The sequence below is a fragment of the Curtobacterium sp. MCBA15_012 genome (assembly GCF_001864935.2).
In the GTDB taxonomy this organism is placed as follows: domain Bacteria; phylum Actinomycetota; class Actinomycetes; order Actinomycetales; family Microbacteriaceae; genus Curtobacterium.
In genome coordinates, this window is sequence record NZ_CP126267.1 from 2180240 (window position 1) to 2237341 (window position 57102).

The following is a 57102-nucleotide window of genomic DNA, read 5'->3' on the forward strand; positions in this document are numbered from 1 at the left end:
CCGCGCCCGGCGCCGGTCGAGGACTGGCTCCGCCAGCAGGTCGCCGAGGGTCGCTGGTCCCAGCCGCACGACGTGCTGGGCCCGCACCCGGTCGACGGCGGCACGAGCGTCCGGGTCGTCCGCCACCTGGCCTCGGCCGTGCGGATCGTCCGGCCGGACGGCGACGACGTCGAACTCACGCACGAGGGCGACGGCATGTGGGCAGGTGCCACCGCCGGCACGCTCGGACGCTACCGGGTCGAGGCCGACTACGACTTCGACGAGTCCACCGACGCCGACGACGCGACGTGGACCACGGACGACGCGTACCGCTTCGCGCCGACCATCGGCGAGCTCGACCTGCACCTCTTCGGCGAGGGCCGCGACGAGCAGCTCTGGCAGCACCTCGGCGCCCACGTCCGCACCGTCGACGGTGTGGACGGTGTCGCCTTCACCGTGTGGGCACCGCGCGCGACCGCGGTCCGGGTCATCGGCGACTTCGAGGGCTGGGAGGGCCGCACCACCGCGATGCGTCGCCTGGACGACCTCGGCGTCTGGGAGCTGTTCTGGCCGGGCGCGCTCGTCGGGCAGCGCTACAAGTTCCAGATCCTCACCGACTCCGGCTGGGTCGAGCGGGCGGACCCGTTCGCCCGCCGCACCGAGGTCCCGCCGCTGACCGCGTCGGTCATCACCGCCTCCGAGTACACGTGGTCGGAGGGTGACGCCGCGTGGATGGAACGACGTGCGCAGACCACGACCCACGACGCGCCGATGAGCGTGTACGAGGTGCACCTCGGTTCGTGGCGCCCCGGGCTGTCCTACCGCGAGGTCGCCGACCAGCTCATCGGGCACGTGCAGCACCTCGGGTTCACGCACATCGAGTTCCTGCCCCTCGCCGAGCACCCGTTCGGCGGGTCGTGGGGCTACCAGGTCACCGGGTACTACGCCCCGACCGCGCGCTTCGGCACGCCGGACGACCTGCGCTACCTCATCGACCGCCTGCACTCGGCGGGCATCGGCGTCATCATGGACTGGGTGCCCGGGCACTTCCCCAAGGACGAGTGGGCACTCGCGAAGTTCGACGGGTACGCACTGTTCGAGCACCCGGACCCCCGCCGCGGCGAGCAGCTCGACTGGGGCACGTACGTGTTCGACTTCGGGCAGCCGCAGGTCCGCAACTTCCTCGTGGCGAACGCCCTGTACTGGTTCGAGGAGTTCCACATCGACGGGCTCCGCGTCGACGCCGTGGCCTCGATGCTCTACCTCGACTACTCGCGGACCGACTGGCTGCCGAACATCCACGGCGGGCGCGAGAACCTCGAGGCGATCTCGTTCCTGCAGGAGACCAACGCCACCGCCTACAAGCGCTACCCTGGCATCGTGATGATCGCCGAGGAGAGCACCTCCTGGCCCGGCGTCACCCAGCCGACGAGCGCCGGCGGCCTCGGCTTCGGGCAGAAGTGGAACATGGGATGGATGCACGACTCGCTCCAGTACATCGAGCGTGACCCGGCCCACCGCGCGTACCACCACGACGAGATCACCTTCTCGCTCGTCTACGCGTTCAGCGAGCAGTTCACCCTGCCGATCAGCCACGACGAGGTCGTGCACGGCAAGGGTTCGCTCTACGGCAAGATGCCCGGCGACGAGTGGCAGAAGCTCGCGAACCTGCGCGCCTACCTCGCGTTCATGTGGGCGCACCCGGGCAAGCAGCTGCTGTTCATGGGCCAGGAGTTCGCCCAGCCGTCGGAGTGGTCCGAGGCGCGCGGGCTCGACTGGTGGCTCCTCGACGACCCGGGCCACCGTGGCGTCCAGGACCTCGTCGCCGCGCTGAACCGCGTGTACACGGACAGCCCGGCGCTGTGGACGCACGACTCCTCCCCCGAGGGGTTCGAGTGGATCGAGGGCGGCGACGCACCGCACTCGACGCTCGGGTTCCTGCGGAAGGACGGCGACGACCGGATCGCCGTGTTCGTGAACTTCTCGGGCGTGCCCGTCGAGCGGCGCTTCGGCCTGCCGAGCGCCGGCGAGTGGCACGAGGTCCTCAACACCGACGCCGTCGAGTACGGCGGCTCGGGTGTCGGCAACCTCGGGTCGGTCACCGCCGACGAGACGCCCTGGGCCGGCCGCCCGGCGTCGGCGCACCTGGTGGTGCCGCCGCTCGGTGCGGTCTGGTTGCGGCTGGCTGGCTGAGCCGGTCGCCCCTGGTGGGGCGAGGACGGACGGGAGGCGCGGTGCCGGTCGGTACCGCGCCTCCCGTCCGTCCGGAGGTCGCGTCCGGCGACTGCGCGCCGACGGGCCGAGTCCGGGAACACGAGACGCCCCCCGCTCCCGGGGGCGTCTCGTGTGTGCGCTCGGCCGATCAGTACAGGGCGCTCGCCAGACGCCGGCGTGCGGCGACGACCCGGGGGTCGTCGACCCCGACGAGCTCGAAGTACTCGACGAGCCGGAGTCGGAGGGCCTCGCGCTCGGCCCCGAACACCGTCGGCACCAGGTCGAGCAGGCGTCCGAAGGCGTCCTCGACGTGTCCGCCGCTGATGTCCAGGTCGGCGACCGCGAGCTGCGCCTCGACGTCCTGCGGTCCGGCGGCGGCTGCGCTCCGGACCTCGTCGGCCGACCGGCCCGCGAGACGGTCGAGCAGCGACACCTGCGCGAGGCCGGCCACGGCCATCTGGTCGTTCGGGTCCTGCGCGATCGCGGTCTTGTACTCCTGGACCGCCGCGGCGTAGTCACCACGCTCGATGGCGTCGTACGCGGCCTGGTGGTGCGGGGGCAGCGGCTCCGGCTCGGCGTCGCCCTGCGGCTCGGCTCCGCCCTCGACGGCGGACTGGCCGTCCACGCGCACGCGGCCCGTGACACCGTTCTGCTCGGCCGCCGCGACGACCTGCTCGAAGACGTCGCGCACCTGGGCCTCGGGCAGCGCGCCGACGAAGAGCCCGAGCGGACGGCCACCGATGACGGCGGCCACGGTCGGGATCGACTGCGCCTGGAAGGCCTGGACGAGCTGCGGGTTCGTGTCGGCGTCGACCTTGGCGAGCACGACGCGACCGTCGTACTCGGCCGTCAGCTGCTCGAGGACCGGGGAGAGCTGCTTGCACGGCCCGCACCACTCGGCCCAGATGTCGACGATGACCGGGACGACCGTGGAGAGTTCCACGATGTCCTGGAAGGTCTGGTCGGTGACGTCGAGGACGAGCGATGGGACCGTCGGCGTGCCCTGGTCGGAGTCGCTGCCCGGAGCCGACGGCGCGACGGGCTGCCCGGCGCCCGCGGGCGGCGTGCCCGGGGCGTTCTGGGCCGGGCGCTGCGCACGCTCGACGAGGGACGACAGGTCGACGGCTCCGCGGAGACCGGACGGGGTCGGGGGGACGTTGGTCATTGCACCTCACTCGCGGCGGTCAGGCCCTGCGTGAAGCCGAGCAGCACCACCTTGTCATCACTGCCCACGGGGGGCACGGAGAAGAGCAGCTGCACGCTGTAGGTCGCGCTGATGCCCTTCGTGCTGGAGTTCACACCGGACAGGGCCTGGACGGCGCCCTGGGTGTTCACCTCGGCGCCGGCGGCCGTCGGCGTGACCTTCTCGATCTCGTCGAGGTCGGCGGACACGAGCGCACCGGCTCCGTCGGTCGCGATCGCGATCGCGCTGTCGTCGGGGACCTCGGACGAGTACTCGATCTTCGCGGTGTCCGGCAGCCCTTCGGCCTTCTTGTCCTTGTACGCCTTGCCGATGGTCGAGCGCAGGCCGTCGCCCTCCGACTCGAACAGCGACGCGGAGTCGCTCTCGGAGTCCTTGGCGAGGACGTCGCCGTAGGCCTTCGCGATCTCGTCCGGCGCGATGCGGAGCAGCTTGGTGTCGCCGGCGAGCCGGGCGGCCCCGACCGACGTCGGCGCGAGGCTCGGGATCTGCGCCGCGGCCTCGAGCGACACGTCGTAGGCGACCTTGTAGTCGTCCCGCGCACTCGCCTGCACGAGCGTGAGCGCCTGCGGGGCCGTCTTCGCCTGGCAGTCCTCGGCCACGACGGTGAAGACCGTGCGTGGCCACGTGTCGGTCTGCTGGGGCAGGGCGACGCAGACCTCCTTCGCGGAGATCGCCGGGGGCGCCTCTGCCTTGTCGTCCTTGGCGCGGATCGCGTAGTTCGCCTTGCGGAGGTCGAGCGCCGCACCCGTGAACCGCGACTCGAGCATGCTCGCGTCCTTCGCGGCGTCGGCCTTCGCGGCGACGTCGGCCACACGCTCGACGATGCGGGAGATCTGCTGCTTCGACGCCGCGGTCGGGGCTGCCGCGGTCGCCGCGGTCGCCGAGGCGCTCGGGGTCGGCGTCGCCGCGCCACCGCCCTGCGGCCAGTAGTCCGACGAACAGCCGGCGAGGCCGAGCGCACCGACGAGCACGATCGGGACGACCAGGAACGGACGGCGTCCGCGTCGACTCGGCCTCGGCACCTGTGCACCGGCGGCAGCGGCACGGCGCGAGGCGCGCACGCGCGGCGGACGGGACCCACCGCTCCGACGACGCGGACCCCGGCCGCGGCGCTGGTGCAGGAACGCCCAGACGAGCAGGGCGAGCCCGCCGACCAGGAACAGGCCGCCGCCCACCAGGAGCGGTCCGACCGACGGCGTCGCGGTGTCCCGCGGCCAGGTCACGGACACGTCGGTGGGTGCCGCCGAGGACCCGTCGCCCAGGATCACGACGGAGACGTCGGACGGGAGCCGGACGGTGAACTGCCCGGCGCCCTGCCACTCCTGGTACCAGAGGTCGCTGCCCGACGGGTCCGGGACGGAGCGGGCGCTGCCGGTGGTCTTGCCGACGAGCCGGTCCTGCTCGGCGTCGAACCGCAGCGTGGTGTGCTTCGCGTCGCCGATCCAGGCCTGGACGTCACTCGTCCGGCCGTACGCCGCGAACACGTCGCCGGAGCCGGAGATGTTGATGCGCTGGTACCCGGGGTTCGCGTTGAGCGTGGACCCCGGGATCACCGTCACCGGGACCTCGGCCTTGCTGGTCGACTGCGCGACGAGCGACGCGGGTGGCGCGAAGACGGTGCGTTGGCCGACAGCGAGCCCGACGAGCAGCAGACCGATGACGAAACTGACGATCGCCAGGACGAATCGCACGGATCTTCTCCCTACCGCGCCGGGGTGGGGGATGTCGGCGCGCGAATCAGCGCCTCAGGATAGCGAGGCACGCTGGAAGTCGCATCCCCGTGGGGTCGTGACGGCGGCACGAGGCCCTGTGGAGGACTCAGGGTGGGGCGCCGGACCGCCGCTAGGATCGTCGCGGGCCAAGGGCTGGCCCTCCGCCGACCCCCAGGAGCGACACGTGGCGAACGACGAGGCCGAGTTCGGATCCGAGCTGCGCGGGTACCGCCGCGACGACGTCGACCGGGCCCTCAACGAGCTGCGTCGCGAGCTCATCAAGTCGAACAACGACCGGGCCGAGGCCGCCAAGGAGATCCGGCTGCTGCAGACCCGGGTCTCCGACCTGCAGAGCGAGCTGGACGAGGCGGGCACGCCGACGTACAGCGGACTCGGCACCCGGCTCGAGTCCACCCTCCGCGTCGCCGAGGAGCAGTCGACCCGCCTGATCAGCCAGGCGGACATCGACGCGCAGCGACTCCGTGCAGCGAGTCGCGCCGAGTCCGACCGTCTGCTGCGCGAGGCGCGCCAGGAGGCCTCCGAGACCCTGGAGGACGCCCGCAGCCGCGCCACCGACGAGCTGAGCCGCGCCCGCGCCGAGTCGGCCGACACCATCGAGCGCGCCCGCGCCGAGGCCGGACTGCTGACCCAGGACGCCCGAAACGAGGCAGCAGCCGTCCGCGGTGCCGCCGTGACCGAGGCGGCCGAGGTCCGCTCCGTCGCGATCCGTGAGACGAACGCCCTGCGGGCACGCGTCGAGCACGAGGTCGCCGAGCTCCGCGAGGCAGCGCAGCAGGACGCCGCCGACGCACGGACCGCCGCCGCCGCGCTCGACCGCGAGACCGAGCACCGCCGCAGCGTGTTCGAGGCCGAGCACACCCGCCGCACCGAGGACCTCGACCGCGAGGAGACCGATCGCCGCGCCGCACTCGAGCGCGAGGTCACCGAGGGCCGCGCCGCGTGGCAGCGTGAGCGCGACGAGCAGCAGCGCGAGCACGCCCTGGCGCTCGAGACCGGCCGCGCCGAGCTCGAGTCAGAGATCGCCCGTCGCCGCGCCGAGCTCGACGCCGAGGTCGGCGACCGTCGCCGAGTCCTCGACGAGGAACTCGCGGCCGCCCGGGCCGAGTGGGAGCGCGAGCTCGCCGGTGCCCGGACCGCGCTGGAGCAGGAGCTCGCAGCCGCCCGCGCACAGCTCCGCGTCGACGAGGAGCAGACCGCGGCCGAGAACGCCCGGCGTGTCCAGGAGACCACGGAGCGCATCGAGCGCGAGCTCGCGCAGCACGCCGAACGGATCGAGCGGGAGCGCGCCGAGGCCGACGCCGCGACCGAGCGGGCCGCCCGCGAACACGCCGACGAGCTCGCAGCCCGCCGGGAGCGCGAGCACACCGAGGTCGACGTCGAGATCGCCGAGCGCCGTCGCGCCGAACTCGCCGACCTCGAAGCCGAGCGCGCGGCACTCCAGCAGGAGGTCGACACGATGCGCGCCGTCCTCGCGAAGGAACGGGACGAGGTGCGTGCCGAGATCGCCCGCGAGCGCGAGGACGCCGCGACTGCGCTCGAGACGGAGATCGCCGCCCGACGCGACGACGCTGAGCAGGACTACCTGCAGAAGCACCGCGAGACGGTCGCCGAGACGCAGAAGTACCTCGACGAGGCCAACCTGCAGCTGTCCGAGGCCACCCGCCGCGCCGCCGAGGCGCGGGAGCGTGCGGAGCGCCTGCAGCAGGAGGCCGACGACCTCGAGCGCAGCAGCACCGCCGAGGCGCAGGAGCACGCCCGCACGATCATCAGCGACGCGCAGGCACGGGTGCACCGCATGGTGGCCGACGCCGAGGAGCGCACCGCCGCGATCGTCGCGGAGTCCGAGGATCGGCTCGCCGCGATCCGCACCGAACGCGACGCCGTGGCGGGCTACCTCGAGAACCTGCGTGGCGTGCTGACCCACGCGACCGGGCTCATGGCCGCGGTCGACCAGGACGACACCGGCGGCGCAGCCACCGACGACGACCACGACCACGACCACGACCACGACCACGACCACGACCACGACGCGGACGGTCGCTGACGCGCCACTGACGGACGCCGCTGCGCGGTGACCGGCCTGGAGGCGCACCACGCGCCTCCAGGCCGGCCCGCGTCCCGACGTGGTCCGCGGAGTCGTCGGGCAGCTGCCGTCGTCAGGCAGGTGCGGACGTCAGCGGGCGATGTCGTCGTCGACGTGCGTCGGCAGCGGCGCGCTGCCCGGCACGACGAGGTCGGCGACGGCGTCGAGCACCGTCCGCACGTACCGCTCCCCCACCCACAGGTGCTTCGCGCCCGCCACGGGGACCACGCGGACGTTCGGTGCGACGGCGAACCGGCGCACCGCCTCGTCCGGCTGCAGGAAGTCGTCGTGCTCGGGGACGAGGGCGACCACCGGGACGTCGACGGAGGCCCACCGGGCCAGCTCCGCGTCGGTGGTGCGGTGCAGCGGCGGCGAGAGCAGGACCACTCCGGCGACGTTCCCGGCCGCGACGTGTTCGAGCCCGTGCTTGAGCGCGACCTCGGTGCCGAACGACCACCCGACGAGCCACGGCGTCGGCAGCCCCCGGGCGACGACCTCGTGCACGGCCGCGCGGAGGTCGAAGCCCTCGGACTCCCCCTCGCCGAACGTGCCCTCGGAGGTGCCGCGGGGCGACGTCACGGACCGGAAGTTGAACCGGAGCACCGCGATGTCGGCGAGCTCGGGCAACCGGGCGGCGGCCTTCTTGAGCACGTGCGAGTCCATGAACCCCTGGGCGGTCGGCAGCGGGTGCAGGGTCACGAGCGTCCCACGGGCGGCTCGTCCGAGGGGCTCCGCGAGTTCGCCGACGAGGGTGAGGTGGTCGTCCGTGACGAGCTCGACGTCGGTGCGATGCGCCGGCAGTTCCGTCCCGGACCGGATCTCGGTGCTCATGCGATGCTCCAGCAGTGGTTGTGCCAGTGACGGCGTGACGCCAGGTCGGCTTCGTCGCCGAGGACGCCGTCGGCACGCCAGACGACGACGTGGGCGGTCCCGGGCAGGACCGTGCCGCCGCACCCGGGGCAGACGTACTCCTTCTGGGCGGAGGCAGCCGAGACGGGCTGGACGGTGAAGGTCCGACCGCGCCGGACCTCGGTCCGCTTCCACCCGGACATCAGGCGGTCGAGACCGACCTCGTCCTCAGGCTCGGGAACCGCACCGCGCGGACGCCGCGGTCGGTTGCTGCGCGGCACCCCCGGACCCGATCAGTACCAGTTGTAAGTTTGGCTGTGGCCCCAGGCGCCGCAGGGCGTGCCGTAGGAGTCAGAGATGTAGTTGAGACCCCAGGTGATCTGCGTTGCAGGGTTCGTCTGCCAGTCGGCGCCGGCCGTCGCCATCTTGCTGCCGGGGAGCGACTGCGGGATGCCGTAGGCACCGCTCGAGTTGTACGCGTTGACCCGCCAGCCCGACTCCCTGTTCCAGAGCGAGACGAGGCAGCTGAACTGGTCGGACCCCCACCCGCGGGCGGCAACCATCTGCTGGGCGATGGCCTGCGCGCTCCCCGGGTTCGGCGTGGCCGCCGCGGGTGCGACGACATTCGACGGCGTGATCTTCTGCTTTGCCGCCGCGGCGCTGTCGGCTGCGTCGACCGGCGGGGAGGAGACCTCCGGCGTCGGGACGGTGACCCCGTACTCGTCGCGCGACACGTCGAACGCGGCGTAGGTGCCGTGGGTCGTGTAATGCTGAGGGGCGACCGCGGCCTTGACGAGCACCGGTGCGGTGACCGCGGCCTGGGCGACGTCGGGCTGCATCGGGTTGAAGAGCGAGCCGCCGACGAACCCGAAGACCGCGAAGAAGGACAGCGCCGGGATCGTCGCGCGGGACCGCATGAACGACCCGACCGATCGCTTCGGCGCGGTCCGCGCCACGGTCGCCCGAGCGGACGGGGTGGCTCGACGCTGGGCGACGACGCGGTGGTCGACGACCGTGCGCGGGACGGAGCCGGCGGTCGCGGTGCGCTCCTTGCGAGCGGGTGCGCTCTCGGGTGCCGCCGGGATCGAGGCCGTCACGGCCTGCGGTGCCGTGTGGATGACCGCGTGCTCCGAGGTGCGGAGTCGGTCACGTGCCGCGCGGCGCTCACCGACGACCGGACGGTCGAGGTGGTCGCGGGTGCCGCGGTCTTCGCTGAGGTCTGCCGTGTGCCTGCCCATGAGTCCGTCCAGGATAACGGAATGGTCACGCGATGAGAAGCACCGCCTGCCAGCGCGTCGTCAGCGGACGGCGAGCATGACCTCGACGACGGCGTCGAGCAGTGCGTCGACCTGCGCTTCGCGGTAGCCGCCGTGCTTCGGGCGGAACACGACCGAGCGGACCTCGGTGAGGCTCAGCGGCTTGCCGTCGCGGAAGTACCCGGCCAGGCGCTGCGCGAACGCGTCGACGTCCTTCGGGTGGTAGCCGGTGCCGAGCGGGCTCGTGCGGGCGAACCGCTGTCGGTCCGGACGTTCGAGCCGGGCCACCACGTCCGAGGCCTTGGTGCGGGCTTCGGCGTACCACGCCTTCTTGCCGACGTCGGCGATCTCACGCTCGCGCTCCCGGGCGGCGAAGGCGTCCTCGAGGCGTTCGAGGGCGGCGTCGACGTGGGCCGTCGAGTACCCGCCCTTCTTCATCGAGAAGGCCGTCGCGCGGATCTTCGCTGCCTCGATGCCGGGAGCGGTGTCGGCGGCGGTGTACGCGCGTCGGGCGTCCTCGAGGAACCGATCGACCTCGTCGACGTCGTACCCGAGGGCTTTCCGGTCTGCGGTGGGGAAGGTGGTGGCCACGGGCGACATTCTGCCAGCACTCGACCATGGGGCTGGCTGGACGCGCCTCACGCCACCCTGTCAGTGCACGACGGCGACGCGACCACGGGGAGCGCGTGCGCGCGCGACCGAGGCCGTGCGGCAGCTCGTCAGTGCACGACGACGAGGAACAGCCCGTACGCGACCGCGGCCGACGGCAGGATGCTGTCGATCCGGTCGAGGAGTCCCCCGTGCCCGGGCAGGAAGGACGAGATGTCCTTGATCCCGAGGTCCCGCTTGATCATCGACTCGGTGAGGTCACCCAGCGTCGCCGACCCCGAGATGAGGACGCCGAGGACGATGCCGGTCCACCACGGCAGACCGAGCATGAGCCAGACGACCAGGATGCTCATGACGATGCTCGCCGCGACGGACCCCGCGAAGCCCTCCCAGGTCTTCTTCGGGCTGATCCGCGGTGCCATCGGGTGCTTGCCGAGGTTGAGCCCGGTCGCGTAGGCACCGGTGTCGACGGCCACGACGACGAGGATGAAGGCGATGACCCAGAGCTCGCCGCGGGGCTGCGCCGAGAGCAGGACGATGCAGGCGCCGAGCACCGTGATGTACGCCTGGACGAACAGCCCGTTCGTCAGGTCCCGCGCGACGTGCCCGGCCGGGGGCTTCTCACGTTCGACCGCGACCTCGACGAGCCGCCACACCACGATGAGCAGGATGCCGCCGAGCACCGCGAACAACGCCGCGACCTGACCGCCGAGGAACGCGGCCGGCACCATGCCGACCGCCGCCACGACGCTCGGGATGCGCGGGACGTCCCGGCCGGCGAAGCGCATCGCACTCGCGAGTTCGTACACGGCGACGCCGAGCAGGAACGCCGCGACGACCATGAACGACGGCTTCCACAGCAGGAGCGACCCGAGCATGACGACCGCGAACGCCAGGGCGATGGCGATCGCGGCCGGCAGGTTCCGCCCGGTCCGCGCCGTGAGTGCCTCGTTGCGCGCGCCGAACTCAGCCTTGCGCTGCCGGAGCTGCGCTTCGAAGTCGGCGCGCGCCGCGCGGGCACGGGCGTCGAAGTCCTGACGGAGCCCCTTCTTCGCGGACGGGCGCGGTTGCGTGGGGCGGTCGCCGCCCGGGTCGGGGAGACGCATCAGACCTCGAGGAGTTCGGCTTCCTTCTTCTTCAGCGCGTCGTCGATCTGGTCGACGTGCTTCTTCGTGAGCGACTCGAGGTCCTTGTCGCCGCGGGCGATCTCGTCGTCGGAGATCTCACCCTTCAGCGCGTCGAGGTCGTCCTTGGCACGACGACGGATGTTGCGGATGACGACCTTGTGGTCCTCGCCCTTGCCGCGCACGAGCTTCACGAACTCCTTGCGACGGTCCTGGGTGAGCTCCGGGATCGTCACGCGGACGATCTCGCCGTCGTTCGTCGGGCTCGCGCCGAGGTTCGGGAACGTCGCGATCGCGCGCTCGATCTCCTTCAGCGCCGACTTGTCGTACGGCGTGACGATGAGCGTGCGGGCCTCGGGCGTCTGCAGCGACGCCAGCTGCGCGAGCGGCGTCGGCGTGCCGTAGTAGTCGACCGGGATCTTCTGGAAGAGGGCGGCGTTGATGCGTCCGGTACGGACGGTCGCGAAGTCGTCCTTGGCGACGTCGACGGCCTTCGCCATCTTCTCGGTGGCTTCGGTCAGGACATCACTGATCACGGTGGTTCTCCTTCGGTACTGCTGTCGAGTCTAGTCAGCGGCCGGGGTCAGTTGCTGACCACCGTGCCGATCCGCTCCCCGCGGATCGCCGCCGCGACGTTGCCGGCGCCCTCCATGCCGAACACGTGCATCGGCATGCCGTTGTCCATGCAGAGCGAGAAGGCCGTGGCGTCGACGACCTTCAGCCCCTGCAGCAGGGCGTCCTGGTAGGTCACGTGGTCGAGCTTCTCGGCGCTCGTGTCCTTCTTCGGGTCGGCGGTGTAGACCCCGTCGACGCCGTTCTTCGCGACGAGCACCTCGTGCGCGTCGATCTCGAGCGCACGCTGTGCGGCCACGGTGTCGGTCGAGAAGTACGGCAGGCCCGCGCCGGCACCGAAGATGACGATGCGGCCCTTCTCGAGGTGCCGCTCGGCGCGCCGCGGGATGTACGGCTCCGCGACCTGGGTCATGCTGATCGCGGACTGCACGCGCGTGGCGGCCCCGGCCTGCTCGAGGAAGTCCTGCAGCGCGAGGGCGTTCATCACGGTCCCGAGCATGCCCATGTAGTCGGCACGGCCGCGGTCCATCCCGCGCTGCGACAGCTCGGCACCGCGGAAGAAGTTCCCGCCGCCGACCACGATCGCGACCTCGACGTCCTGGGCGGCCGCGGCGATCTCCTTCGCGATGGTGCCGATCACGTCCGGGTTCACCCCGAGCGACCCGGCTCCGAAGGCCTCCCCCGACAGCTTCAGCAGGACCCGGCGGCGTCCGGTCTTCTCGTTCGTCATGTGGCGCACCCTTCGTCGAATGTCTCGTGGGAATCTACCCGGCCGCAGCCGGTCCGGCGGAGGCGGGTCGCGCCTCCAGGCCGGGTGCGCGCCCCTCGGCGCGCGAAAACGGGGCCAGGAACCGGTTCTCGGTTCCTGACCCCGTCACGGGTTCGTTACGCGCCGACCTTGACGCGGGCGAAGCCCTGGATGGTGATGCCGGCGTTCTCGGCGGCCTTCGCGACGGACAGCTTGTTGTCCTTCGCGTAGTCCTGCTCGAGCAGCGCGACCTGCTTGCGGTAGGCGTTGAGGCGACCCTCGACGATCTTCGGGAGGGCGGCCTCCGGCTTGCCCTCCTCGCGCGTGATCGCCTCGACGGTCGCGCGCTCCTTCTCGATCGCCTCGGCCGGGATCTCGTCGCGGGTGAGGTACGTCGGGTTCGCGAACGCGACGTGCTGCGCGATCGAGCGGGCCTCGGCGGCGTCGGAGCCCGAGTAGGCGATGACGACGGCGATCTGCGGCGGCAGGTCCTGGCTGGTCTTGTGCAGGTAGACCTCGAAGGCGTCGCCCTCGACACGGGTGACCGTGCGGAGCGCGAGCTTCTCGCCCAGCGCGGCGGCGGCCTCGTCGATCGCCTCGGCGACCGTCTTGCCGTCGAGCGGCGCGGCGTTGCCGGCCTCGACGTCGGACGCGCCGGCGGCGGCGACCGCGGCGACGACCTTGTCGGCGAGGGTGGTGAACTTCTCGTTCTTCGCGACGAAGTCGGTCTCGCTGGCGAGCTCGACGACGGTGGCGGCGCCACCCTCGGTCGACGCCACGACGACGCCCTCGGAGGTCGCACGGTCGTCGCGCTTGGCGACGGCCTTCGCGCCCTTGATGCGGAGGAGCTCGACGGCCTTGTCGTAGTCGCCGTCGGCCTCGACGAGCGCGTTCTTGGCGTCCATCATGCCGGCCCCGAGGTCCTCACGGAGCTTCTTCACGTCAGCAAGGCTGTAGTTGGCCATTGGCTGGAGTCCTTTCTGGACTGGAGTTGTGGAGAGAGAAGGAGGGGGCGCCGAGCCGACCGGCCCGGCGCCCCCGGATGTCACTCGGCGGGGGTGGCTTCGGCGTTCTTGTCGGCCTCGGCGATCGGCTCGCCGATCTCCTTCGCGGCGACCTGCGCGTCGGCGTCGTTCTCCTCGACCGGGGTCTCGGCGACCGGCGCGGCGTCGGCTGCCGGAGCGGCCTGCTCGCCACCGAGGAGCTCCTGCTCCCACTCGGCGAGGGGCTCGGCCTCTTCCTCGTCGCCACCGTTGTGGCGGGTCTTCAGGCCCTCGGCCGCGGCGTCGGCGACGATGCGGGTGAGGAGGCCGACGGAGCGGATCGCGTCGTCGTTGCCCGGGATCGGGTACGTGATCTCGTCGGGGTCGCAGTTGGTGTCGAGGATGCCGATGACCGGGATCCCGAGCTTCTGCGCCTCGTCGACGGCGAGGTGCTCCTTCTTGGTGTCGACGATCCAGAGCGCGCTCGGGGTCCGCGTGAGGTTGCGGATACCACCGAGGGTCTTGTGGAGCTTGTCCAGCTCGCGCTTCTTGATGAGGAGCTCCTTCTTGGTGAAGCCCTTCGTCGTGTCGTCGAAGTCGATCTCCTCGAGCTCCTTCATGCGCGCGAGGCGCTTGGAGACCGTCTGGAAGTTCGTGAGCAGACCGCCGAGCCAACGCTGGTTGACGTACGGCTGGCCGACGCGGGTCGCCTGCTCGGCGATGGAGCCCTGGGCCTGCTTCTTGGTGCCCACGAAGAGGATCGTGCCACCGTGCGCGACCGTCTCCTTGACGAAGTCGTACGCGCGGTCGATGAAGGCCAGCGACTGCTGCAGGTCGATGATGTGGATGCCCGAGCGCTCGGCGAGGATGAAGCGCTTCACCTTCGGGTTCCACCGACGGGTCTGGTGTCCGAAGTGGACGCCGCTGTCGAGCAGCTGGCGGATGGTGACGACGGCCATGCCGTCCCTCCTTGTTCTCGGCGCACGGCTGTTGGGCCGTGAGCACGGTTGCGGTTGTTGTCGGTCCCGACCGGTGGTCGGGGCCCCTGGCGCCCTGTCCGCACGGCCGCCCGCTCGTGGGAGCGGGACCGGTGGCCGGTGGACGTGCCGTTGGATGAGCACAGTGGACGCGCGAAGTCAGCGCGCTGAGCGCGCTGCGGGAGTCATGCTAACAGACGGGAGGCCCGGATCACGCACGCCGATCGGCGTGGGTGATCCGGGCCTCCCGTCCGGCGACCGGCGTGGGTCAGGCCTTGGCGTCGACCGTGTCGCCCTCGGCCGTGATGCCCATCTCCTCGAGCGAGCGACCCTTCGTCTCCGGGATCTTGGCGATCACGAAGAACAGGGACACGAGCGCGAAGAGCGCGTAGATGCCGTAGGTCACCGTCAGGTTGAAGCCGGAGAGCACCGGGAACGTGATCGTGACCACGAAGTTCGCGATCCAGTTCGCGGCCGAGCCGACGCCGAGCGCCGTCGCACGGATGCGGTTCGGGAACATCTCGCCGAGCAGGACCCACATGAGCGGGCCCCAGGTCGCACCGAACGACACGACGAACAGGTTCGCGAAGACGAGGGCGATGATGCCCCACGGGCCGGGCAGTTGCGGTGCGCCGTCGACGATCGCGGCCTGCGAGAACGCGATCGCGACCATCGTGAGCGAGACGAACATGCCCGCGGAACCGGCGACGAGCAGCGGCTTGCGGCCGAGCTTGTCGACGCTGAAGATCGCGATGAAGGTGACGGCGACGTTGACGATCGAGGTGATCGTCGAGATGAGGAACGAGTCCTCCTCCTTGAACCCGACGGCCTGCCAGAGCGTCGTCGAGTAGTAGAAGATCACGTTGATGCCGACGAACTGCTGCAGGACGGCGAGGATGATGCCGACCCAGACGATCGGCTGCAGGCCGAAGCGGTTGCCCCGGATGGAGCCCTTCTTCTCCTTGGCCTCCTTCTCGATACCGTCCTGGATCTCCTCGAGGCTCGTGTTCACCGTGTCGCGCGGGACGATCTTGCCCATCACGTCACGGGCGTCCTCCTTGCGGCCCTTGGCGAGCAGGAAGCGCGGGGACTCCGGCAGCGTGATGGCCAGGACGCCGTAGACGACCGACGGGACGACGCCGACGAGGAACATCCAGCGCCACGCGGCGAGACCGAGCACCTGCTCCGACGCGCCACCGGCGGTGACGGCGAACAGCTGGTCGGACAGCAGCGCGGCGAAGATGCCGAGCGTGATCGCAAGCTGCTGGAACGATGCCAGGCGGCCGCGGATGGCCTTCGGGGAGACCTCGGAGATGTAGGCCGGCGCGATGACCGAGGCGGTGCCGATGCCGAGACCGCCGACGAGGCGCCAGACCACGAGGTCCCACGTCGCGAACGCGAAGGCGCTGCCGATCGAGGACACGAAGAAGAGCACGGCGGCCCAGAACATGACGCGCGTGCGACCCCAGCGGTCGGCGAGGCGACCGGCGAAGTAGGCGCCGAAGGCACAGCCGATCAGGGCCGAGGCGACGGCGAAGCCGCTCGCGGCCTCGGTCAGGCCGAACTCGCCCTTGATCGCGTCGACGGCTCCGTTGATGACGGAGGAGTCGAATCCGAAGAGGAAGCCGCCGACAGCCGCCGCGATGGCGAACAGGGTGACCTTCCCCTTGAACGCACGGTCCTCGCCGTGCTGGGTGGACGTGTTCGACACGATGCTCCAGGTTCTTGCCGCCGTGCTGGGTGGCGCACGGTGCCCCGGCGGTCGGCAGGTTCGCCGTCCGAGCGGCGTTGCGTGGTTCCGGAGCGACCCAGACTGTACCCCCACAGCGGGCCCGGGGCACAACCGGCCGTGCGCGGGTCGGCAGGACGCGCGTGTCCCGTCCTCCACAGGCCTGGAGGCGCGTCCCGCCGTCCACAGGTCGGCTCGCGTCGGTGCGGGGTGATGCACGCCGCTGCGACGCTCGGGGCATGCGTTCGTCAGGTCCCGTCGCACCGGTCCTCGGACTGGTCCTGGCGCTGGTCGCAGTGGTCCCTGCACCGGTCCCTGTCGCGGTCTCGGTACCGACCCCGGACCCGGTCCCGACCCCGGTCTCGGTCTCGGTCTCGGTCTCGCTCCTCGTCCCGGCCTCGGTCCCGGAGCCGGCCGCGGGTCGGGTCGTCGGTGACGCCGGGACCCGGTCGGAGGCACCCTGGGTGTGGCCGACGGGCGGCCGGGTCGTCGAGCGCGGGTGGGAGGCCCCCGCAGACGAGTACGCCGCGGGCCACCGGGGCATCGACGTCGACGCGGCGGTCGGGACGCAGACGGTCGCGGTCGCCGACGGGGTGGTCTCGTTCGCCGGACAGGTGGCCGGCCGAGGGGTCGTGTCGATCGACCACGGCGACGGGCTGGTGTCGACGCTCGACTCGGTCGCCCCGCTCGTCGCCGGCGGCGAGGTGGTCCGTCGGGGCGATCCGATCGGCACGGTCGCGGTGGGGCACTGCTCAGCCGAGGCGTCGTGCGTGCACCTCGGGGCACGGGTGGACGGTCGGTACATCGACCCGACGCCCTACCTGCCGGCGGCGGCGTGGCCGGTACTCCTGCCGGAGTCCGCGTGGCCGGGATGAGTCGGAGACGCGGGTCGGGCTGTGCCGCTCAGGCTCGCTGGTGTGTTCGCCAGGCTGGCTGGTGCGCCGTTCGTCAGACTCGCTGGCCCGCCGTTCGTCAGGCTCGCGGGTGCGCCGTGCGGTAGACCTCCCGCAGACGCGCTGACGACACGTGCGTGTAGATCTGCGTGGTACCGAGGCTCGCGTGCCCGAGCAGTTCCTGCACCGCCCGCAGGTCCGCTCCCCCGTCGAGCAGGTGCGTCGCCGCCGTGTGCCGGAAGGTGTGCGGTCCGCTCGGACCGTCCCCGGGCAGGTCGGCGAGGATCCGCGCGACGGTCCGGTGGACGCTCCGGACGCCGAGCCGTCCACCCCGGTCGCCGAGGAACAGTGCGTCGCCGGCGTTCTCGGACCGCGCGGCCAGGACGGGACGACCCCGGGCGGTCCACGCCTCGAGGGCGTCGTTCGCGGGCACCCCGAAGGGCACCACCCGCTCGCGACCGCCCTTGCCGAGCACCCGGACCGTCAGGCGGCTCCGGTCCACGGCACCGAGGTCGAGGCCGACCAGTTCGCTCACGCGGATCGCCGTCGCGTAGAGCAACTCGACGACCGCGAGGTCACGGAGCGCCCCGGGGTCGTCCGATGCCGCACGGACCGCAAGGCCGTCGAGGAGCCGCCGCACCTGGTCGGAGCCCACCACCCGTGGGAGGTGCGCCGCGCGCTTCGGGGCGCGGAGCCGCACACCGGCGTCGGTCGGCACCACGCCCGACTCGCTGGCCCAGCGGGTGAAGGCGCGCACCGACGAGGACCGCCGTGAGAGGGTCGACCGGGCCAGACCGCGCTGGTCGGCCTCCCACAGCCAGTCCCGCAGGAGCTCGAGTGTCACGTCCGAGGTCTGCCGTGCCCCGCGCTCGTGGGCGAAGGCGACGAGCTGGTCGAGGTCGTTCGCGTAGGCGCGGACCGTCTGCTCGCTGAGACCGCGGGCGTTCCGGACGTGCTCCAGGAACACCTCCACCGCGGCCACGAGCCGCCCGTCCGCCGTCCCGGTCACGTGCCCAGCGTAGGTCGCGCGGCCCGGTCACGCCCGCACCCACCCGGACGCGGTGTGCGTGGCGAGCCCCTGCAGTTCGGCGAGCGCGAGGGCGTCCGCGACCTCGGACGGCGACATGCCGCTCCGCACCACCACCTCGTGCTCCGGCAGGGGGCGCCGCGCGAGTGCATCGAGGACCCGGAGGACCTCGGCGTCGAGCCGCGCACCGACGAGCGGTGCTGCCCGACCGTCCCCGTCCACACCGTCGCCGGACGGTCGCCCGCGCGGCCCCGGCGTGTGCACCGCCCCTCCGCCGACGGCCCCGCCGCCCACCGCCGGCTCGACCACCGCCCGCACCGGGTCCTCCGGGCGGACCACGAGCTGTGCCCGCCCGTCGGCCACGAGCCGGTGGCAGCCGACCGACGCGGACGACGAGAACGCCCCCGGCACGGCGAACACCGGCCGTCCGAGCTGCCCGGCGTGGTGCGCGGTGTTCAACGCACCCGACCGTGCACCGGCCTCGACCACGACCGTCGCGTCGCCGAGGGCGGCGATGAGCCGGTTCCGCGCCAGGAACCGCCAGCGCGTCGGTCGCGTCCCCGGCGGCGACTCCGCGAGCACGGCGCCCTGCCTGCTGACGTTCCGCAACAGGTCGGCGTTGCCGGCGGGGTAGAGCTGGTCGATGCCGCCCGCGAGCACCGCGGTGGTGGGTGCACCGGCGGCGATCGACACCCGGTGGGCGACGGCGTCGATGCCGTACGCGCCACCGCTCACGACCGAGCAGCCGGCGTCGGCGGCGAGGGAGGTGATCTCCGCCGCGGCCTCGGCCCCCGCCACGGTGTTCGCCCGCGACCCGACGACGGACAGCGACGGTCGGACGACCTCCGGGCGACCGCGGGCCCAGAGCACGACCGGGGCGTGCACGTCGAGGTCGTCGACGCGCTCCGGCCACCCCGGACAGCCGGGCACCAGCAGCCGGGCGCCGACGGCGGCAGCGGCCGCGAGCGCGGCGGTCGGGTCGAGCACGGCGACCCGGGGCGCCCAGCGCTCGACCGCGGACGCCAGGGCATCGGCGTAGGCGACGGGGTCCTCCGACCCGGGGACCTGCGCGTCCAGCGCGAGCGCGAGCAGGTCGTCGCAGCCGTCCGACCCGTTCCCCGGACCCGCCTCGCAGCGGGCGCGCAGCGCGAGCAGCGAACGACCGGCACCGACGCCGGCGACGAGGCCCCCGGCGAGCCCGTCGCCCGGCTCGACGAGCGTCGACCACGCCACACGCGACGCCGCCTCGGCGAGGTCGACCTGGTCGAGCCCGCCGTCGAGCACGGCCCCGGCGAGGTCCAGCAGACCGCCCGCCTCGTTCACAGGGCGCTCCGGAGCGCCAGGGCCTGGCCGACGTGCACGTCCGACGGGCGCTCAGCGCCCTGCAGGTCGGTGAGCGTCCACGCGAGCCGCATCGTCCGGTCCCACCCGCGCATCGTCAGGGTCCCGAGGTCGAGCGCCCGGTCGAGCACGGCGGTCGCCCCGGGTTCCGAGTGGCCGGGCTGCCGCAACCACCCTCCGGACACCTCGGCGTTGCGCGACCACCCGGTCCCCTGCAGCCGCTCGGCCATCGCCGCGCGCGCCCGTTCGACGTCCGCGCGTGCCCGGGCCGTGGTCGGCGTCGAGCCGTCCCCGCTCCGGATCGTCGCCGTGGTCACGCGGGGCACCCGCACGCGGATGTCCATCCGGTCGAGCAGCGGCCCGGACATCCGCCCGAGGTAGCGCCGCACGGCCGCCGGTGAGCACTCGCACGGCAGGGTCCCCTGGCCCGCGTTGCCGCACGGGCAGGGGTTCGCCGCGAGCAGCACCTGGCACCGCGCGGGGAACTCCGCGGCGCCGACCGCTCGGTGCACGGTGACCGTGCCCGACTCGAGGGGCTGCCGCAGCGCGTCGAGCACCGCCCGCGGGAACTCCGGCGCCTCGTCCAGGAAGAGCACGCCACGGGTCGCCCGGGACACCGCCCCCGGTCGGACGGTGCCGCTCCCCCCGCCGATGAGCGACACCGCCGAGGCGGAGTGGTGCGGTGCCTCCCACGGCGGACGGGTGGTCCACGACGCCGCTCCGTGTCCGGCGACGGAGCGGACGGCGGCGACCTCGAGCGCCGCCTCGTCGTCGAGGTCCGGCAGGATCCCGTGCAGGCGCTCCGCGAGCATCGTCTTGCCGGCTCCCGGTGGTCCGAGCAGCAGCGCGTGGTGGCCACCCGCGGCAGCGGCCACCACGGCGCGGACGCCGGTCGGGTTGCCGACGACGTCCGCCAGTTCGGCGACCGGCAGCTGCTCGGTGGTGACGCTCGGGCTCGGGACGGGATCCACCTCGACGCTCGGCAGCGCGGCCCCCGCCGCGATCGCGGCCGCGCGGAGCGAGTCGACGCCGTGCACCGCGACGCCGCGCACGAACCGGGCCTCGTCGAGGTTCCCCGTCGGCAGGACGACCCGTTCGGCACCGGACTCCCGCGCCGCGAGCAGCATCGGCACGACCCCGGGGACCGGCCGCAGCCGACCGTCGAGGCCGAGCTCGCCGATGTAGACGATCCGTTCGTGCACGTCCGGCGCGACACCGGCCCCGGCGAGCACCGCCATCGCGATGGCCAGGTCGAACCCGGACCCGCGCTTCGGGATCGCCGCCGGGGTCAGGTTCACCGTGATCCGCCGCGCCGGCAGCGGCGCCCCGGCGTTCGCCGCGGCCGCCCGCACCCGTTCGCGTGCCTCGCCGAGGGACGTGTCCGGCAGTCCGATGATGCTGAACCCGGGCAGCTGGCTCGTGAGGTGGGCCTCGACCTCGATGCGGCGACCGCTCACCCCGAGCAGCGCGACGGCCGAGGCGCGCCCGATCCCGGTCACAGCAGACCCGCCACGTGCTCGATCCCGTGCCGTGGACCGTCCACGTGCACCGCCACGGCGTCGATGCGGACGGCCGGCGCGGAGACCTCCGGGTGCGCCGCCGACCAGCGCCCGACGAGCTTCCGGAGCCGCGCCGTCTTCGCCGGGGTGATCGCCTCGAACGGGTGCCCCGTCGACGTCCCGGCCCGCGTCTTCACCTCGACGAAGACGAGGGTGTCGCCGTGCCAGGCCACCACGTCGACCTCACCCGTGCGGCACCGCCAGTTGCGGTCGACCACCCGGAAGCCGTTCGCCTCCATCCACTCCACTGCGAGCCGCTCGCCCGTCGCTCCGAGCGCACCGCGGCGTCCTGTCGATCCGTCCATGTCGCCACCTCCTGCCGGAAGGATGACGCCGTCGGGGCGGAGTCGCGGGACACGCGGAATGCCCTGTGGACAGTGCCGACAATTCTCGGGCTTGTGGAGGAATGACGAAGCCCCGGGCGACCGATGGTCACCCGGGGCTCACACGCGCTCGCGACTAGTGCGCGGCTGCGTACGCTTCCTGCACCTGGGTCGAGATACGACCGCGGCTGGACACCTCGTACCCGTTCTCCTTCGCCCATTCCCGGATCTTCGCGAGCTCCTCGGAATTGCCGCGCTTGGGAGCGGACTTCGGCGTCGACGCGCCACCGGAACGACGACCGGAGACCTTGCGGGCCGCCGCGACGTAGTCGGAGATCGCCTCGCGGAACTTGTCGACGTTGTCGTCGGAGAGGTCGATCTCGTAGTGCGAACCGTCGAACGAGAACTCGACCGTGCGGCCTTGTCCGTCGGTGATGGGCGAATCGTCGAGATCGTCGACGAGCTGGACGGTGACCTTCTGTGCCATTGTCTGCTCCTGGTTGCGGGGACGGGTGTCCACGTCAGGTTAGCGGGAATGTCACCGGAATGCGCAGACCACTCCGCCGGATGACGCAGAAAGAATGCACGGGGAAAACGACGATCACTCGTCGAGCGCGAGTTCCTTCGGCAGCTCGAGTTCCCGCGAGGTGAGTTCCTCGACGTTCACGTCCTTGAACGTCAACACCCGGACGGACTTCACGAAACGGTCGGAACGGTAGACGTCCCACACCCAGACGTCGCTCATCGACAGTTCGAAGTAGAAGTCGTGCTCGGTGTCACGGCGGACGAGGTCGACCTCGTTCGCCAGGTAGAAACGCCGCTCGGTCTCGACCACGTAGCGGAACTGCGACACGACGTCGCGGTACTCCCGGTACAGGGCCAGTTCGACCTCACGGTCGTAGTCGTCGAATTCGTCGTCATCCATCGCGCACCCATTCTACGGCGACACGGACGCGTGCGTCGCGCCCGGACCTCCGGCGACACGGACGCGTGCGTCGCGCCCGGTCCCGCGGCGACACGGACGCGCGCGTCGCACCCGGACCTCCCGCGACACGGACCCGTGCGTCGCACCCGGTCCCGCGGCGACACGGACGCGCGCGTCGGCCCCGGTCAGCGACCGACCGCGTCGAGTTCCTCGAACCCGTCGAGCGCCACCGCCGACGCCTGGTGGAGCCAGCTGGTCCGGTGCAGCGCGTGCACCCCGACGGCACGGATGCCGTCGTAGTGCGCAGCCGACCCGTAGCCCTTGTTCGACGCCCACGCGTAGTGCGGAGCATCCGCGTGCGCGGCGGTCATCAGCGCGTCCCGCTCGACCTTCGCGACGACGGACGCCGCGGCGACGGAGGCGCAGTCCCGGTCGGCCTTGACCCGGACGACGACGTCGAGCGGCCGGCCGGCGGTGAGCGACGGCGGCACCGCACGCGTCAGCCAGTCGAACGACCCGTCCAGCACCACCACGGCTCCGTCGAGGGACAGCCCGTCGGCGACGAGGTCGGCGATCGCCGCCGCACCGGCCTGTCCGAGCGCGGGCACGATGCCCTGCCGGTCCACGACCTCCGCCGGTGCCATCCCGACCGCCGTGCGCGCCCAGCGACGGACGACGGGCACCAGCTCGGTGCGACGTGCGGCGCTGAGCAGCTTCGAGTCGGCGAGCCCCTGCGGGACGCGCCCGACGTCGAGCGTCACGGCGGCGACCCCGACGGCGACCGGCCCGGCGATCGCCCCGCGGCCGACCTCGTCCATGCCGAGCACCGTGACGCGGCCTTCCCCGAGCAGCCGCTTCTCGAACCGGAGCGACGGCCGGACGGCGGTCACCGGTCGCGCTCCTCCACGCCGGCGAAGACCTCGGGGTAGTCGTCCAGCCACGTCCAGCGGCTCGTCGGCCAGGAGATCACGAAGGCGCGCCCGGTGACGTCGGACAACGGCACGAAGCCCTTCGACGGGGTGTCGCCGTTGTAGCGGGAGTCCTTCGAGTCGAAGCGGTTGTCGCCCATGACCCAGATGGTGCCCTTCGGCACGGTGACCGAGAAGTCGGTGCCGGATGCGCGCGTCTCACCGAGCGGGAGCTTCAGGTACGGCTCCTTGATCGGGACGCCGTTCACGGACATCTGACCGAGGTCGTTGCAGCACGACACCTTGTCGCCGGGCAGCCCGATGACGCGCTTGATGAGGTGGTCGTCGCTGTCGCCGGTGCCGAGGCCCACCTGGGTCAGCAACCAGTCGATCGCCTTCGCGGGCTGCGTCGTCGGAGCGACACTCGGCACGTCGGCCCCGGCGAGCCAGCCACCCGGGTCCTTGAACACGACGACGTCGCCGCGCTTCAGTGCGACGGCATCCGGGACGAGCTCGTTGACGATCACCCGGTCGTTGATCTGGAGCGTGTTCTCCATCGACGCCGACGGGATGTAGAACGACCGGATCAGGAACGTCTTCACGAGGAACGACACCAGCAGCGCGGCGAGGAAGATGATGACGAGGTCACGGAGGAACGTCAGGACCCCGTTCGCCTTCTTGTCGGATCGCGGGCGGCGCCCCGGTTCCTGCGTCGTGTCCGTCATTCCTGCTCTCGTTCTCCGCGCTCACGTGGAGCGTTGCGACCGCGCCCGGATCGGACGCTCGACCACGCTCACCAGGAGCATGCGGTGCCCACCCCCGGGAACGGGTGCGGGAAAGGGTGAACCCCCCGCCGATGCACAACCGTACATGGACGAGGGGTTCGCAGCGTACCCGGCTCGCGGGCCTCACTGTGAAGGCGATCAGGCGTCGCGCTTCTCCTTGATCTTGCGGCGGGCTGCCTTGCCGCGGAGCTCGCGGAGGTAGTACAGCTTGGCGCGACGGACGTCACCGCGGGTGACGATCTCGATGTGGTCGATGATCGGCGAGTGCACCGGGAACCAGCGCTCGACGCCGACCTGGAAGCTGACCTTGCGGACCTTGAAGGTCTCGCCGATGCCGTGACCCTGACGGCCGATGACGACGCCCTGGAAGACCTGGATACGCGAACGCGTGCCTTCGACGATGTTGACGTGGACCTTGACGGTGTCCCCCGCGCGGAAGTCGGGGACGTCGGTACGCAGCGATGCTGCGTCGACGTTGTCGAGGAGCTGGCTCATGAGCGGTTCACTCTCTGCGGACGCACACGGGTCGCCGCGGATCGATGTTCGGAAAGATGGTGGTGTGCCCGGTGTCGGCGACTCCCCCGTGGCAGAGTCCAGCCAGGGCACAGCCACCCATCCTGCCACAGGTCCGGTGATCGCACCAACCAGGGCAGGATGGTGACCATGATCGAACTCCGCACCCCCGCCGAGCTGGACGGCCTGCGCGTGGCCGGCCGGTTCGTGGCCGACGTCCTCGACGAGCTGCTCACGACCGTCGACGTCGGCGTGAACCTGCTCGACCTCGACCGCGTCGCCGCGCGGATGATCGCCGAGCGGGGCGCCGTCAGCTGCTACGTCGACTACCACCCCTCGTTCGGCAACTCGCCGTTCGGCAAGAACCTGTGCACCTCGGTGAACGACGCCGCGCTGCACGGCCTCCCGCACGACCGCGTGCTCGTGGACGGGGACCTCGTGAGCCTCGACTTCGCCGCGAGCGTCGACGGCTGGGTCGCCGACTCCGCCGTCACCGTGCAGGTCGGCACGCCGCGCGACGAGGACCAGCGGCTCGTCGCGACCGTCGAGCAGGCCCTCGCGGCCGGCATCGACCAGTTCCGGCCGGGCAACAAGCTCGGCGACGTCTCGTACGCGATCGGCCGGGTCGCGAAGGACGCTGGCTTCGCCGTGAACACGCAGTTCGGCGGCCACGGCGTCGGTCGCACGATGCACGGCGACCCGCACGTCCCGAACGACGGGCGTCCCGGTCGCGGCCTGAAGCTCCGCCCGGGCCTCGTCGTCGCGGTCGAGCCCTGGCTCATGCAGGGCACCGACGAGCTCGTGCAGGACGCCGACGGCTGGACGCTCAGGAGCGTCGACGGCTCCCGGGCCGCGCACGTCGAGCACACCGTGGCCGTCACCGAGGCCGGACCGGAGGTCCTCACCCTCCGGCGCGCTCAGCGCGACGCTTCGAGCTGACGCGAGGGACGCGACAGACGCGACCGAGGCGGGACACGACGGACGCGGCAGACGCGGCGGACGACGGACGCACCACACGACGGACGGGAGGCGCGGTGCCGGCCGGCACCGCGCCTCCCGTCCGTCGTGTCGCGGGGACCGCGCCCTACGCGTCGGGCAGCAGGTCGGGCCGGACGCGACGCGTCCGCTCCACCTGCTGCTCGTGCCGCCAGGCGGCGACGCGCGCGTGGTGTCCGCTGAGCAGGACGTCCGGGACCGCGAGGTCGCGCCAGACCGCCGGCTTCGTGTACGAGGGGTACTCGAGCAGGCCGTCCTCGTGGGACTCCTCGACGAGCGACTCCGGGTTGCCGACCACGCCGGGGACGAGTCGACCGACGGCCTCGATCATGGCCATGGCCGCGACCTCGCCGCCGTTCAGGACGTAGTCGCCGAGCGAGAGCTCGACCACGGTCGCCCGCGTCGACGCCCACTCGAACACCCGGGCGTCGATGCCCTCGTACCGCCCGCAGGCGAACACGAGGTGCTCGTGCTCGGCGAGCGACCGGGCGATCGGCTGCCGGAAGGGCGTGCCGGCCGGCGTCGGGACCACGAGCGTGGAGGAACCGTCCTCGCGGAGGACCGACCCGAGGGCCTCGGCCCAGGGCTCGGGCTTCATCACCATGCCGGCGCCGCCGCCGTACGGGGTGTCGTCGACGGTCCGGTGCCGGTCGGTCGTCCAGTGCCGCAGGTCGTGCACGTGCACGTCGAGCAGCTTCTCCTGGCGGGCCTTGCCGAGCAGGGAGACGTCGAGCACGGAGAAGAACTCCGGGAAGATCGTGACGATGTCGATGCGCACGCGGTGCCTACGAGACCGTCTCGGGACGGGACGTGTCCTCCGGGTCCTCGAACAGACCGGTGGGCGGGGTCACCGTGACGGTGCCGGCGGCGATGTCGACCGCCGGGACGATCGCGGCCACGAAGGGCACGAGCACCTCGCCGCGGTCGGGGGTGTCGATCGCCAGCAGGTCCTGCGCCGGCAGGTGGTCGACGCGTGCGACGGTGCCGACCTCGACGCCGTCCCGCAGCACGCGGAGTCCGACGAGCTGGTGGTCGTACCAGGCGTCGTCCTCACCGGTGTCGGAGTCGGCGTCCTGCTCGATCCAGAGGATCGCGCGGGCGAGCGTCTCGGCACCGGTCCGGTCCTCGACACCCTCGAAGAAGGCGACCGGGTGACCGTTGTACCAGCGGAGTTCGTCCAGCGTGAGGGTCTTGCCTGCCCACGGGGACTCCGCCGGGACCTGGAGCGTGAAGACCGCTCCGGGGGTGAACCGACGGTCCGGGTCGTCGGTGTAGAGCTCGAGCTTGATGCCGCCCTTGAGCCCGTGCGCCTTCGTGATCCGCCCCACCCGGAGCTGGGTCGTCTCGCTGGGAATGGTCGTCTCCCTAGGAATCGGAGTCGACCACGTCGACGCGCACCCGCTTGCCGTCGGCCAGCGCCGAGACGAGGGTGCGGAGCGCCTTCGCGGTGCGACCGGCACGACCGATCACGCGGCCGAGGTCCTCGGGGTGCACACGCACCTCGAGGACCTCGCCCCGCGCGGAGGTGGAGCTGGCGACGCGCACGTCGTCCGGGTGATCGACGATCCCCTTGACGAGGTGCGTCAGCGCGGATTCGAGCAAGGAATCAGGCCTCGGTCGTCTCGGCGGCGTCGTCGGCCGGAGCGGCGGCGGGTGCCGTCTTCTCCGACTTCGGCTTGAGGACGGCCTTCTTGGCGGTGTCCGCGACGAAGGCCTGCTTCGGCTCGGCGACCTTGACGGTGGACTCGGTGTTGCCCTCGCCCTTGAACTTGCCCCAGTCGCCGGTGAGCTTGAGGAGCGCCGCGACCTGCTCGGTCGGCTGTGCGCCGACGCCGAGCCAGTAGAGCGCACGCTCGGACTCGATCTTGATGACCGAGGGCTCCTCGGTCGGGTGGTACTGACCGATCTCCTCGATCACACGACCGTCGCGCTTGGTGCGCGAGTCGGCGACGACGATGCGGTAGTAGGGCGCACGGATCTTACCGAGGCGCTTGAGACGGATCTTGACAGCCACAATTACTCCTGTTGCGTGATGTTGTGGTTGAACCGGAACCGCGGGCGTGGGGGCACGCGCGGTGGAAGCTCGAGGGAAGTCGCGACCTGCTGGATAGAGGGTCGAGCAGACGCGATTCGACCGTTCATTCTTGCAGGTTTCCGCGCGAGAAGCGAGCCGCGACCCGCCGGGGACGTCAGGGCGCGAGCCGCCGGACCGCCTCGAGCGCCTCGCTCGTCGCCCGGACCGCGTCGACCCCGCTGGCGTCGCGGGCCCCGCCGACGACGGCGACCGGCACGCCGGCAGCCCGGAGGTTCGCCACCAGCCCGTCGGGTCCGGTCTCCTCCGCCCCGGGGGCGCGTTCCTGTCCGGCGCACACCACGACGTGGTCGGCCGGGACGGCGCGCTCGACGCCCGCCTCGTCGAGGATCCACAGCGTGCCCGGTTCGATCCGCAGGTACGCGCGGACCCCGGCGACGAGGTGCACACCCGCGTCCCGCAGGCGCCCGACGGCCACCCAGCGGGAGGTGATGCCGATCCCCTGGCCGATCTTGCCGGCGCGCCGGAGCACGGTGACCTCGGGGCCGGGCCGCGTGACCCGGTCGGCCGCGGGCAGCCGCTGCGGTACGTCGCCGAGGACGTCCCGGGCGACGTCGACGTCCCAGCGCTCGGCGAACTCCGCGGCGCGGACGACCTCGTCGGGCGACTCGACGAGGAACGCCGCCGTGTCCACGCCGATCCCGCCGCCGCCGACGATCGCGACGGTCCCCGCCGGCACGCCCTCGCGGAGGGCCTGCTCGTAGGAGACGACGTGCGGCAGGTCCGCGCCCGGCACGTCGAGCGGTCGCGGGACGACGCCGAGGGCCAGCAGCACCGCGTCGCTCCCGGCCAGGTCGGCGACGGCGGCGCGACGCCCGAGGTGCACCGTGGCACCGCGGTCCGCGAGTTCGGCGACGGCCGCCCGCACGGTCGCCGCGTAGTCCTCCTTGCCGGGGATCGCGGCGGCGAGGGCGAACTGGCCGCCGAGCGACGCGTCGGCCTCCCACAGCGTCACGGTGTGGCCGCGTCGTGCGGCGTCGACCGCGGCGGCCAGGCCGGCCGGTCCCCCGCCGACGACGTCGACCCGCAGCGCCCGACGCGTGGGTCGGGCCGGGAACGCGAGCTCGCGCGCGGCGCGCGGGTTGACCAGGCAGGACACCGGGGCACCGACGATCGACCGGTCGAGGCAGGCCTGGTTGCAGCCGATGCAGGTGTTCACGAGGTCGAACCTGCCGCCGAGCGACCGCGCGACGATGTCCGGGTCGGCGAGGAACGGGCGGGCGAGGGCAACCGCGTCGACGAGGCCGTCGCGGAGCACCGTCTCGCCGTCGCGGAGGTCGGTCATCCGGTTCGACGCGATCACGCGGACGTCCGGGTGGTCGGAGGTCCGGACGACGCGGGCGATGCGCTCCGCGTAGGACACCCAGGCCCCGTGCGGCACCGAGGCCTGCACGGTGGGCGTGCGGGACTCGTGCCAGCCGATGCCCACCGAGACGCCGTCGAGCCCGAGCGGCAGCAGGTCCCGGACGAGCGCGTCGACCTCGTCGTCGGTCGTCGACCCGGGCATGAGGTCCGCGCCGGAGAGCCGGATCGTCACCGCGAGGTCGGGCACCGCGGCCCGGACGGCACGGACGACCTCGACCGCGAAGCGCCGACGGCGTTCCGGGGTGCCGCCCCACTCGTCCTCGCGGTGGTTCGTCAGCGGCGACTGGAACTGGTTCACGAGGTAGCCCTCGGACGCCATGATCTCGACGCCGTCGAAGCCGATGTCCCGGGCGGACCGAGCGGCGGCGGCGAAGTCCTCGATCGTCGACCGGACCTCGTCCCCGGTGAGCTCCTCGGGGACGACCCCGCGCGCGGCGGCCCACGGCAGGGCGGACGGCGCGACCGCCCGCTGGGGTCGGCCGTGCCGGTCGGTCACGCCCTGCACGAGCGCGTACCGACCCGCGTGGAACAGCTGCGCGAGCACGGTGCCGCCCTCGTCGTGCACGGCGTCGACGGCGACCCGGAAGCGCTCGTCGGCGCCGTCCGCCCCGAACACCGCGAAGTCGGGGCCGCCGCGGGCCTCGTCGCTCACCGCGATGCCCCCGGTCACGATGCACGCGACCCCGCCTGCCGCGCGCTCCCGGTAGAAGGCCGCCATCGCTGCTCCGCCGTCGTCCCGCACCTCGAGTCCGGTGTGCATCGACCCCATCACGACGCGGTTCGACAGGTGCAGGGGGCCGAGGGTCCAGGGCGACGACAGGACCGCGAGGTCCGGCTGGGCGACGGTGCTCATGCCCCTACTCTGCCGGACGCCGCTCCCGGGCCGGTGTTCCTTGTGCCGACCCTCCAACATCACGGGCAGGATGGCCGCATGGACATCCGTTTCACCGAGTCCCGCCCGTCGACCATCGGCGTCGAGTGGGAGCTCCCGCTGGTCGACCGGGACACCGGCGACCTCGCTCCCCGGGCACCCGCCGTGATCGCCGCGGTGCAGGAGCGCCTCGGGGACCACGACCGGGTGACCGAGGAACTCCTCACCAACACCGTCGAGGTCGTCACGGGTGTCCACGAGACCGTCGGGGGTGCCACGAGCGAGCTCGCGGGCATCATCGGCGAGGTCGTCGACGCCGCGGAGCCGCTCGACGCGCAGGTGATGTGCTCCGGCACGCACCCCTTCGCGGTCTGGGACCAGCAGGAGATCACGGCTGACAGCGAGCACTACACGACGCTCATCGACCGGACCCGCTGGTGGGGTCGCCAGATGCTCATCTGGGGTGTCCACGTGCACGTCGGCATCGACGACCGCGACAAGGCCGTGCCGATCATGAACGCGATGCTCGCCTACGTCCCGCACCTGCAGGCGTTCACCGCGTCGAGCCCGTTCTGGGGCGGGACCGACACCGGGTACGCCTCGAACCGTGCGCTCATGTTCCAGCAGCTGCCGACCGGTGGCCTGCCGCCGTCGATCGAGGAGTGGTCGGGCTTCGAGACCGTGGTCGACGACCTGACGAAGACCGGCGTGATCGACGGGTTCAAGGACCTGCGATGGGACATCCGGCCCTCGCCGGGCTGGGGCACGCTCGAGAACCGCGTCTCCGACGGCATCTCGACCCTGCACGAGGTCGGTGCGGTGACCGCGTTCGTGCAGTGCCTCGTCACGGCCCTGTCCGACCGGCTCGATCGCGGCGAGACCCTGCCGTCGATGCAGCCGTGGTTCATCCGCGAGAACAAGTGGCGCGCCGCCCGCTACGGCATGGACGCCGAGATCATCACGAACGCGGCGGGCGACGAACGCCTCGTCACCGACGAGGTGCACGACCTCGTGCAGCGCCTCGACCCGATCGCCGAACGGCTCGGCTGCCAGCAGGAGCTGCACCACCTCGACACGATGATCGCGGATGGCGCCTCGTACCAGCGGCAGCTCCAGGTCGCGCAGGAGCACGGCGGCGACCTGCGCGCGGTCGTCCGCCACCTGGTCACCGAGCTGCGCGACTCGCTCTAGACGCCACCACCTGTCGGACGGGAGGCGCGGTGCCGGCCGACACCGCGCCTCCCGTCCGGTGGGACGCGCGCTCCGTGACGGCGCCGCTCGACCAGGCCGGGTCCCGGTCAGCGCAGCGCCGGACGGGACCGCGCTGGATCGGGACGGCACCCGGCCGGCGCCGCCCGCAGGCGACGCCGATCCCGGGTCAGCCCTCGATCGGGACCGAGACCGGCGCGCCGGCGCCGAAGCGGACGAGCACGTGGTCCGCGTCGGCCGGGACGCCCTGCAGGGTCACGGCCCGGAGGAGGCCGTTGTACCCGACGAGGGCGTCGGCGAGGTGCGTCCCGTCGGCCAGCGTGATCGACGCGCGGCCCTCGAACCCGGCGGCGTCGAAGCGTGCGGTGCCCGTCGCGCCGCGGACGACGCGGGCGTGGGCACCGTCGGCGACGTTCGCGCCGGTGTCCCCGAGCACGCCCTCGGTGCGGACGCGGTCGAAGCGGGAGCGGTACGCGTCGATGATCACGGGGAAGTCGAACGACGAGCTCAGCTGCGTCGGGATCCGCGCGACGCCGTGCTCGTCGGCACGACCGGTCGCCGAGAGGCCGCCGTCGGCCGTGACGTGGACCTCGAGGCCGGGCGCGGTCTGCACGACCGCGACCCACTTGCCGCCCTGGTCCTCGGCGCCGCGGATGACGGGGGTGCCGTCGGACGGGCCGCCCTCGTCGCCGCCGCCGTTGTCGCCACCGCCGTTGTCACCACCACCGTTGTCACCGCCGCCGTTGTCACCGCCGCCGTTGTCACCACCGCCGGGCGTCGGGGTGAAGCCCCCGTCCACCGGCCCCGGGGCCGGGACGGCCACGATCGGCTCCGGCTCGACCGAGCCACCCTCGCGCGCCGGGACCGTGGTGGTGACCGACGGCGACGAGACGTTCGGGCGCCCGACGTGCGCGACCCGCACCGAGACCTCGCGCTCGGCGAGCTCGGCGGGCAGGTCCACGCTGAACGTGCCGTCCGGGCGGACCACGGCCGTCCACTGGTCGTCCCCGAGGGACACCTCGGCGAAGAGCCGGCTCCCGGTCGGCTTCGCGTCGATCGAGCCGTCGAGCTGGAAACCCGTGGCCGTCTCGTGCACGCCGGCGACCGCCGGGGCGTCACGGAGCAGGACGATCGCCTGGAACTTCGTCGAGGCGATCTGCTCGTCGCCGCGGAACGCACGTGCCTCGAACGGCCCGGCCGGCACCGACGAGAAGTCGATCGTCGACGCGACGTCGCCCGTGCTCGACGGTTCGCGGAGGTCGAGCAGCGTCGTGCCGGTCGCGGTGTCGACGACCTCGAACCGGTCGAACGCGGGTCCGTGCGCCGCGAAGTCCACCGCGGAGGCGCCCACCGAGTACAGCGGGAGGCCGGCCGCGAGCCCCGAGGAGTGGCCGCCGACCGAGGTCACGGTGAGCGGCAGCTGCACCCCGTCCTCGCCGACCGTCAGCTCGACGCGACGTGCGTACGACGTGGTGCCGCCGTCGTACTCGAAGTAGACACCGAGCGTCTGTCCGGCGTACCGAGCGGGCACCTGCAGCCGGAACGTGCCGTCCGCCGCGACGTTCGTCGAACCGAGCTGCGGGTTGTCGCGGACGGCCGCGCGGAAGCGGTTGCCGGGGTTCTCGAAGAGCGTGTGCCCGGCGATCGTGAAGGCGCCGTCGGCGGCGCGCTCCACGCGGTCGATCACGGGCGGCTCGGCACGGTACGTGACCCGGAGCTCGGTGGACGCGACGACCTCGCCGTCGCGGTACGCCTTCGCGACGAGCTGCGGGCCGGGGATCGTCGACAGGTCGAGGGCGCAGCGCGCGGCCCCGGTCGACGACGGTTCGTCGATGCTGCAGACACGCTCGCCCCCGTAGCGGACGACGACCTCGAACCGGTCGAACGCCGGGCCCTCGGCGACGAGTTCCGGGTGCGTCGAGTACACCGTGAAGGAGGCCGAGCTGTCCGACTCGCTCTCCTTGCCCTCCACGGTCTGGATCCGGAGCCCGTCGGCGTGCGGCGCCGAGGACGCGGCGAGCCCGAAGGACGCGCCGGGCGCAGCGAGTGCGGCGGACGGACCGGAGATGATCGCGGTACCGACGATCGTGGCGGCACCGAGCACCGCACAGAGACGGCGGGTGTTGCGCTTCATGGAGTTCCTCTCGTTCACGCGGATTGCGTGCGATCAGCGAACACCATGTGATCTGACAGTATTTTGCATGCCATTGCTACCGGTCGGGAGACGGACGGGAGGCCCGTGGCGGTCTCGCCACGGGCCTCCCGTCCGTGCTGTCGTCGCGTCGGCGACGCGGGTTCAGCGACCGAGGAACTTCTGCAGGCTCGCGAGTTCTTCCTCGGTGGGGGCCTTGCCGCCCTTGGCACCGCCGAAGCCGAAGCCGGAACCGCTCGGGGCCTGCTGCTGCGGCTGTGCCGGAGCACCCGACGCCAGCGCGGCGCGCTTGGCGGGGTTGCCCACCTTCTTCTTCTTCGCGCCGCCGGCGGGCTGCTTCTTCTTGCCGCCGTGCATCCCGGGGATCGGGCCCATGCCGGGCATCTGCGGCACGCCACCGCGGGCGACCGTCTTCATCATCTTCGCGGCCTGCTCGAAGCGGTTCACGAGGGCGTTGACCTCGGTCACGGTCGTGCCGGAACCGCGGGCGATGCGGAGACGACGGGAGCCGTTGAGCAGCTTCGGCAGCTGGCGCTCCTGCTTCGTCATCGACTGGATGATCGCCTCGGTGCGGACGATCTCGCTCTCGTCGAAGTTGTCGAGCGCCTCGCGCATGCCCTTGGCGCCCGGGAGCATCCCGAGCATGCCCTTGATCGAGCCGGCCTTGCGGAGCTGCTGCATCTGCCCGAGGAAGTCGTCGAGCGTGAACGAGTCGCTCGCGATCTTCTCGGCGACCTTGCGGGCTTCTTCTTCGTCGAAGGCACCCTGCGCCTGCTCAATGAGCGAGAGGATGTCGCCGAGGTCGAGGATGCGGCTCGCCATGCGGTCCGGGTGGAACGGCTCGAAGTCGTCGAGGCCCTCACCCGTGGACGCGAACATGATCGGCCGGCCGGTGACGCTCGCCACCGACAGGGCCGCACCACCGCGGGCGTCGCCGTCGAGCTTCGACAGCACGACGCCGGTGAAGTCCACGCCCTCCTGGAAGGCGCGCGCGGTGTTCACGGCGTCCTGACCGATCATCGCGTCGATGACGAACAGGACCTCGTCGGGGTCGACGGCCTTGCGGATGTTCGCGGCCTGCTTCATGAGCTCGGCATCGACGCCGAGTCGTCCGGCGGTGTCCACGATGACGGTGTCGTACTGCTGGTCGACCGCGGCCTTGATCGCGTTCTTCGCGACCTTGACCGGGTCACCGACACCGTTGCCGGGCTCCGGGGCGAAGACGTGGACGCCGGCCTGCTCGCCGACGACCTGGAGCTGCTGCACGGCGTTCGGGCGCTGGAGGTCCGCCGCGACGAGCATCGGCGTGTGGCCGTCCTTCTTGAGCCACTTGCCGAGCTTGCCCGCGAGGGTCGTCTTGCCGGCACCCTGCAGGCCCGCGAGCATGATGACCGTCGGCGGCCGCTTGGCGAACTCGAGCCGCCGCTGCTGCCCACCGAGGATGCCCACGAGTTCCTCGTTGACGATCTGGACGACCTGCTGCGCCGGGTTGAGCGCCTTGTTCACCTCGTCGGAGAGCGCGCGCTCGCGGACGGCCGCGGTGAAGGACTTGACGACCTCGAGCGCGACGTCGGCGTCGAGCAGCGCCCGCCGGATCTCGCGGACAGTGCCGTCGACGTCGGACGGGGTCAGCCGACCCTTGCTCCGCAGGTTGCGGAAGGTCTCGGTCAGCCGGTCGGAAAGAGAGCCGAATTGCGCCATGATCCGTCGAGTCTACAAGCCCGGGCCGGGCAGCCCGCCGCTCCCCGCTCCGGCCCGTGCGCGACGCCCCGGCAGCGGTTGTTGGACGGAGTCCAGGAACTGCCGTAGCGTGCTCCCCGTGGTGGACCTCGAGATCATCCGGTGGCCAGGACTCCTCGACTACGAGGAGGGCGTCGCCCTGCAGCACGCCTACCGTGCCGACGTCGTCGCAGGGCGCTCGCCCGGCGTCGTCGTGCTGTGCGAGCACCCGTCCGTGTACACCGCGGGTCGCCGGACCGAGCCGTCCGACCTGCCGACCGACGGCTCCCCCGTCGTCGAGGTCGACCGCGGCGGCCGCATCACCTGGCACGGTCCGGGGCAGCTCGTCGCCTACCCGATCGTCCGGCTCGCCGAGCCGCTCGACGTCGTCGCCTGGGTCCGCGACCTCGAGCAGGTCGTGCTCGACACGGCGGCCTCGCTCGGACTCGCGGCCGAGCGCGTCCCCGGGCGGAGCGGGGTGTGGCTCCCCCGGTCCGGCGACGACGGCACCGGGTCCGGCGCTCGCGGCGTCCCCCGCAGCCGCACGCTCGACAAGGTCGGCGCGATCGGACTGCACGTCGCCGAGCAGGTCTCGAGCCACGGCATCGCGATCAACTGCGACAACGACCTCGCGCCCTACGCGGCGATCGTCCCGTGCGGCATCGCCGACGCCGGGGTCACGACGCTGAGCCGCGCCACGGGTCGGCACGTGAGCGTCGACGAGGTCGCGGCCGACGTCGGCCACCGGATCGAACGGGCGGTCGAGGGCATGCGCACCGGCGACCGGATCAGCACCACCAGCACCACCAGCACCAGCACCGATGCCACCCGACAGGAGATCACCGCATGACACTCGCCCCCGAGGGCCGCCGGATGCTCCGCGTCGAGGCCCGGAACGCCGAGACCCCGATCGAGACCAAGCCCGCGTGGATCAAGACCCGGGCGGTGCAGGGCCCGGCGTTCCGCGAGCTCTCCGGCCTGGTCCGCGACAAGCAGCTGCACACCGTCTGCCAGGAGGCCGGCTGCCCGAACGTCTTCGAGTGCTGGGAGGACCGCGAGGCCACCTTCCTGATCGGCGGGTCCCAGTGCACGCGACGGTGCGACTTCTGCCAGATCGACACGGGCAAGCCCGAGCCGCTCGACCGCGACGAGCCCCGCCGGGTCGCGGACTCCGTCGCCGAGATGGGCCTGCGGTACGCCACGGTGACCGGGGTCGCCCGCGACGACCTCGAGGACGGCGGTGCCTGGCTCTACGCGGAGACCATCCGCGCGATCCACGAGCACTCCCCCGGCACCGGCGTCGAGATCCTCGTCCCCGACTTCTCCGGCCGGCCCGACCAGCTCGGGCAGGTGTTCGACGCCCGCCCCGAGGTCTTCGCGCACAACGTCGAGACCGTGCCGCGGATCTTCAAGCGCATCCGACCGGCCTTCCGCTTCGACCGGTCGCTCGACGTCATCACGCAGGGGCACGACGCGGGGCTCGTGACGAAGTCGAACCTCATCCTCGGCATGGGCGAGGAGCGCGCCGAGGTCGAGGACGCCCTCCAGCAGCTCCACGACGCCGGGACGGACATCATCACGCTGACCCAGTACCTCCGGCCGTCGCCCCGACACCTGCCGGTTGCGCGGTGGGTGCGGCCGGACGAGTTCGTCGAGCTCCGCGAGGTGGCCGAGCGGATCGGGTTCGCCGGCGTCCTGGCCGGACCCCTGGTCCGGTCGTCCTACCGCGCTGGCCGACTGTGGGCGCGGGCGACCGTCGCGCGCGGCGGCACGGTGCCGCCGCACCTGGCCCACCTGCTCGACGCATCGCCGGGTCGCCAGGCCGTGTAGGCGACGGACACGACCGGACGACGCAACGGGAGGCGCGGTGCCAGCTGGCACCGCGCCTCCCGTTGCGTCGTGGTGGGGCGTCGCGACTACGCGCGACCCCGGATGCTCCGCAGCAGCCAGCCGATGACGGACAGCAGGATGAGGACGATGCCGATCCAGAGCAGGAACTTGAGGGCACCGACGAAGATGCCGCTGAAGAGCAGGACGAGGCCGACGACGATCGCGATGATCAGCAGAGCGGGCATGGGGGTGACTCCTTGGTCTCACGGGGCAGTACGGCGGCGACGGTACACGTGTCGCACAGCCGATGCCCAGGCGATCGTCAGTCGGCCGTACCCCGGTCGGAGCCCGGTTCCGGCAGCGCGCTAGCCGACGAGGTTCTGCACGAACACGTGCGGCGTGAAGCCCGTGAGGTCGTTGATGCCCTCGCCCTGCCCGATGAGCTTGATCGGGATGCCGGTCTTCTCCTGCACGCTGAGGACGAAACCGGCCTTCGCGGAGCCGTCGAGCTTCGTGATGACGAGCCCGGTGACACCGGCGCCCTCGATGAACGCCTGCGCCTGCGCGAGGCCGTTCTGCCCCGTCGTGGCGTCGAGGACGAGCAGGACCTCGGCGATCTCGGCCTGCTTCTCGACCACGCGCTTGATCTTGGTCAGCTCGTCCATCAGCCCGGCCTTGGTGTGCAGTCGGCCGGCGGTGTCGATCACGACGATCTCGGTGCCGTCGTGGATGGCCTTCTCGACGGTCTGGTACGCCACCGACGCCGGGTCCTGCCCGGGCTGGACGGGGCGGACGACGTCGACGCCGGCGCGCTGGGCCCACGTCGCGACCTGCTCGACCGCGGCGGCGCGGAACGTGTCCGCGGCGCCGACGAGCACCGTGCGGTCGTACGTCTTGAGGAACTTGGCGAACTTGCCGATCGTCGTGGTCTTGCCGACACCGTTCACCCCGACCACGAGCACGACCGCGGGGCGGTTGCTCAGCTTGAGGGTGGTGTCGAGCTTCGAGAGGCGCTCCTCGAGCACCTCGCGGAGCATGCGCTGGAGGTCCGCCGGGTCGGTCGTGCCGTACCGGTCGACGCGGGCGTGCAGGTCCTCGATGACCTCGTCCGCGATGTCGGGGCCGAAGTCCGCACCGATGAGCGCGGTCTCGAGGTCGTCCCACGTGGTCTCGTCGATGGTCTTCCGCTGGAACAGACCGCGGAGCCGGGAGGACAGGGACCAGGAACTCGCCATGTTCCCAGCTTAGGCCGCGGCGGACGTGCCGGTCGCCCGCTACGCTCGTCGTGAGAAGGGGAGTATTCCTCTCGCGGTGTGCCCGTCAGTACGGTCTGGGACGATCCAGGCCCGGGGCACCGGTCTCCTGCACGGCCCGTCGGATCCCGGCGGCACGGTCAGGCGGCGGAAGAGACCTTCAGGCTTCGGCGTACCCACTCCTCGTGGTGCGCCCCTCCCTGAAGGAACTCTGTTGGACGTCCCCCTGTACGTATGGCTCATCACCCTCGCGGGCATCCTCGCGCTGCTGGTGTTCGACTTCTACTCGCACGTGCGCACGCCGCACGTCCCGCACATCAAGGAGTCCGCCTTCTGGTCGGCGTTCTACGTCGGCCTGGCGATCCTGTTCGGTGTCGGCATCCTCGTGTTCGGCGGCGGGCAGGCCGGCGGTGAGTACTTCGCCGGCTGGTTGACCGAGAAGGCCCTGTCGGTCGACAACCTGTTCGTCTTCCTCATCATCATGACGACCTTCGCGGTGCCGAAGGAGTTCCAGCAGAAGGTGCTGCTGGTCGGCGTCGCGATCGCCCTCGTCGCCCGCGGTGTCTTCATCGCCCTCGGCGTCACGATCATCGAGAACTTCTCGTGGGTGTTCTACCTGTTCGGCGCCCTGCTGTTCTGGCTCGCCTGGTCGCAGGCCCGCAGCAGCGGCGAGCACGACGCGTCCGAGGGCGACTCCCGCCTGATCCGGGTCCTCCGTCGCATCATCCCCACGTCGAAGGACTACGACGGCGACCGCCTCACCACCCGCGTCGACGGCAAGCGCCTGTTCACCCCGATGCTGCTCGTCATGGTCGCCATCGGCCTGACCGACGTGCTGTTCGCCCTCGACTCGATCCCCGCGATCTTCGGTCTCACGCAGGACGCGTTCATCGTGTTCACCGCGAACGCGTTCTCGCTCCTCGGTCTCCGCCAGCTGTACTTCCTCATCGCGGGACTGCTCGAGCGGCTCATCTACCTCGGTCAGGGGCTGGCGGTCATCCTCGCCTTCATCGGCGTGAAGCTCGTCTTCCACGCCATGCACGTCAACGAGCTGCCCTTCATCAACGGCGGCGAGCACATCGAGTGGGCCCCGGAGATCCCGATCTGGTTCTCGCTGAGCTTCATCGCGCTGACGATCACCGTCGCGACGATCGCGTCGCTCGTGGTCTCGAAGAAGCGCCAGGAGCGCGGGCTGACCCCGACGGGCGAGCCGAAGACGGCCATCGAGGCGGACGCGAAGTAGTCGCCACCGCCTGAGGGACGGGAGGCGCGGTGCCAGCTGGCACCGCGCCTCCCGTCCGTCTGCGGCACGTCCTGTCTGCCGCGCGCTCCGTCTGCGGTGCCCCCTGTCTGCGGCGCCCTCTGTCTGCGGCGCCCTCGCGAAAGCGACAGATCGCTCCGGACTGTTCGCGCCCATGTGTCGCTTTCGCGCACCAGCCGCCGGACGGGACCCGCGAACTGTCGCTTTCGCGGAGCACACCCGGGCGGGCGGGAGGCGCGATCCGCCGCTGACGTGGCCTGCGACCAGGACCAGGGCCAGGACCAGGACCGCGACCGCGACGGAGGCCGGGCCCGCGACGGGGACCGGGACCGCGACGGGGCCGGGGCCGGGGCCGGCGGGCGCTACGCGACCGCGTCGGCGGGCTCCGACCCGCGGCGCTGCTGCACGCGCTGGCCGACGACCGCCGACACACCGTCCTGCCGCATCGATACGCCGTACAGCGCGTCGGCGATCTCCATCGTGCGCTTCTGGTGCGTGATGACGATGAGCTGCGAGGACTCGCGGAGCCGCTCGAACACGGTCAGCAGCCGCCCGAGGTTCGCGTCGTCGAGCGCCGCCTCGACCTCGTCCATGATGTAGAACGGCGACGGGCGCGCGGTGAAGATCGCCACGAGGAGCGCCACGGCCGCGAGGGACCGCTCCCCACCGGACAGCAGCGTCAGCCGGTCGATCTTCTTGCCGGCGGGCTTCACCTGCACGTCGATCCCGGTGGCGAGCAGGTCGTCGGGGTCGGTCAGCGAGATCGACCCGGAGCCGCCCGGGAACAGGATCGGGAAGACGACGTCGAAGGCATCGCGGGTGTCGTTGAACGCGGACTCGAAGATCGTCTGCATCTTCGTGTCGAGCTCCTCGATGATCGTCAGGAGGTCCGCGCGGGTCTTCTGCAGGTCGTCGAGCTGCTCGGCGAGGAACGCGTGCCGCTGCTCGAGCGCCTGGAACTCCTCGAGCGCGAGGGGGTTCACCTTGCCGAGCCGACCGAGGTCCCGCTCGGCCGCGGCGAGGCGCTGCTCCTGCTCGGCGCGCACGTACGGGACGGTCTCGACCTCGCCGGGGTCGATGCCCTCGATGGCGTCGTACTCGGGCAGCGCGGGGCCGCCCGGCAGCGTCGACTCGGCCGGGACGAGCGCGGGGACGTCGTCGTCGGACGCGGCGGTGTCCTCGGACACAGCGGCGGTGTCGGCGGACGCAGCGGCGCCGGCGGACGCAGCGGCGTCGGCGTCCCGCTCGCCGCCCTCGGCCGCCGCCCGTGCCCGCTCGGCGTCCCGGTGCCGCCGCGCGAGCACCCGCGGGTCGACCAGGACGTCGACCGGGACCGGCACGTGCGGCCCGTACTCCGCCACGAGCACGGCCTCCCCCAGCCCGAGCTCGCTCTGGGCACGGTCGAGCACCCCGGACACGTGCAGCTTCTTCTCGTAGATCTCCATCTCGAGGGAGTGCACGCCGTCGGTGATCGTCTGCAGCCGGTCACGGAGCCCGCGTTCCTCGGCACGGATCGCCTGGAGCTCGGTGTTGCGCTTCGTCCGCTCGGACTCCTCGGTCGCCAGGCGCACCCGAGCCTCGGCCAGCGAGCGGTCGACGGCGCCGAGCACCACGGGCAGGTCGGCGAGCACGTCCTCGGCGACGGCGATCTGTCCGCGCCGCACGACGGCGAGCCGGGCGGCCTCCTCGGCAGCGGCGCGCTCGGCCTCGAGCTGCCGTTGCAGCCCCGCCGCCCGGTTCCGCTCCGACCGCGCCCGCTCGCGGATCGTCTCCACCTGGATGCGGTGCTCGATCTGGGCGGCACGCGCGGCCTCGAGGGCGTCCAGCAGCGCGGGCCGACCCGAGGCGTCGACCGTCGGTCGCTCCTGCGCGTCGAAGGCGGCCAGCGCCTGCTCGGCGTCGGCGAGGGCCTGCTCGGCCGCCTCGACGCCGCCGTCGGTCTCGCCGAGCGCGGCGCGCAGCCGCTCGACCTCGGCCGCCGCGTTCTCGGCCCGCGCTCGCGTCGACGCACTCGACCGGTCGTACTCGGCCTTGGCCGCGGTGTGCGCGCGGAGCGCCCGGTCCGCCTCGTCCGTCCGGCGGCGTGCGTCCTCGACGGCGCTGCGCGCGGCCTGGAGGCCCGTGGCCGCGTCCTCGGCGTCGCTCGCGACGGCGTCGCGGCGGCTCCGGGCGTCGTCGCGTTCCGCGACGAGTTCGATGCGGGACACGGCGCGTTCCCCGCCGCCGGTGACGCGGACGCGGCCCACGAGGTCGCCGGAGGGCGTCACGACCGTCGCTTGCGGGGCGGCGGTGAGCACGGCCTCCAGGTCGACCCCGTCGTCCAGTGCGACGAGCGTCGTGCGCAGGAGCGCGGTGATCGCCGCCGGTCCCCGCACCAGGTCGAGGGCCGGGCGGACGCCCGGCGGCAGGTCGGCGGGCAGACCCGGTGCGTCGCCGCTGCCGTCGGCGACGTCGGCGACGACGACGTCGACGCGGCCGAGGTCGGCGGCGCGGGCGTGCTCGACGGTCGCGAGCGCGGTGCCGCGGTCCGCCGCGAGGACGGCGTCGGCGAGCCCGTCGAGCGCGGCGGCGACCGCGGCCTCGTGTCCGGGCTCGACGGTGAGGGCGTCCGCGAGGCGCCCGAGGACCCCCTCGCGCGCGGCGTCGATGACGGCCTGCGAGCCGTCGCGGACGTCGATCGACATGCCGAGGGCGGCGACCCGTGCGTCGAGGGCGTCGCGCTCGCGCTCCAGGGCGTGCAGCCGGTCACGCCGGGCGTCACGGTCGGCCTGCGCCGTCTCGAGCGCCTGCCGCGCGGCGTCGAGCGTCGCGGCGAGGGCGTCGGCGTCCACGCCCTCGGCCGGGTCGACGCCGACGTCGGTCAGCGCTGCGGCGGCGCGCTCGGCACGCTCCTCGGCCTCGGCGAGGGCACGGGCGCGGCGGTCGCGGTCGGCGACGACGGACCCGCGGCGCGACCGGGCGACCTCGACGGCGCCGCGGAGGCGCTGCGCTTCGAGGTCGTGCGCGGAGACCCGGGCGGCCTGCGCCGCGATCTGCTCGTCGAGGGCGTCGAGCCGGTCACGGGCATCCTGCACCGCGGCGGCCGTCGCACCGGCCCCCGCGGCGGTCTCGGCGGCACGCGCCTCCAACCGCTCGGCCTCGGCGCGGACGCCCTGCACGCGCTCCGGCGTGATCGTCGGGCCCTGCTGCGGGGCGTCGGCCTGCTGCGCGAGGAACATCAGCCGCTGGTTCGCCAGGCTCGACAGCCCGCGGAGGCGCTCCTGCACGCTCTCGAGCCGGTGCACCACGGTCCGGGCGCGGTCGACGTCGTCGCCGACCAGGCTCTGCTCGACCTGCTGCTGCCGCGCACGCGTCTGCTCGAGCCGTTCCTGCAGGACGATGCGCTCGGACTTGCGCCCGGTCTCGACCTCCTGGTGCTCGTGCAGCTCGCGGCGGAGCCGGACGACGTCGTCGGCGAGCAGGCGGGCCTTGGCGTCCCGGAAGACGGCCGCGACCGACTGGGCCCGCCGAGCCACCTCGGCCTGCCGTCCGAGCGGCTTGAGCTGCCGTCGGATCTCGCCCGCGAGGTCCGACAGGCGGGTGAGGTTCGTCTGCATCGCGTCGAGCTTGCGGAGGGTCTTCTCCTTGCGACGCCGGTGCTTGAGGATCCCGGCCGCCTCCTCGATGAAGCCGCGGCGGTCCTCGGGGGTGGCGTGCAGCACCTTGTCGAGCTGCCCCTGCCCGACGATGACGTGCATCTCGCGGCCGAGGCCGGTGTCGCTCAGGAGCTCCTGGACGTCGAGCAGGCGGCAGTTCTCGCCGTTGATCGCGTACTCGCTGCCGCCGTTCCGGAACAGCGTGCGGGCGATGGTCACCTCGGAGTACTCGATCGGCAGCAGGCCGTCGCTGTTGTCGATCGTCAGGAGCACCTGGGCGCGGCCGAGCGGACCGCGGGTCGAGGTCCCGGCGAAGATGACGTCCTCCATCTTGCCGCCGCGGAGGGTCTTCGCCCCCTGCTCCCCCATCACCCAGGCGAGGGCGTCGACCACGTTGGACTTGCCCGAGCCGTTCGGGCCGACGATGCACGTGACGCCGGGCTCGAACGCGAACGTCGTCGGCTGCGCGAAGGACTTGAACCCCTTGATGGTCAGGCTCTTCAAGTACATGCGGGTCTCCGGGCGGTCTGCTGCGCTGCTGCTGCTGACGTTGTTGCTCTGGTGGTGGTGCCTGCGGTGCCGCTGTGGCTGGCGCCTGCGGTGCCGCTCGGCGTCAGGCTAGCGCGTGCGCTGGCGCGGAGCGGGCTGGCACACGGGGCAGCGGTGGCTCGACCGGTTCATGAACGCCTCGCGCACGATCGTCGTCCCGCAGCGCGGACACGGCTCGCCCTGCTGCCCGTACACGGCCAGGCGCTGGGAGAAGTACCCGGACTGGCCGTTCACGTTGACGTACTGCGCGTCGAAGCTCGTCCCGCCGTCCTCGAGGGCGCGGCGGAGCACGCTGCGGACCTCGGCGAGCAACCCGTGCAGGTCGGCGCGGGGCAGGCGTTCGGCGGGGCGGTCGAAGTGCAGTCGCGCGGCCCACAGGGACTCGTCGGCGTAGATGTTGCCGATGCCGCTCACGACGCCCTGGTCGAGGAGCACGCGCTTGATCCCGCTCGAACGCCTGCGCGCCGCCGCGACGAACCGGTCGTCGTCGAACGCGGGGTCGAGCGGGTCGCGGGCGATGTGCGAGACCTGCGTCGGGATGGTCCGACGCCACGGCGCGTCCGGCTCCCGGGCGTCGACCGCGCCCGCGGACCCGGCGGGTGCGCCGTCCACCGTGGGCACCATCGCGTCGATCGCCATCGACCCGAACGTGCGCTGGTCGACGAACTCGAGCTCGACGGGGTCCTCGACGCGGCCGTCGGGGCGGACGGTCGCCGGTTGCACGTCGATCGTGATGCGGCGGTGCCTCGACGGCGGCCGGTCGCGGCCGAGCAGGATCTGGCCGCTCATGCCGAGGTGCGCGACGAGCGCCTCCGGCCGGGCGTCGTCGTGCGCGGACGTCAGCGGGAACCACATGAACTTCCCGCGGCGTACGGCTGCGGCGATCGTGCGGCCGGTCAGGCGCTCGGCGAAGTCCTCCGCCGGACCGTCGTGGCGCGTGAGTGCCCGGTCGTCGGCGACGTCGACGTGCAGCACCCGGGCGCCGCTGACGGCGGGTTCGAGACCGGCGCGGACGACCTCGACCTCGGGGAGTTCGGGCACGCGGTCAGGCCGCCCGGCCGGACAGCCGCGTCCACGCCTGGAGCGCGGCAGCCATCTCGGCGGTCTTCTTGCTCGACCCGGAGCCGGTCGACACCGACTCGCCCTGCAGCACGACGGTCGCGTGGAAGGTCTTGTCGTGGTCGGGACCTTCCTCGGTCACCCGGTAGGACGGGTTGCCGAGGGAGAGGGTCGCGGCGAGCTCCTGCAGGCTCGTCTTGGGGTCCATCGCGGCGCCGAACCGGTCGGGGTCGACCATGAGCGGCTCGACCAGGCGGAGCACGAGCGCGGTGGCGGCGTCGGGGCCCGCGGACAGGTACGTGGCACCGATGACGGCCTCGACGGTGTCGGCGAGGATCGACGCCTTGTCACGGCCGCCGGTCTGTTCCTCGCCCTTGCCCAGGCGCAGGTACGCGCCGAGGCCGATCATGCGGCCGATCTCGGCGAGGGCGACCGTCGAGACGAGGCTGGCACGCCGCTTGGCGAGTTCGCCCTCGTCGAGGTCGGGGAAGGACCGGAAGAGCTTCACGGTCACGGCCTGGCCGAGGATGGAGTCCCCGAGGAACTCGAGGCGCTCGTTGTGCCGGATCCCGCCGTGCTCGTACGCGTACGAGCGGTGGGTCAGGGCGAGCTGCAGGAGCTCGAGGTCGATGTCGGCCTCGAGGAGCCCCTGCAGACGGACGACGTCCGGCCCCACGGGGCGGGACCCCGTGGTGCCGGACGTCGCGGTCATGCGTGGAGTCCGATCAGACGTCGGCGACCTTGCGGCCCTTGTACTCCATGTACAGGGGCGTGCCGGCCGAGTCCTCGACGACCTTCGCGCGGTGCGGGAGGCTGTAGGTGACCTGACCGTTCTCGATCGTCTTCACGAGCTGGACCGGCGCGGCCTTCCACTGCGAACGACGGGCGTGCGTGTTGGCACGGGACTGCTTGCGCTTGGGAACGGCCATGGTGGTTCTCTTTCGGTAGGTCGGTGGTCGGTGTGCGAGGAGCGTCAGGCCGTGCGGCCGTCGTCCTCGGGGCTCTGGTTCGGTGTGCTGCCAGCCGGGCTGTCAGCGCTGTCGTCGCTCTGGAAGCCGCCCAGGGCGGCCCAACGCGGGTCCAGGACCTCGCGAGGCGTGTGGTCCTCGAGGTCGGCCAGGCGCTCACCCGTCTCCGGGTCGAGTCCTGGGCAGTCCGGTCGGCAGACCGGCTGGAACGGCAGCGACAGCACCACCGCATCTCGAACGACTGGTTCGCAGTCCACGTGGTCATCGCGAACGAAGAAGTCGAAATCCTCCGAGACATCGTACGCGAACAGCTCGGCGAAATCGACCTCGACGGGCTCGCTGATGTCGATGAGGCAGCGGGAGCACTCCCCGGTCGCCTCACCCGAGGCGTGCCCGGAGACGAGGACGCCCTCGTGCAGGCCCTCGAGCCGGACGTCCAGGTGGAGCTCGGCGCCCTCGCGGACGGCGATCACGCCGGCACCCATCGCGTCCGGCACCTCGACGTCGAGCGAGTGCTCGCGCATCTCGCCCGGGCGGTGCGCGAGGTCACGCACGCGCAGGGCGTAGGGGCTGTTCACGGGGGAAGACACGATCGACGATCCTAGCCTGATCCGGGCGGGGAGTCGAGGCAGCAGCGGGGCGTGTCAGCTGCCGGTCCGTGCGGCGAGCGCCTCGGCGACCGCGGTCGGCACGTACGGCGTGACGTCCCCGCCGAGCGAGGAGACCTGGCGGATGAGGGAGCTCGACACGTGCGCCCGCGACGCCTCGGGCAGCAGGAACACCGTCTCGACGTCGGCCAGGTGCCGGTTCATGATCGCCATCGGCGTCTCGTACGCCACGTCGTCGCCCGACCGCACGCCCTTCACCAGCACGCCGGCCCCCACCTGTCGGCAGTAGTCGACGAGCAGGCCCGCGGTCCACTCCCCCACGCGGACCGAGTCGGGGATGCCCGTCTCGGCGAAGGAGTCGCGGATGAGCCGCACGCGGTCGGCCGCGTCGAACATCGCCGGCTGCTTGTCGGGGTTGTGGACCACGAGCACGTGCACCTCGTCGAAGAGTCGGGCGGCCCGACCGATGACGTCGAGGTGCCCGAGGGTCACGGGGTCGAAGGAACCGGGGACGACCGCGATCTGCGCCATGACCGCCACGCTACCGGCCGACGGGCTCAGTTCTTGCCGAGGAAGGCCGCGTCGGACTCGTCGAGGCGTCGGGCGAGCGCCTCGCGCAGGGCGGGGTGGTGCTCCAGTCGGGGGTCCGGCTCGAGGACGCGCTCGGCTTCCTCGCGCGCGTCGACGATGAGGTCGGCGTGCTCGACCACGCGCAGCAGGTTGAGCGACGACCGGCCGCCGGACTGCCGCTCGCCGAGCACGTCACCCTCGCGGCGGAGCTCGAGGTCGACCCGGGCGAGCTCGAACCCGTCGTCCGACGCGGCGACGGCGTCGACGCGTTCGCGGGCGGTCGTCTCGGCCTCGGCCGTGGTGACGAGCAGGCAGACGCCCGCGTACTGGCCGCGCCCGATGCGCCCGCGGAGCTGGTGGAGCTGGGAGACCCCGAACCGGTCGGCGTCGAGCACCGCCATCATCGACGCGTTCGGCACGTCGACACCGACCTCGATGACGGTCGTGGCGACGAGGACGTCGACGTCGCCCGCCGCGAAGGAGGTCATCACGCGGTCCTTCTCGTCGGCGGTCATCCGACCGTGCAGGACCTCGATCCGGCGGTCACGGAGCACGGGCATCGCCCGCATCCGCTCGGCGGTCGCGAGCACGGTCGCCGGCGCGCGCTTCGGGGTGTCGTCCTCGGGGTCGGGCTCGCCGTCGTCCTCGGTGTGGGCGTCGTCGATCGCGGGGCAGACCACGAACGCCTGCCGGCCCGCCGCGAGCTCCTCGGCCATCCGGGTCCAGATGCGCGACTCCCAGCCGGGGTGCTCGGCGAGGCCGACCGCGAAGGTCTCGACCCCGGCACGACCGGACGGCAGACCGGTGATCGTGGAGACGTCGAGGTCGCCGAACACCGTCATCGCCACCGTGCGCGGGATCGGCGTCGCGGTGAGCACGAGCACGTGCGGCGGCGTGGTGCCCTTCGTGCGGAGGGCCTCGCGTTGCTCGACGCCGAACCGGTGCTGCTCGTCGACGACCACGAGGCCCAGCTCGGCGAAGTCCACGCGGTCGCCGAGCAGCGCGTGCGTGCCGACGACGAAGCGCGAGCTGCCCGACGCCGCGGCGAGCAGTGCCCGGCGTCGCTCGTCGGTGGACTGCGAGCCGGTGAGGATGACCGGCCGGAGCTCCGCGGCGAGGTCCGGCCCGAGGAACTTCACGATCGACCGGAGGTGCTGGGCGGCGAGCACCTCGGTCGGGGCGATGAGCGCCGACTGGCCGCCCGACTCGGCCACGGTGAGCATCGCCCGGATCGCCACGAGGGTCTTGCCGGACCCGACCTCGCCCTGGACGAGCCGGTGCATCGGCCAGTCCCCCGCGAGGTCGTGGGCGATCTCGGCGCCGACCGCCCGCTGGTCGTGGGTCAGGGTGAACGGCAACGTCGCGTCGAACCGCTCGAGGATGCCGCCCGGCTCGGCGCGGCGCGGGGTGGCGGCGGTCGCCCGTGCCGCGATCCGCCGCTGGACGAGGGCGGTCTGCAGGACGAACGCCTCGCGGTAGCGCAGCGCGTCCTGCGCCCGCTTGAAGTCGGCGACCTTCTCGGGGCGGTGCAGCAGCTCGAGGGCGCGACGGAACGGGACGAGGTCGAGCCGGGTCCGCACCGACGCCGGGATCGGGTCGGGCACGTCGGGCAGGGTGTCGAGCACGACCGCGATCGCCTTGGCGATCTGCCACGAGGTCAGCGACGCCGTCGCGGGGTAGATCGGGATCGGCTGGCGGGACCACCTGATGGCTTCGTCGTCGAGCGGGTCGGCGTCGGCGCGCGGGTCGTCGCGGTCGAACAGCTCGTAGTCGGGGTGGGCGAGCTGCCGGGCACCGCGGTAGTCGCCGACCTTGCCGGCGAAGATGCCGCGGGCGCCGGGCACGAGGTCCTTCGTCCGCCACCCCTGGTTGAAGAACGTGAGCGTGAGGATGCCCGACCCGTCGCCGATCTTCGCTTCGAGGATGGAGCCGCGGCGGGCGCGCATGGTGCGTTCGCGGACGTCGATGACCTCGGCGACGATCGTCACGGACTCGCCGATCGCGAGCGAGTCCAGCGCCGTCAGCGCCCCGCGTTCGGCGTACCGGCGGGGCGCGTGCTCGAGGAACTCGCCCACCGTGCGGTACCCGAAGGCCTTCTCGATCGCGCTGGCCGTCCGACCGCCGAGCACGCCGCTGAGGCGTGCGTCGAGGGGCGCCGGACCGAGGTCGGGTGCGGCGGCCGGTGCGGGGGTCGCGGAGGTGGGCACGCGACCACGGTACCCGGCGCGTCCGACGCGCCACGTGCCTCCCGGCCGTCCTGTGGAGGAGCGCGGGACGCACGCCGGCCGACCGACCCGGCGGGCGTCGGAGCGGGGCCCGGCGGCGACGGGACGGCCGCTACGGTGGCTGCATGACCCGCATCATCGCCGGCGCCGCCGGTTCCACGACGCTCCGTGTGCCGAAGTCCGGCACCCGACCGACGAGCGACCGGGTGCGCGAGGCGCTCTTCTCGTCGCTGGAGGCGCGTGGCCTGGTGGACGACGCGGCGGTCGCGGACCTGTACGCGGGGACCGGGGCGCTCGGCCTCGAGGCGGCGTCCCGGGGGGCCGTCGAGGTCGTCCTGGTGGACCGGGCGTCGGCGGCGGCGCAGGCCTGCCGGGCGAACGCGCGGGCCGTGCAGCAGCGCGTGCCGGGCGTGCGCATCGACGTGCACCCGCAGCCCGCGCTCGGGTTCCTGCGCGGCACCGTGCGGACGTTCGACCTGGTGTTCATCGACCCGCCGTACGACGTCACGGAGCACGAGATCGCGGAGGTCCTCGAGGCCCTGGTGCCGCGCCTGACCGCGGGTGCGGTCGTCGTCGTGGAGCGGAGCAAGCGGTCGCCCGAGCCGGCGTGGCCCGCGGGGCTCGCGCCGTTCAGCAAGCGGAGCTACGGCGAGACGGTGGCGTGGGAGGCCGTGACGCCGAGCTGAGGAGCGCGGGTGGCCCGGGCCGCCGCGGCTGGCGTCGCGGAGTGGTGTGCGTCGTCGACGTCGTGCGACACTGCCGCTGTCGTGCGACGACCACGGTGACGCACCATGCGCACGCACCGGTTGCGCGGTGGAACGTGCGACATCACCGCTGTCGGACGACCGCCGCGATGACGCTCGACAGCGACGCCCGGGCGGGCCGCCGCGGGTCAGCCGGCGGCGCCGTCCCAGTCGGCGTAGGGGTCCCAGCCGGTGGTCGGGACGGGCGCGCCCCCGCGGACGAGGTCGTGCGCGCCCCGCTCGAGGACCGCTCCGACCCGCCGGAAGCCCCCCGGGAGCGCCGTGCCGGCGGGGAACGTCGCCAGGAGTCCGTGGTCCTCGCCGCCGTGCAGCGCGACGCCGTCCGGCACCGCGTCCACGTCGAACGCGAGGGTGACCCCGCTCGCCCGGGCCAGGCGTCCGGCGTCGATCGCGAGGCCGTCGCTGAGGTCGAGCATCGCCGTCGCCCCGGCTCGCGCGGCTGCCGGTCCGTCGGCGATCGGTGGGACGGGTCGGCGCTGCCGGCCGACGTCCGGATCGGAGTCCGCGCCGCTCGACACCGTCGCGGCGCGGGACGGTTCGCCGCGTGCGTCGACGCCGTCACGGAACAACCGGGCGAGGCCGCGCGCCGCACGACCGAGCTCGCCGGAGACCGCGAGGACGTCGCCGGGGCGCGCGCCCGAACGGAGCACCGGCGTGGTGCCGCCAGGATCACCGAACGCGGTGACCGAGACGGTGAAGGTGGCCGACGTGCTGAGGTCACCACCGACGACGCCGCAGCCGGGTGCGAGTGCGTCGACGGCGGCGCGGACCCCGTCGGCGAAGGACTCGAGGACGGCCACCGGGGTGTCCTGCGGCGCGGCGAGGGCCATCACGAGCCCGGTGGGCACCGCGCCCATCGCGGCGACGTCGGAGAGGTTCGTCGCGGCGGCCTTCCAGCCGACGTCCTCGGGCGACGACCACGCCCAGCGGAAGTCCGGGCCGTGCACCATCATGTCGGTCGTCACGACGAACCGGCCGTCGGGGGCCGCGACGACCGCGCAGTCGTCGCCGGGGCCGAGCTCGGGCGTCCCCGCGGGCAGGCGTCGGACGATGCGGTCGAGGACCACGAGCTCGCCGGCCTCGCCCACGGTCGGTCCGGTCCAGGGGTCCTGCGTCGCGTCCACACCAGAACGGTAGCCGCCTGTCCCGGAACCGACCCACGGACGACGGCCGCCCCGCCCGGAACGACCCACGGACGGTGGCCACCCGGCCCGGAGCCGACGCACGGACGGTACCCTTGACGGCGATGGACACCGTGCGCCGCCCCCTCCGCTGGACCGCGATCACGGGCGTGCTCCTCGCCCTCGCCGCCGGCCTCACCGGCTGCACGAACGCCGTCGCCATGTCGCCCGCACCGTCCGCCGACGACGCCGCGTGCGCCGCCGTGCAGGTCCGGCTGCCGGCCACGGTCGACACGAAGTACGCGCTCCGCGAGACGACCGCGCAGTCCACCGCGGCCTGGGGCGACCCCGAGGCCGCGGTCTACCACTGCGGCGTCGCCGTGCCGACGGTCTCCGACCTGCCGTGCTTCGCCCAGGGTGGAGTGGACTGGATCCGGGACGACCGCGGAGCGCAGATCGTCTACACGACGTTCGGTCGGTCCCCCGCGGTGCAGGTCGTCATCGACACGAAGCGCACGACCTCGCAGGTGGTGCAGGACCTCACCGACGCCGTGTCCACCCTGCCGAAGGACGGGCACGAGTGCCTCGACCCGTCCCAGGTACAGGGCTGAGAACCGTCCCACGTGCAGGGCTGAGACCCGTCCCACGTGCAGGGCCGAGACCCGTCCCCGGTGCACGGCTGACGGCCCACCACCGGACGGGCCGCACCGGTCGGGTCAGCGGACCGCCGCGCGCCCCAGCTCGATGAGCTCGGTGACGAGCTCGGCGTAGGACACCCCGGACGCCGCCCAGCACCGCGGGTACATCGACAGCGGGGTGAACCCGGGCATGGTGTTGACCTCGTTGACGACGAACCCGTCGTCGGTCAGGAAGCAGTCGACCCGTGCCAGGCCGGCACCACCGATCGCCTCGAACGCGCGGGCGCCGATCGAGCGGATGGCATCGGTCTCGTCCTCGGTGAGCGGGGCCGGGCAGAGCAGGGCCTCGTCGCCGCCGAGGTACTTCGACGCGAAGTCGTAGAAGCCGTCCTCCGCCACGACGATCTCGCCGGGGAGGCTCGTGCGCGGGACGCCGTCACGTCCCTCGAGCACGGCGACCTCGACCTCGCGACCGACCACCCGCGGCTCGACGATGACCTTCGAGTCGTGCTCGAACGCCAGGTCCATCGCGGCGCCGAGCTGCGACGGCTCGTCGACACGGGACACGCCCATGCTCGACCCGGCCCGCGCCGGCTTCACGAAGAGCGGCCACCCGTGCGCCGCGACGGCCTCGGCGACGTCGACCGGGTCGGTGGCCCACTCGCGGCGCAGCACCGTGGTCCAGGGGGCGACCCGGAGCCCGGCGTGCTCGAGCACGGCCTTCGCGGTGTGCTTGTCCATCGCCAGGGCGCTCGCGAGCACGCCGTCGCCGACGTACGGCAGCCCGGCGATCTCGAGGAGCCCCTGGATCGTGCCGTCCTCGCCGAACGGCCCGTGCAGGATCGGGAAGACCACGTCGACCGCGATGGTCGTGACGGTGCCGTCTGGGTGCGACACGACCAGCTCGTTCGTCGCGGGCGAGGTCGGGAAGGCCACCCGGGTGCCGTTGTCCGGCACGGTCGGCAGGACACCGTCCCGCAGCGCCCACTGCGCCGGGTCGTCGGTCTGCAGCGTGAAGGCACCCTCCGCGGTGATCCCGATCGGCACGACGTCGTACGCCGAGCGGTCGACGACGTCCATGATCCCGCCGGCGGTCACGCAGCTGATCTCGTGCTCACTGGACCGACCGCCGAAGAGCACGGCGACGGTGGTGGGCGCGGGGGCGATCGTGGGCATGGCAGTCACCTTGCTGGTCGGGACCGGACCCGTCACTCGCCCTGTGGCTCGTCGGTCTCGGTGAGGTGCGGCGCGATGTTGCGCGGATCGAGCCTACCGGCGAGGACCTCGGCCACCTGCCCCACGATGGGCATGTCGACCCCGTTCGCCGCCGCGAGCTCGAGGATCGGCGCGACCGAGGCCAGGCCCTCGGCGGTCTGGTTCATCTGCCGCACGACCTCGTCGAACCGGTACCCCTGGCCGAGCAGCCGCCCGGCGGTGTTGTTCCGCGACAGCGGCGACTGGCACGTGGCGATGAGGTCGCCCAGCCCGGCGAGCCCGGACAGCGTCGACGGCTGCGCCCCGAGCGACACCGCGAAGTCGGTCATCTCGGCGAGCCCCCGCGTGATGATCGAGGCCTTCGTGTTCTCGCCGTAGCCGACGCCGTCGACGATGCCGATCGCCACGGCGATGAGGTTCTTGAGCACCCCGCCGAACTCGGTGCCGATCACGTCGGTGTTCGTGAAGGAGCGGAAGTACGGGTTCGTGGCGACCGCGGCGACTGCGGTCGCGGTGTCGATCGACGTCGACGACACGACCGCGGCGGTGGGCTGCCGACGGGCGATCTCGAGCGCCAGGTTCGGGCCGCTGGCGACGGCGATCCGGTCGCGGTCGATGCCGAGGCCCTCGTGCAGGACCTCGCTCATCCGGAGGCCGGTCGCCTTCTCGACGCCCTTCATGAGGCTGACGACCGGCACGCCGTCGCCGAGCAGCGGCGCGATCGCGGAGAGGTTCGACCGGAGCGACTGCGACGGCACCGAGACGTACACCTGCTCGGCGCCGTCGAGCACCGCGGCGAGGGACGTCGACGCGGTGAGCGTGCGCGGCAGGTTGATGCCCGGCAGGTACTCGGAGTTGCGCTTCGTCTCGGTGATCTCGCGGGCCACCTCGGGTCGGCGTGCCCACAGCACGGTGGAGGCACCGCCCTCGGCGAGCACCTTCGCGAACGTGGTGCCCCAGCTGCCGGCACCGATCACGGCGACGCGCGGCTTGTCGGTCGACTGCATCACCACGCGGATGGCGGCGGTGTCCACCGCGCCGCGTGCGGCGACCGAGGGGTCGGCGTGGTCGTCGTGGGGTCGGAGGTCACTCAAACCGGCCCGTCTCCTTCTGGTTGTTCGCGGCGGGGTCCCACCGCGTCGCGGGTGCGGGCTCGCCGCGGAGCTCCTCGAGCAGCTGGGTGATCCGCTGCATGACGAGGTCGGTCGCCTCGAGCAGCATCTTCTGGTCGAGCGGACGCCCCCGGTAGGCGGAGAGGTCGACCGGGTCGCCGACGATCACGTCGACCCGGGACGGCGGGAACAGCCGGAGCTTCTTCGAGTACCGCGCCATGATGTTCTGGGTGCCCCAGTGGGCCATCGGGATGAGCGGCACGTCGTTCTCGAGGGCGATCCGCACCGCGCCGGTCTTGCCCCGCATCGGCCACAGGTCGGGGTCGCGCGTGAGCGTGCCCTCGGGGTAGACGATGATCGCGCCGCCCTGCTCGACGAGCGATCGGCCGCCGCCGAGCGGGTCGCTCAGGCGCGTGCGGCCCGAGCGCTCGACCGGGATCTGCCCCATGCCGGCCATGAGCTTGCCGACGACCGGGACCCGGAAGATCGACGCCTTCGCGAGGAACCGCGGCGCGCGACGGGACAGCCAGACGGCCGTGCCCACCACGAGCGGGTCGATGTTCGTGAAGTGGTTCGGCGCGAGCACGAAGGCGCCGCCCTCGGGCAGCCGCTTCGACCCGTGCCAGTGGTAGCGCGCGGTGAAGCGGAAGACCGGGATGACGACCGACGCGGTGATGCGGAACGCGGTGTTCAGCTCGCCCCTGCGCCACCGGCGCCCCGGCGTGGGCAGACCGGTCGTGACCGGCGAGGCGGACGCGCCCCGCGCCTCCAGGCCGTCACCGGGACCCTGCGACGAACGCGACACGGGTCTAGCCCGCGAAGTCGAAGTCGGCCCCGAGCTTGCGCAGCTTCGGGATGAAGTGCTCGTAGCCGCGGCTGATGATGCCGACGTTGGTGATGTGCGACTCGCCCTCGGCGGTGAGCGCCGCGATGAGGTGGCTGAAGCCGCCGCGCAGGTCGGGCACGCGGACGTTCGCGGCGTGCAGCGTGGTCGGGCCGGTGATGACCGCGGCCTGCTCGAACGGGCGGCGGGCGACGCGACGGTCGTGACCGGGCAGCCCCTCCTTGTGGACGACGATGTCGGCGCCCATCTCGTTGAGCGCGTCGGTGAAGCCGAAGCGGTTCTCGTACACGGTCTCGTGCACGACGCTCGTGCCCTCGGCCTGGGTGAGCGCCACGACGAGCGGCTGCTGCCAGTCGGTCATGAAGCCGGGGTGGACGTCGGTCTCGACGACGACCGGGCGCAGGACCTCGCGCTCGCGGTAGAAGCGGATGCCGTCCTCCTGGATGTCGAACCCGCCGCCGACCTTGCGGAAGACGTTGAGGAACGTCATGAGGTCCTGCTGGTCGGCGCCCTCGACGAAGATGTCGCCGTTCGTGGCGAGCGCGGCGGAGGCCCAGCTCGCGGCCTCGTTGCGGTCGTTGATCGCGCGGTGCGTGTAGCCGCGGAGCGACTCGACGCCCTCGATGAAGATCGTGCGACTCGGCTCGACCGTGACGATCGCGCCCATCTTCTGCAGGATCGCGATGAGGTCCATGATCTCGGGCTCGATCGCGGCGTTGCGCAGCTCGGTGACGCCCTCGGCGAGGACCGACGAGAGCAGGACCTGCTCGGTCGCGCCGACGCTCGGGTACGGCAGCTCGATCTTCGCGCCCTTGAGCCCGTCCGGTGCGGTCAGGTGGATGCCGTTGACCTGCTTGTCGACGACCGCGCCCATCGCGCGGAGGGCGTCGAGGTGGAAGTCGATCGGACGGTCGCCGATGCGGCAGCCGCCGAGGTCGGGGATGAACGCCTCGCCGAGCTTGTGCAGCAGCGGGCCGCAGAACAGGATCGGGATGCGGCTCGAGCCGGCGTGTGCGTCGATCTCGGCGAAGTGCGCCGACTCGACGTTGGCCGGGTCGAGGATGAGCTCGCCTCGTGCAGGGTCGGTGATGCGCACGCCGTGCACCTCGAGCAGGCCGCGGACGACCTTGACGTCGGAGATGTCCGGCACGTCCTTGAGGATCGACGGGGTGTCACCGAGCAGCGACGCGACCATCGCCTTGGTCGCGAGGTTCTTCGCGCCACGGACCTCGATCCGACCCACGAGCGGCTTGCCGCCCCGGATCACGATCTCGTCCGACTTGAGCCCGACGCGGGCTCCTGCGGCTGCTGCGTCCTGTACGAGAGAGTTCACTACTTCACCGGCAATGTCTTCGGCCGCCATCGGGAGCGGCGGGATTCGAACTCCGTGATCGAGGACTCGTCACGGAGGGTGAGCCCGATGTCGTCGAGCCCTTCCATCAACCGCCAACGAGTGTAGGCGTCGATCTCGAAGGGCACGTCCACCGCGCCGATCGACACGCGCTGGGTGACCAGGTCGACCGTCGCCTCGATCCCCGGCGTGGCGGCGATCTCGGCCCAGATCCGCTCCACGTCGGGCTCGGTCACGATCGCCGTGACGAGTCCCTGCTTGCCGGCGTTGCCCTTGAAGATGTCCGCGAAACGGGGTGAGACCACGACCTGGAAGCCGAAGTCGCGGAGCGCCCAGACGGCGTGCTCGCGGCTCGACCCGGTGCCGAAGTCGGGCCCGGCGACGAGCACCTTCGCGCCCTGGAAGGCCGGCTGGTTGAGCACGAATTCGGGGTCCTGGCGCCACCCGGAGAACAGGGCGTCCTCGAAGCCGGTCTTCGTGACGCGCTTGAGGTAGACCGCCGGGATGATCTGGTCGGTGTCGACGTTCGAGCGCTGCAGGGGTGCGGCGATCCCGGTGACGGTGGAGATCTTGTCCATCAGTTGACTCCTTCGGCGCGTGCGGCGGTCTCGGCATCGGTCACGGACGCCAGGGCGTCGTCGGTCTCCAGGTCCCACGGGCTGGAGAGGGTCCCGCGCACCGCGGTCGCGGCGGCGACGAGCGGCGACACGAGGTGGGTGCGGCCGCCCTTGCCCTGGCGGCCCTCGAAGTTCCGGTTCGAGGTGCTCGCGCACCGCTCCCCCGGCGCGAGCTGGTCGGGGTTCATGCCGAGGCACATCGAGCAGCCGGCGAACCGCCACTCGGCGCCGAAGTCCGTGAACACGCGGTCCAGCCCCTCGGCCTCGGCCTCGAGCCGCACCCGGGCGGACCCCGGCACGACCATCACGCGGACGCCGTCGGCCTTCTTCCGGCCGCGGATCACCGACGCGAAGGCGCGAAGGTCCTCGATGCGGGAGTTCGTGCACGAGCCCATGAACACGGCGTCGACGGCGATGTCCTTCATCGGCGTGCCGGCGGCCAGGTCCATGTACTCGAGCGCGCGCCGGGCGGCGGCCTGGTCGTTCGGGTCGCTGTAGTCGTCGGGCGAGGGCACCGACTCGGACAGCGAGACGCCCTGGCCGGGGTTCGTGCCCCAGGTGACGAACGGCTCGAGCTCGTCGGCGTCGATGAACACCTCGGCGTCGAAGACCGCGTCGTCGTCGGTCGCCAGGGTGTCCCAGTAGGCGACGGCGTCGTCCCAGTCCTGGCCCGTCGGGGCGTGGTCGCGGCCCTGGACGTAGTCGTAGGTGGTCTGGTCGGGGGCGACCATGCCGGCGCGGGC

General features: G+C 72.4%; 54 protein-coding genes (2 of these 54 only partly in view). 10 read left to right on the forward strand and 44 right to left on the reverse strand.

Annotation, left to right across the window (positions count from 1 at the left end):
* A protein-coding gene (gene glgB / locus QOL15_RS09960; protein ID WP_254784158.1) for a 1,4-alpha-glucan branching protein GlgB crosses the window boundary here: on the forward strand, positions 1-2172 show its 3' portion. It extends 420 nt beyond the left edge of the window; the window shows 2172 of its 2592 coding nt (coding positions 421-2592); its start codon lies beyond the left edge, outside the window; it ends in the stop codon at positions 2170-2172.
* Between the two features lie 169 nt (positions 2173-2341).
* Here glgB and QOL15_RS09965 read toward each other — a convergent pair whose 3' ends face one another.
* The gene (locus tag QOL15_RS09965; protein WP_071249173.1) at positions 2342-3358 is read right to left on the reverse strand and encodes a tetratricopeptide repeat protein; all 1017 of its coding nucleotides are present in this window, start codon (positions 3356-3358) and stop codon (positions 2342-2344) included.
* Entirely contained in the window at positions 3355-5088 is a 1734-nt protein-coding gene (locus QOL15_RS09970) for a hypothetical protein (protein WP_071249172.1), read from the reverse strand. The genes QOL15_RS09965 and QOL15_RS09970 overlap by 4 nt, the downstream gene beginning before the upstream one ends.
* Positions 5089-5293: 205 nt before the next feature.
* On the opposite strand from QOL15_RS09970, the gene QOL15_RS09975 reads away from it, so the two are divergent.
* Complete coding sequence (locus QOL15_RS09975) at positions 5294-7174, forward strand: hypothetical protein (protein ID WP_071249170.1); 1881 nt, start codon at positions 5294-5296, stop codon at positions 7172-7174.
* 129 nt (positions 7175-7303) lie between these two features.
* Here QOL15_RS09975 and QOL15_RS09980 read toward each other — a convergent pair whose 3' ends face one another.
* The 10 genes from QOL15_RS09980 to QOL15_RS10025 all read right to left on the reverse strand — a co-directional run bounded on the left by QOL15_RS09980 (position 7304) and on the right by QOL15_RS10025 (position 16043).
* Positions 7304-8044 (reverse strand): alpha/beta hydrolase, encoded by a 741-nt coding sequence (locus QOL15_RS09980; RefSeq protein ID WP_071249167.1) that lies wholly within the window; start codon positions 8042-8044, stop codon positions 7304-7306.
* Positions 8041-8343 carry a hypothetical protein gene (locus QOL15_RS09985; RefSeq protein WP_071249163.1) on the reverse strand — a complete coding sequence of 101 codons (303 nt, stop codon included), beginning with the start codon at positions 8341-8343 and terminating at the stop codon, positions 8041-8043. Before QOL15_RS09985 ends, QOL15_RS09980 begins: the two co-directional genes overlap by 4 nt.
* 12 nt (positions 8344-8355) lie before the next feature.
* On the reverse strand, positions 8356-9300 hold the full coding sequence (locus QOL15_RS09990; RefSeq protein WP_254784157.1) for a lytic transglycosylase domain-containing protein: 945 nt from the start codon (positions 9298-9300) through the stop codon (positions 8356-8358).
* Positions 9301-9360: 60 nt separating this feature from the next.
* The gene (locus QOL15_RS09995; protein ID WP_065962019.1) at positions 9361-9918 is read right to left on the reverse strand and encodes a DivIVA domain-containing protein; all 558 of its coding nucleotides are present in this window, start codon (positions 9916-9918) and stop codon (positions 9361-9363) included.
* Positions 9919-10037: 119 nt separating this feature from the next.
* Entirely contained in the window at positions 10038-11033 is a 996-nt protein-coding gene (locus QOL15_RS10000) for a phosphatidate cytidylyltransferase (RefSeq protein WP_071249161.1), read from the reverse strand.
* The gene (frr, locus tag QOL15_RS10005; RefSeq protein WP_065962015.1) at positions 11033-11587 is read right to left on the reverse strand and encodes a ribosome recycling factor; all 555 of its coding nucleotides are present in this window, start codon (positions 11585-11587) and stop codon (positions 11033-11035) included. The genes QOL15_RS10000 and frr overlap by 1 nt, the downstream gene beginning before the upstream one ends.
* Positions 11588-11634: 47 nt before the next feature.
* Positions 11635-12354 (reverse strand): UMP kinase, encoded by a 720-nt coding sequence (gene pyrH / locus QOL15_RS10010; protein ID WP_065962014.1) that lies wholly within the window; start codon positions 12352-12354, stop codon positions 11635-11637.
* 155 nt (positions 12355-12509) lie between these two features.
* A complete protein-coding gene (gene tsf, locus QOL15_RS10015) occupies positions 12510-13337 on the reverse strand; it encodes a translation elongation factor Ts (RefSeq protein ID WP_065962012.1) in 828 nt (275 codons plus the stop codon).
* Between the two features lie 80 nt (positions 13338-13417).
* Positions 13418-14314, reverse strand: a complete 897-nt coding sequence (rpsB, locus tag QOL15_RS10020) for a 30S ribosomal protein S2 (RefSeq protein WP_065962010.1) — start codon at positions 14312-14314, stop codon at positions 13418-13420.
* A gap of 286 nt (positions 14315-14600) precedes the next feature.
* Complete coding sequence (locus tag QOL15_RS10025) at positions 14601-16043, reverse strand: sugar porter family MFS transporter (RefSeq protein ID WP_071249159.1); 1443 nt, start codon at positions 16041-16043, stop codon at positions 14601-14603.
* 257 nt (positions 16044-16300) lie between these two features.
* Here QOL15_RS10025 and QOL15_RS10030 point away from each other — a divergent pair, with 257 nt between their 5' ends.
* The gene (locus QOL15_RS10030; protein WP_083394109.1) at positions 16301-16936 is read left to right on the forward strand and encodes a murein hydrolase activator EnvC; all 636 of its coding nucleotides are present in this window, start codon (positions 16301-16303) and stop codon (positions 16934-16936) included.
* A 97-nt stretch (positions 16937-17033) separates the two neighbouring features.
* Here the strand turns inward: QOL15_RS10030 and QOL15_RS10035 are convergent, their stop codons facing one another.
* The 9 genes from QOL15_RS10035 to rplS form a co-directional block, all read right to left on the reverse strand.
* Complete coding sequence (locus QOL15_RS10035) at positions 17034-17963, reverse strand: tyrosine recombinase XerC (protein WP_065962006.1); 930 nt, start codon at positions 17961-17963, stop codon at positions 17034-17036.
* A 27-nt stretch (positions 17964-17990) separates the two neighbouring features.
* Entirely contained in the window at positions 17991-19304 is a 1314-nt protein-coding gene (dprA, locus tag QOL15_RS10040; protein WP_071249157.1) for a DNA-processing protein DprA, read from the reverse strand.
* Positions 19301-20821, reverse strand: a complete 1521-nt coding sequence (locus tag QOL15_RS10045; protein WP_083394108.1) for a YifB family Mg chelatase-like AAA ATPase — start codon at positions 20819-20821, stop codon at positions 19301-19303. The genes dprA and QOL15_RS10045 overlap by 4 nt, the downstream gene beginning before the upstream one ends.
* The gene (locus tag QOL15_RS10050) at positions 20818-21186 is read right to left on the reverse strand and encodes a YraN family protein (protein WP_071249155.1); all 369 of its coding nucleotides are present in this window, start codon (positions 21184-21186) and stop codon (positions 20818-20820) included. Before QOL15_RS10050 ends, QOL15_RS10045 begins: the two co-directional genes overlap by 4 nt.
* A gap of 154 nt (positions 21187-21340) precedes the next feature.
* A complete protein-coding gene (locus QOL15_RS10055; RefSeq protein WP_065962001.1) occupies positions 21341-21691 on the reverse strand; it encodes an Lsr2 family protein in 351 nt (116 codons plus the stop codon).
* A gap of 114 nt (positions 21692-21805) precedes the next feature.
* The gene (locus QOL15_RS10060) at positions 21806-22129 is read right to left on the reverse strand and encodes a DUF2469 family protein (protein ID WP_065962000.1); all 324 of its coding nucleotides are present in this window, start codon (positions 22127-22129) and stop codon (positions 21806-21808) included.
* A gap of 185 nt (positions 22130-22314) precedes the next feature.
* Positions 22315-23019, reverse strand: coding sequence for a ribonuclease HII (locus tag QOL15_RS10065; protein WP_083394107.1), 705 nt, complete (start codon positions 23017-23019; stop codon positions 22315-22317).
* The gene (gene lepB, locus QOL15_RS10070) at positions 23016-23762 is read right to left on the reverse strand and encodes a signal peptidase I (RefSeq protein ID WP_065961996.1); all 747 of its coding nucleotides are present in this window, start codon (positions 23760-23762) and stop codon (positions 23016-23018) included. Before lepB ends, QOL15_RS10065 begins: the two co-directional genes overlap by 4 nt.
* A 198-nt stretch (positions 23763-23960) precedes the next feature.
* Entirely contained in the window at positions 23961-24317 is a 357-nt protein-coding gene (rplS, locus tag QOL15_RS10075) for a 50S ribosomal protein L19 (RefSeq protein WP_065961995.1), read from the reverse strand.
* A 168-nt stretch (positions 24318-24485) separates the two neighbouring features.
* Here rplS and map point away from each other — a divergent pair, with 168 nt between their 5' ends.
* The gene (gene map / locus QOL15_RS10080) at positions 24486-25274 is read left to right on the forward strand and encodes a type I methionyl aminopeptidase (RefSeq protein WP_065962033.1); all 789 of its coding nucleotides are present in this window, start codon (positions 24486-24488) and stop codon (positions 25272-25274) included.
* A gap of 145 nt (positions 25275-25419) precedes the next feature.
* Here map and trmD read toward each other — a convergent pair whose 3' ends face one another.
* The 5 genes from trmD to QOL15_RS10105 all read right to left on the reverse strand — a co-directional run bounded on the left by trmD (position 25420) and on the right by QOL15_RS10105 (position 29641).
* Entirely contained in the window at positions 25420-26109 is a 690-nt protein-coding gene (trmD, locus tag QOL15_RS10085) for a tRNA (guanosine(37)-N1)-methyltransferase TrmD (RefSeq protein WP_071248844.1), read from the reverse strand.
* A gap of 7 nt (positions 26110-26116) precedes the next feature.
* Complete coding sequence (gene rimM / locus QOL15_RS10090; protein WP_083230193.1) at positions 26117-26659, reverse strand: ribosome maturation factor RimM; 543 nt, start codon at positions 26657-26659, stop codon at positions 26117-26119.
* A 37-nt stretch (positions 26660-26696) separates the two neighbouring features.
* Complete coding sequence (locus QOL15_RS10095; protein WP_065961989.1) at positions 26697-26933, reverse strand: RNA-binding protein; 237 nt, start codon at positions 26931-26933, stop codon at positions 26697-26699.
* 4 nt (positions 26934-26937) lie between these two features.
* Positions 26938-27345, reverse strand: a complete 408-nt coding sequence (gene rpsP / locus QOL15_RS10100; RefSeq protein ID WP_065961987.1) for a 30S ribosomal protein S16 — start codon at positions 27343-27345, stop codon at positions 26938-26940.
* Between the two features lie 175 nt (positions 27346-27520).
* Positions 27521-29641: an FAD-dependent oxidoreductase gene (locus QOL15_RS10105; protein WP_071248847.1), complete on the reverse strand. Its 2121-nt coding sequence runs from the start codon at positions 29639-29641 to the stop codon at positions 27521-27523.
* Between the two features lie 78 nt (positions 29642-29719).
* Between QOL15_RS10105 and QOL15_RS10110 the strand changes: the two genes are divergently transcribed.
* Positions 29720-30850 (forward strand): glutamate--cysteine ligase, encoded by a 1131-nt coding sequence (locus QOL15_RS10110; RefSeq protein WP_065961983.1) that lies wholly within the window; start codon positions 29720-29722, stop codon positions 30848-30850.
* A 187-nt stretch (positions 30851-31037) separates the two neighbouring features.
* On the opposite strand, the gene QOL15_RS10115 is transcribed toward QOL15_RS10110, so the two are convergent.
* Together QOL15_RS10115 and ffh are read right to left on the reverse strand one after the other, a co-directional pair.
* Positions 31038-33002, reverse strand: coding sequence for a hypothetical protein (locus QOL15_RS10115; protein ID WP_071248851.1), 1965 nt, complete (start codon positions 33000-33002; stop codon positions 31038-31040).
* 162 nt (positions 33003-33164) lie between these two features.
* Complete coding sequence (gene ffh / locus QOL15_RS10120) at positions 33165-34721, reverse strand: signal recognition particle protein (RefSeq protein ID WP_065961977.1); 1557 nt, start codon at positions 34719-34721, stop codon at positions 33165-33167.
* 118 nt (positions 34722-34839) lie between these two features.
* On the opposite strand from ffh, the gene lipB reads away from it, so the two are divergent.
* On the forward strand, positions 34840-35589 hold the full coding sequence (gene lipB / locus QOL15_RS10125; protein ID WP_071248854.1) for a lipoyl(octanoyl) transferase LipB: 750 nt from the start codon (positions 34840-34842) through the stop codon (positions 35587-35589).
* Positions 35586-36569, forward strand: coding sequence for a lipoyl synthase (gene lipA / locus QOL15_RS10130; protein ID WP_071248856.1), 984 nt, complete (start codon positions 35586-35588; stop codon positions 36567-36569). Before lipB ends, lipA begins: the two co-directional genes overlap by 4 nt.
* A gap of 86 nt (positions 36570-36655) precedes the next feature.
* On the opposite strand, the gene QOL15_RS10135 is transcribed toward lipA, so the two are convergent.
* Entirely contained in the window at positions 36656-36814 is a 159-nt protein-coding gene (locus QOL15_RS10135; protein WP_175473858.1) for a hypothetical protein, read from the reverse strand.
* Between the two features lie 120 nt (positions 36815-36934).
* On the reverse strand, positions 36935-37804 hold the full coding sequence (gene ftsY / locus QOL15_RS10140) for a signal recognition particle-docking protein FtsY (RefSeq protein ID WP_071248858.1): 870 nt from the start codon (positions 37802-37804) through the stop codon (positions 36935-36937).
* A 232-nt stretch (positions 37805-38036) separates the two neighbouring features.
* Between ftsY and QOL15_RS10145 the strand changes: the two genes are divergently transcribed.
* Positions 38037-39065 carry a TerC family protein gene (locus QOL15_RS10145; RefSeq protein ID WP_071248860.1) on the forward strand — a complete coding sequence of 343 codons (1029 nt, stop codon included), beginning with the start codon at positions 38037-38039 and terminating at the stop codon, positions 39063-39065.
* 380 nt (positions 39066-39445) lie between these two features.
* On the opposite strand, the gene QOL15_RS10150 is transcribed toward QOL15_RS10145, so the two are convergent.
* From QOL15_RS10150 to QOL15_RS10180, 7 genes are all read right to left on the reverse strand, one after another.
* Positions 39446-43228, reverse strand: a complete 3783-nt coding sequence (locus QOL15_RS10150) for a chromosome segregation SMC family protein (RefSeq protein WP_071248862.1) — start codon at positions 43226-43228, stop codon at positions 39446-39448.
* 108 nt (positions 43229-43336) lie between these two features.
* Positions 43337-44308: a bifunctional DNA-formamidopyrimidine glycosylase/DNA-(apurinic or apyrimidinic site) lyase gene (mutM, locus tag QOL15_RS10155; RefSeq protein WP_065962737.1), complete on the reverse strand. Its 972-nt coding sequence runs from the start codon at positions 44306-44308 to the stop codon at positions 43337-43339.
* Between the two features lie 4 nt (positions 44309-44312).
* Complete coding sequence (rnc, locus tag QOL15_RS10160; protein WP_083230260.1) at positions 44313-45038, reverse strand: ribonuclease III; 726 nt, start codon at positions 45036-45038, stop codon at positions 44313-44315.
* Positions 45039-45051: 13 nt separating this feature from the next.
* Entirely contained in the window at positions 45052-45255 is a 204-nt protein-coding gene (gene rpmF, locus QOL15_RS10165) for a 50S ribosomal protein L32 (RefSeq protein WP_056126067.1), read from the reverse strand.
* A 44-nt stretch (positions 45256-45299) separates the two neighbouring features.
* Complete coding sequence (locus QOL15_RS10170; protein ID WP_065962735.1) at positions 45300-45872, reverse strand: DUF177 domain-containing protein; 573 nt, start codon at positions 45870-45872, stop codon at positions 45300-45302.
* 66 nt (positions 45873-45938) lie between these two features.
* The gene (coaD, locus tag QOL15_RS10175) at positions 45939-46433 is read right to left on the reverse strand and encodes a pantetheine-phosphate adenylyltransferase (protein WP_071248889.1); all 495 of its coding nucleotides are present in this window, start codon (positions 46431-46433) and stop codon (positions 45939-45941) included.
* Between the two features lie 26 nt (positions 46434-46459).
* A complete protein-coding gene (locus QOL15_RS10180; protein WP_071248864.1) occupies positions 46460-48679 on the reverse strand; it encodes an ATP-dependent DNA helicase RecG in 2220 nt (739 codons plus the stop codon).
* Positions 48680-48822: 143 nt separating this feature from the next.
* Here QOL15_RS10180 and QOL15_RS10185 point away from each other — a divergent pair, with 143 nt between their 5' ends.
* On the forward strand, positions 48823-49383 hold the full coding sequence (locus QOL15_RS10185; RefSeq protein ID WP_065962728.1) for an RsmD family RNA methyltransferase: 561 nt from the start codon (positions 48823-48825) through the stop codon (positions 49381-49383).
* 206 nt (positions 49384-49589) lie between these two features.
* Here the strand turns inward: QOL15_RS10185 and thiL are convergent, their stop codons facing one another.
* Positions 49590-50585 (reverse strand): thiamine-phosphate kinase, encoded by a 996-nt coding sequence (thiL, locus tag QOL15_RS10190; protein ID WP_071248867.1) that lies wholly within the window; start codon positions 50583-50585, stop codon positions 49590-49592.
* A gap of 122 nt (positions 50586-50707) precedes the next feature.
* Between thiL and QOL15_RS10195 the strand changes: the two genes are divergently transcribed.
* Positions 50708-51193 carry a DUF3515 family protein gene (locus tag QOL15_RS10195; protein ID WP_071248869.1) on the forward strand — a complete coding sequence of 162 codons (486 nt, stop codon included), beginning with the start codon at positions 50708-50710 and terminating at the stop codon, positions 51191-51193.
* Positions 51194-51298: 105 nt separating this feature from the next.
* On the opposite strand, the gene QOL15_RS10200 is transcribed toward QOL15_RS10195, so the two are convergent.
* The 6 genes from QOL15_RS10200 to leuC all read right to left on the reverse strand — a co-directional run.
* Positions 51299-52396 carry a D-alanine--D-alanine ligase family protein gene (locus QOL15_RS10200; protein ID WP_071248892.1) on the reverse strand — a complete coding sequence of 366 codons (1098 nt, stop codon included), beginning with the start codon at positions 52394-52396 and terminating at the stop codon, positions 51299-51301.
* 32 nt (positions 52397-52428) lie between these two features.
* Positions 52429-53442, reverse strand: coding sequence for an NAD(P)H-dependent glycerol-3-phosphate dehydrogenase (locus tag QOL15_RS10205; RefSeq protein WP_065962741.1), 1014 nt, complete (start codon positions 53440-53442; stop codon positions 52429-52431).
* A gap of 79 nt (positions 53443-53521) precedes the next feature.
* Positions 53522-54352: a 1-acyl-sn-glycerol-3-phosphate acyltransferase gene (locus tag QOL15_RS10210; RefSeq protein WP_083394087.1), complete on the reverse strand. Its 831-nt coding sequence runs from the start codon at positions 54350-54352 to the stop codon at positions 53522-53524.
* Between the two features lie 4 nt (positions 54353-54356).
* Positions 54357-55724 carry a UDP-N-acetylglucosamine 1-carboxyvinyltransferase gene (gene murA, locus QOL15_RS10215; protein WP_065962723.1) on the reverse strand — a complete coding sequence of 456 codons (1368 nt, stop codon included), beginning with the start codon at positions 55722-55724 and terminating at the stop codon, positions 54357-54359.
* A complete protein-coding gene (gene leuD / locus QOL15_RS10220; protein ID WP_065962722.1) occupies positions 55724-56320 on the reverse strand; it encodes a 3-isopropylmalate dehydratase small subunit in 597 nt (198 codons plus the stop codon). Before leuD ends, murA begins: the two co-directional genes overlap by 1 nt.
* Positions 56320-57102: the 3' portion of a 3-isopropylmalate dehydratase large subunit gene (leuC, locus tag QOL15_RS10225; protein ID WP_065962720.1), read on the reverse strand. It continues 684 nt past the right edge of the window; only the last 783 of its 1467 coding nucleotides appear in the window; its start codon lies off the right edge, out of view; its stop codon occupies positions 56320-56322. Before leuC ends, leuD begins: the two co-directional genes overlap by 1 nt.

Coding starts and splice junctions, on each gene's coding strand:
- QOL15_RS10150 (WP_071248862.1), bottom strand. CDS start 43,228: ATGTACTTGAAGAGCCTGACCATCAAGGGGTTCAAGTCCTTCGCGCAG.
- lepB (WP_065961996.1), bottom strand. CDS start 23,762: ATGACGGACACGACGCAGGAACCGGGGCGCCGCCCGCGATCCGACAAG.
- rpsB (WP_065962010.1), bottom strand. CDS start 14,314: ATGGCCGTCGTCACCATCCGCCAGCTGCTCGACAGCGGCGTCCACTTC.
- ftsY (WP_071248858.1), bottom strand. CDS start 37,804: ATGGCGAGTTCCTGGTCCCTGTCCTCCCGGCTCCGCGGTCTGTTCCAG.
- tsf (WP_065962012.1), bottom strand. CDS start 13,337: ATGGCCAACTACAGCCTTGCTGACGTGAAGAAGCTCCGTGAGGACCTC.
- pyrH (WP_065962014.1), bottom strand. CDS start 12,354: ATGACGAACGAGAAGACCGGACGCCGCCGGGTCCTGCTGAAGCTGTCG.
- QOL15_RS10200 (WP_071248892.1), bottom strand. CDS start 52,396: ATGCCCACGATCGCCCCCGCGCCCACCACCGTCGCCGTGCTCTTCGGC.
- coaD (WP_071248889.1), bottom strand. CDS start 46,433: ATGGCGCAGATCGCGGTCGTCCCCGGTTCCTTCGACCCCGTGACCCTC.
- rplS (WP_065961995.1), bottom strand. CDS start 24,317: ATGAGCCAGCTCCTCGACAACGTCGACGCAGCATCGCTGCGTACCGAC.
- map (WP_065962033.1), top strand. CDS start 24,486: ATGATCGAACTCCGCACCCCCGCCGAGCTGGACGGCCTGCGCGTGGCC.
- QOL15_RS10000 (WP_071249161.1), bottom strand. CDS start 11,033: ATGCGTCTCCCCGACCCGGGCGGCGACCGCCCCACGCAACCGCGCCCG.
- leuD (WP_065962722.1), bottom strand. CDS start 56,320: ATGGACAAGATCTCCACCGTCACCGGGATCGCCGCACCCCTGCAGCGC.
- QOL15_RS10135 (WP_175473858.1), bottom strand. CDS start 36,814: ATGCCCGCTCTGCTGATCATCGCGATCGTCGTCGGCCTCGTCCTGCTC.
- QOL15_RS10205 (WP_065962741.1), bottom strand. CDS start 53,442: ATGCAGTCGACCGACAAGCCGCGCGTCGCCGTGATCGGTGCCGGCAGC.
- QOL15_RS09995 (WP_065962019.1), bottom strand. CDS start 9,918: ATGTCGCCCGTGGCCACCACCTTCCCCACCGCAGACCGGAAAGCCCTC.
- QOL15_RS10055 (WP_065962001.1), bottom strand. CDS start 21,691: ATGGCACAGAAGGTCACCGTCCAGCTCGTCGACGATCTCGACGATTCG.
- QOL15_RS09990 (WP_254784157.1), bottom strand. CDS start 9,300: ATGGGCAGGCACACGGCAGACCTCAGCGAAGACCGCGGCACCCGCGAC.
- rnc (WP_083230260.1), bottom strand. CDS start 45,038: ATGACCGCGACGTCCGGCACCACGGGGTCCCGCCCCGTGGGGCCGGAC.
- lipA (WP_071248856.1), top strand. CDS start 35,586: ATGACACTCGCCCCCGAGGGCCGCCGGATGCTCCGCGTCGAGGCCCGG.
- QOL15_RS10060 (WP_065962000.1), bottom strand. CDS start 22,129: ATGGATGACGACGAATTCGACGACTACGACCGTGAGGTCGAACTGGCC.
- rpmF (WP_056126067.1), bottom strand. CDS start 45,255: ATGGCCGTTCCCAAGCGCAAGCAGTCCCGTGCCAACACGCACGCCCGT.
- QOL15_RS10050 (WP_071249155.1), bottom strand. CDS start 21,186: ATGGACGGATCGACAGGACGCCGCGGTGCGCTCGGAGCGACGGGCGAG.
- QOL15_RS10105 (WP_071248847.1), bottom strand. CDS start 29,641: ATGAGCACCGTCGCCCAGCCGGACCTCGCGGTCCTGTCGTCGCCCTGG.
- QOL15_RS10110 (WP_065961983.1), top strand. CDS start 29,720: ATGGACATCCGTTTCACCGAGTCCCGCCCGTCGACCATCGGCGTCGAG.
- QOL15_RS10195 (WP_071248869.1), top strand. CDS start 50,708: ATGGACACCGTGCGCCGCCCCCTCCGCTGGACCGCGATCACGGGCGTG.
- QOL15_RS10115 (WP_071248851.1), bottom strand. CDS start 33,002: ATGAAGCGCAACACCCGCCGTCTCTGTGCGGTGCTCGGTGCCGCCACG.
- QOL15_RS10185 (WP_065962728.1), top strand. CDS start 48,823: ATGACCCGCATCATCGCCGGCGCCGCCGGTTCCACGACGCTCCGTGTG.
- QOL15_RS10030 (WP_083394109.1), top strand. CDS start 16,301: ATGCGTTCGTCAGGTCCCGTCGCACCGGTCCTCGGACTGGTCCTGGCG.
- ffh (WP_065961977.1), bottom strand. CDS start 34,721: ATGGCGCAATTCGGCTCTCTTTCCGACCGGCTGACCGAGACCTTCCGC.
- QOL15_RS09965 (WP_071249173.1), bottom strand. CDS start 3,358: ATGACCAACGTCCCCCCGACCCCGTCCGGTCTCCGCGGAGCCGTCGAC.
- QOL15_RS09980 (WP_071249167.1), bottom strand. CDS start 8,044: ATGAGCACCGAGATCCGGTCCGGGACGGAACTGCCGGCGCATCGCACC.